Annotated in this window: 43 protein-coding genes and 2 pseudogenes; 7 read left to right on the top strand and 38 right to left on the bottom strand. The window is 33.1% G+C overall.

Going from position 1 to position 44,192, the window contains the following annotated elements; translation table 11 throughout:
• From J2S17_RS25665 to J2S17_RS25650, 4 genes are all read left to right on the top strand, one after another.
• A partial coding sequence (locus J2S17_RS25665) for a phytanoyl-CoA dioxygenase family protein (RefSeq protein ID WP_307479429.1) occupies positions 1 to 900 on the top strand: 900 nt, incomplete at its 5' end.
• A 10-nt stretch (positions 901 to 910) separates the two neighbouring features.
• The gene (locus tag J2S17_RS25660; RefSeq protein WP_307479427.1) at positions 911 to 1,867 is read left to right on the top strand and encodes a hypothetical protein; all 957 of its coding nucleotides are present in this window, start codon (positions 911 to 913) and stop codon (positions 1,865 to 1,867) included.
• A 16-nt stretch (positions 1,868 to 1,883) separates the two neighbouring features.
• The gene (locus J2S17_RS25655) at positions 1,884 to 2,519 is read left to right on the top strand and encodes a class I SAM-dependent methyltransferase (RefSeq protein WP_307479424.1); all 636 of its coding nucleotides are present in this window, start codon (positions 1,884 to 1,886) and stop codon (positions 2,517 to 2,519) included.
• Between the two features lie 19 nt (positions 2,520 to 2,538).
• The gene (locus tag J2S17_RS25650; RefSeq protein WP_307479421.1) at positions 2,539 to 3,735 is read left to right on the top strand and encodes an MFS transporter; all 1,197 of its coding nucleotides are present in this window, start codon (positions 2,539 to 2,541) and stop codon (positions 3,733 to 3,735) included.
• On the opposite strand, the gene J2S17_RS25645 is transcribed toward J2S17_RS25650, so the two are convergent.
• The 3 genes from J2S17_RS25645 to J2S17_RS25635 all read right to left on the bottom strand — a co-directional run bounded on the left by J2S17_RS25645 (position 3,703) and on the right by J2S17_RS25635 (position 7,687).
• A complete protein-coding gene (locus J2S17_RS25645) occupies positions 3,703 to 4,281 on the bottom strand; it encodes a histidine phosphatase family protein (RefSeq protein ID WP_307479418.1) in 579 nt (192 codons plus the stop codon). The genes J2S17_RS25650 and J2S17_RS25645 overlap by 33 nt on opposite strands.
• A gap of 1,919 nt (positions 4,282 to 6,200) precedes the next feature.
• Positions 6,201 to 6,911 (bottom strand): anthrax toxin lethal factor-related metalloendopeptidase, encoded by a 711-nt coding sequence (locus J2S17_RS25640; RefSeq protein ID WP_307479414.1) that lies wholly within the window; start codon positions 6,909 to 6,911, stop codon positions 6,201 to 6,203.
• A gap of 581 nt (positions 6,912 to 7,492) precedes the next feature.
• Positions 7,493 to 7,687 carry a hypothetical protein gene (locus J2S17_RS25635; protein WP_307479412.1) on the bottom strand — a complete coding sequence of 65 codons (195 nt, stop codon included), beginning with the start codon at positions 7,685 to 7,687 and terminating at the stop codon, positions 7,493 to 7,495.
• A gap of 414 nt (positions 7,688 to 8,101) precedes the next feature.
• Between J2S17_RS25635 and J2S17_RS25630 the strand changes: the two genes are divergently transcribed.
• Positions 8,102 to 9,355 (top strand): hypothetical protein, encoded by a 1,254-nt coding sequence (locus tag J2S17_RS25630; protein ID WP_307479409.1) that lies wholly within the window; start codon positions 8,102 to 8,104, stop codon positions 9,353 to 9,355.
• Positions 9,356 to 9,752: 397 nt separating this feature from the next.
• On the opposite strand, the gene J2S17_RS25625 is transcribed toward J2S17_RS25630, so the two are convergent.
• The 9 genes and pseudogenes from J2S17_RS25625 to J2S17_RS25585 all read right to left on the bottom strand — a co-directional run bounded on the left by J2S17_RS25625 (position 9,753) and on the right by J2S17_RS25585 (position 15,158).
• Positions 9,753 to 9,980 (bottom strand): hypothetical protein, encoded by a 228-nt coding sequence (locus tag J2S17_RS25625; RefSeq protein WP_307479406.1) that lies wholly within the window; start codon positions 9,978 to 9,980, stop codon positions 9,753 to 9,755.
• 35 nt (positions 9,981 to 10,015) lie between these two features.
• Entirely contained in the window at positions 10,016 to 10,522 is a 507-nt protein-coding gene (locus J2S17_RS25620; RefSeq protein WP_307479403.1) for a phosphoadenosine phosphosulfate reductase domain-containing protein, read from the bottom strand.
• Positions 10,523 to 10,578: 56 nt separating this feature from the next.
• Entirely contained in the window at positions 10,579 to 10,881 is a 303-nt protein-coding gene (locus tag J2S17_RS25615; protein ID WP_307479400.1) for a hypothetical protein, read from the bottom strand.
• A gap of 30 nt (positions 10,882 to 10,911) precedes the next feature.
• On the bottom strand, positions 10,912 to 11,070 hold the full coding sequence (locus J2S17_RS25610) for a hypothetical protein (protein ID WP_307479397.1): 159 nt from the start codon (positions 11,068 to 11,070) through the stop codon (positions 10,912 to 10,914).
• A gap of 133 nt (positions 11,071 to 11,203) precedes the next feature.
• Positions 11,204 to 11,455, bottom strand: coding sequence for a hypothetical protein (locus J2S17_RS25605; protein WP_307478501.1), 252 nt, complete (start codon positions 11,453 to 11,455; stop codon positions 11,204 to 11,206).
• Positions 11,456 to 11,563: 108 nt separating this feature from the next.
• Positions 11,564 to 11,932, bottom strand: a complete 369-nt coding sequence (locus tag J2S17_RS25600) for a DUF4257 domain-containing protein (RefSeq protein WP_307479394.1) — start codon at positions 11,930 to 11,932, stop codon at positions 11,564 to 11,566.
• Positions 11,933 to 12,234: 302 nt separating this feature from the next.
• Positions 12,235 to 12,576 (bottom strand): annotated as a pseudogene (locus tag J2S17_RS25595) (IS110 family transposase); the annotation flags it as partial.
• 265 nt (positions 12,577 to 12,841) lie between these two features.
• On the bottom strand, positions 12,842 to 13,987 hold the full coding sequence (locus J2S17_RS25590; protein ID WP_307479391.1) for a glycerate kinase: 1,146 nt from the start codon (positions 13,985 to 13,987) through the stop codon (positions 12,842 to 12,844).
• Positions 13,988 to 14,060: 73 nt separating this feature from the next.
• Entirely contained in the window at positions 14,061 to 15,158 is a 1,098-nt protein-coding gene (locus tag J2S17_RS25585) for a tartrate dehydrogenase (RefSeq protein ID WP_307479390.1), read from the bottom strand.
• A gap of 326 nt (positions 15,159 to 15,484) precedes the next feature.
• On the opposite strand from J2S17_RS25585, the gene J2S17_RS25580 reads away from it, so the two are divergent.
• On the top strand, positions 15,485 to 17,131 hold the full coding sequence (locus tag J2S17_RS25580) for an SLC13 family permease (protein WP_370875128.1): 1,647 nt from the start codon (positions 15,485 to 15,487) through the stop codon (positions 17,129 to 17,131).
• 60 nt (positions 17,132 to 17,191) lie between these two features.
• On the opposite strand, the gene J2S17_RS25575 is transcribed toward J2S17_RS25580, so the two are convergent.
• From J2S17_RS25575 to J2S17_RS25560, 4 genes and pseudogenes are all read right to left on the bottom strand, one after another.
• The gene (locus J2S17_RS25575; protein WP_307479387.1) at positions 17,192 to 17,860 is read right to left on the bottom strand and encodes a GntR family transcriptional regulator; all 669 of its coding nucleotides are present in this window, start codon (positions 17,858 to 17,860) and stop codon (positions 17,192 to 17,194) included.
• Positions 17,861 to 19,137: 1,277 nt separating this feature from the next.
• Positions 19,138 to 19,896 (bottom strand): SDR family NAD(P)-dependent oxidoreductase, encoded by a 759-nt coding sequence (locus tag J2S17_RS25570; RefSeq protein WP_307479385.1) that lies wholly within the window; start codon positions 19,894 to 19,896, stop codon positions 19,138 to 19,140.
• Between the two features lie 113 nt (positions 19,897 to 20,009).
• Positions 20,010 to 21,671 (bottom strand): annotated as a pseudogene (locus J2S17_RS25565) (ABC-F family ATP-binding cassette domain-containing protein).
• Between the two features lie 318 nt (positions 21,672 to 21,989).
• On the bottom strand, positions 21,990 to 22,142 hold the full coding sequence (locus tag J2S17_RS25560) for a hypothetical protein (protein ID WP_307479383.1): 153 nt from the start codon (positions 22,140 to 22,142) through the stop codon (positions 21,990 to 21,992).
• An 880-nt stretch (positions 22,143 to 23,022) separates the two neighbouring features.
• Between J2S17_RS25560 and J2S17_RS25555 the strand changes: the two genes are divergently transcribed.
• A complete protein-coding gene (locus tag J2S17_RS25555; protein WP_307479431.1) occupies positions 23,023 to 23,157 on the top strand; it encodes a hypothetical protein in 135 nt (44 codons plus the stop codon).
• On the opposite strand, the gene J2S17_RS25550 is transcribed toward J2S17_RS25555, so the two are convergent.
• From J2S17_RS25550 to J2S17_RS25445, 22 genes are all read right to left on the bottom strand, one after another.
• Complete coding sequence (locus tag J2S17_RS25550; protein WP_370875127.1) at positions 23,123 to 23,848, bottom strand: ATP-binding cassette domain-containing protein; 726 nt, start codon at positions 23,846 to 23,848, stop codon at positions 23,123 to 23,125. The two genes, J2S17_RS25555 and J2S17_RS25550, sit on opposite strands and share 35 nt — an antisense overlap.
• A gap of 54 nt (positions 23,849 to 23,902) precedes the next feature.
• Positions 23,903 to 24,439 carry a tubby C-terminal domain-like protein gene (locus J2S17_RS25545; protein ID WP_307479379.1) on the bottom strand — a complete coding sequence of 179 codons (537 nt, stop codon included), beginning with the start codon at positions 24,437 to 24,439 and terminating at the stop codon, positions 23,903 to 23,905.
• Positions 24,436 to 24,774, bottom strand: a complete 339-nt coding sequence (locus J2S17_RS25540) for a LytTR family DNA-binding domain-containing protein (protein WP_307479378.1) — start codon at positions 24,772 to 24,774, stop codon at positions 24,436 to 24,438. The genes J2S17_RS25545 and J2S17_RS25540 overlap by 4 nt, the downstream gene beginning before the upstream one ends.
• Positions 24,775 to 24,779: 5 nt before the next feature.
• Positions 24,780 to 25,238, bottom strand: coding sequence for a hypothetical protein (locus J2S17_RS25535; protein WP_307479376.1), 459 nt, complete (start codon positions 25,236 to 25,238; stop codon positions 24,780 to 24,782).
• A 171-nt stretch (positions 25,239 to 25,409) separates the two neighbouring features.
• Positions 25,410 to 25,826, bottom strand: a complete 417-nt coding sequence (gene arr, locus J2S17_RS25530) for an NAD(+)--rifampin ADP-ribosyltransferase (protein WP_307479373.1) — start codon at positions 25,824 to 25,826, stop codon at positions 25,410 to 25,412.
• A 69-nt stretch (positions 25,827 to 25,895) separates the two neighbouring features.
• Positions 25,896 to 26,390: a cysteine hydrolase family protein gene (locus J2S17_RS25525; RefSeq protein ID WP_307479372.1), complete on the bottom strand. Its 495-nt coding sequence runs from the start codon at positions 26,388 to 26,390 to the stop codon at positions 25,896 to 25,898.
• A gap of 582 nt (positions 26,391 to 26,972) precedes the next feature.
• Positions 26,973 to 27,923 carry a zinc-binding dehydrogenase gene (locus J2S17_RS25520; protein WP_307479369.1) on the bottom strand — a complete coding sequence of 317 codons (951 nt, stop codon included), beginning with the start codon at positions 27,921 to 27,923 and terminating at the stop codon, positions 26,973 to 26,975.
• Positions 27,924 to 28,673: 750 nt separating this feature from the next.
• Positions 28,674 to 28,817 carry a hypothetical protein gene (locus tag J2S17_RS25515; protein ID WP_307479366.1) on the bottom strand — a complete coding sequence of 48 codons (144 nt, stop codon included), beginning with the start codon at positions 28,815 to 28,817 and terminating at the stop codon, positions 28,674 to 28,676.
• A 523-nt stretch (positions 28,818 to 29,340) separates the two neighbouring features.
• The gene (locus tag J2S17_RS25510) at positions 29,341 to 29,559 is read right to left on the bottom strand and encodes a DUF2187 family protein (protein ID WP_307479363.1); all 219 of its coding nucleotides are present in this window, start codon (positions 29,557 to 29,559) and stop codon (positions 29,341 to 29,343) included.
• On the bottom strand, positions 29,510 to 29,710 hold the full coding sequence (locus tag J2S17_RS25505) for an aspartyl-phosphate phosphatase Spo0E family protein (protein ID WP_307479362.1): 201 nt from the start codon (positions 29,708 to 29,710) through the stop codon (positions 29,510 to 29,512). The genes J2S17_RS25510 and J2S17_RS25505 overlap by 50 nt, the downstream gene beginning before the upstream one ends.
• Positions 29,711 to 29,845: 135 nt before the next feature.
• Entirely contained in the window at positions 29,846 to 30,100 is a 255-nt protein-coding gene (locus J2S17_RS25500) for a hypothetical protein (protein WP_307479359.1), read from the bottom strand.
• A 180-nt stretch (positions 30,101 to 30,280) separates the two neighbouring features.
• Positions 30,281 to 32,323 (bottom strand): ATP-dependent helicase, encoded by a 2,043-nt coding sequence (locus tag J2S17_RS25495; protein ID WP_307479356.1) that lies wholly within the window; start codon positions 32,321 to 32,323, stop codon positions 30,281 to 30,283.
• Positions 32,324 to 32,571: 248 nt separating this feature from the next.
• Positions 32,572 to 33,441 (bottom strand): hypothetical protein, encoded by an 870-nt coding sequence (locus J2S17_RS25490; protein ID WP_307479354.1) that lies wholly within the window; start codon positions 33,439 to 33,441, stop codon positions 32,572 to 32,574.
• A 223-nt stretch (positions 33,442 to 33,664) separates the two neighbouring features.
• The gene (locus J2S17_RS25485) at positions 33,665 to 33,832 is read right to left on the bottom strand and encodes a hypothetical protein (protein WP_307479351.1); all 168 of its coding nucleotides are present in this window, start codon (positions 33,830 to 33,832) and stop codon (positions 33,665 to 33,667) included.
• Positions 33,833 to 34,181: 349 nt separating this feature from the next.
• Entirely contained in the window at positions 34,182 to 34,490 is a 309-nt protein-coding gene (locus J2S17_RS25480) for a hypothetical protein (protein WP_307479348.1), read from the bottom strand.
• Positions 34,491 to 34,573: 83 nt separating this feature from the next.
• Positions 34,574 to 34,852: a hypothetical protein gene (locus J2S17_RS25475; RefSeq protein ID WP_307479346.1), complete on the bottom strand. Its 279-nt coding sequence runs from the start codon at positions 34,850 to 34,852 to the stop codon at positions 34,574 to 34,576.
• 464 nt (positions 34,853 to 35,316) lie between these two features.
• Positions 35,317 to 37,437, bottom strand: a complete 2,121-nt coding sequence (locus J2S17_RS25470; RefSeq protein WP_307479342.1) for an RNA-binding domain-containing protein — start codon at positions 37,435 to 37,437, stop codon at positions 35,317 to 35,319.
• A gap of 92 nt (positions 37,438 to 37,529) precedes the next feature.
• Positions 37,530 to 40,307: a sacsin N-terminal ATP-binding-like domain-containing protein gene (locus J2S17_RS25465; RefSeq protein ID WP_307479339.1), complete on the bottom strand. Its 2,778-nt coding sequence runs from the start codon at positions 40,305 to 40,307 to the stop codon at positions 37,530 to 37,532.
• A gap of 466 nt (positions 40,308 to 40,773) precedes the next feature.
• Positions 40,774 to 41,958, bottom strand: coding sequence for a spr1629 family repressor/antitoxin (locus J2S17_RS25460; protein WP_307479336.1), 1,185 nt, complete (start codon positions 41,956 to 41,958; stop codon positions 40,774 to 40,776).
• 27 nt (positions 41,959 to 41,985) lie between these two features.
• Positions 41,986 to 42,756, bottom strand: coding sequence for a spr1630 family ClpXP-sensitive toxin (locus tag J2S17_RS25455; RefSeq protein ID WP_307479333.1), 771 nt, complete (start codon positions 42,754 to 42,756; stop codon positions 41,986 to 41,988).
• 100 nt (positions 42,757 to 42,856) lie between these two features.
• Positions 42,857 to 43,294: a Tn7-like element transposition protein TnsE gene (locus J2S17_RS25450; protein ID WP_307479331.1), complete on the bottom strand. Its 438-nt coding sequence runs from the start codon at positions 43,292 to 43,294 to the stop codon at positions 42,857 to 42,859.
• Entirely contained in the window at positions 43,278 to 44,081 is an 804-nt protein-coding gene (locus J2S17_RS25445) for a TnsA endonuclease N-terminal domain-containing protein (RefSeq protein WP_307479328.1), read from the bottom strand. Before J2S17_RS25445 ends, J2S17_RS25450 begins: the two co-directional genes overlap by 17 nt.
• Positions 44,082 to 44,192 lie beyond the last annotated feature (111 nt).

Below are 44,192 nucleotides of genomic sequence, written 5' to 3'. Positions count from 1 at the left end.
TCAGGCGTTGCTCAGATCTTACCGAAGTATGACCCCTCAGAAGATGATAATCTTGTAAAAGCTTCAGGCGTTGCTCAGATCTTACCGAAGTATGACCCCTCAGAAGATGATAATCTTGTAAAAGCTTCAGGCGTTGCTCAGATCTTACCGAAGTATGATCCCTCAGAAAATGATAATCTTGTAAAGGCTTCAGGTGTAGCCCAGATTCTACCGAAGTATGACCCCTCAGAAAATGATAATCTTGTAAAAGCCTCAGGCGTTCCTCAGATCAACCAGTTCGACTCTATCGAGGACCTTGATTATTATAAGAACAATTATGTAACGCAGGGAATGAATGAATTGTGGGAATATAATAATCGAATGCAGAAGTATATTCTTAATAAAAATATATTGAACTATATGAAAGAACTAATTGGAGACAATGTTAAATTATTGTCTGACACTATTATTCATAAACCTGCAAATTATGGTGCTGCCTCACCATTGCACAGAGATTCTCCATTTTGGAAAGGCATAACTCCATATACTCAGATTAGTTGCTGGATTCCACTACAAGATGTCAATGAGGATAATGGCTGCCTAGGATATATACCAGGAACACATCAAGATGAAGAGATAGAAAATCAACCTGAAAAATTAATGTCAGAAGAGTTATCTTTATCAAATGAATATAAAGATAAAATTAAGTATATTCCAATTGAGGCAGGAGACTGTTTAATACATCACGGGATGATTTTACATGGTACTGGTCCAAACTTAACTGGCAAAAATAGAACAGCTTACGTAATTCATTACATGGAAGGAAATTCTCAATCTTCAGGAGAAGATGCATTTAAGAATGTAAAGGATTGTCCATATGTTCTTAAAGATGGTGTAATCCTTGAAGGGTTAAATGTGTGAATGTTGCTGAATGAATAACCAAACAATCTTTGACTTATTACCCACTTTTGATTATGTCAAATATATTTTGAATAAGTACGTAAATAATCAATCTATATGGAGAATTAATTATAGTCCTAGACAGAGAAGCCATTCTCCGGAATCTTTTGCATTTAATGCCGAAAATAAAATAATGAGAGTTTGGCTAAAATTCACACTTCCCACTCAAATTAAGGAAGGTCAAGTCTTAAAGGATTTGACCTCCTCTGAACTGGGTACACCCCAAGTGCTTTATGAAGAATATACGGAAAAATATGACTTTATTATATTAACAAATATTCAGGGATACGAATTGGCTAATACAAAGAATAAACAAAAATTATTACCTGAAGTGACAGAAAAGTTGGCTGTTTTACAGGCCTTTTGGGCAAAAGGTAAGAAGGAGTATGGGGAAAGCTCTTTTAGTTACTTAAATACCCATGATAAATTAGTTGAAGGTTTGGATAAAAAAAATACATCCGTATTGTTGAGGACAATCGATGTCCTTAATAATACTAAAATTTGTTTAACTCATGGTGATTCAACACCTTATAACTGGATTATTACTTCTAATAAAATAATACCTTTAGATTTTAAAGAGACAACAATGGGGCACTGTTTACTTGACTTAGTTCAACTTCTAAATCCACATTTTTGGGAGAATAGTGATCCCGAAGGCCATTATCGCCGAAAAGCAATAAATGTTTACACTAATACATTAAAAAGTTATGGATTTTCAACCCCTTGGGAGAATAATGAAAATAAATATTTATATTCAGCTTGGATATTAGATAGAGTGCGGACATTAAACTTTTTTAAACAAAAAATAAATTTATGGCAAGGAAATGATTGCATTTATCTTCATCCCATGTTTGTTAATAAAAAGACAAACTTCAATCAGATAAAGAATAACGCAATACTAACAGCTTACTGGCCAAAATTATTTTAAGGAGTGGAATATCCTAGTGGATAATTTAACCAATCAAATATATAAAACTTTTACTCAGGATTTCTATCAGAAAGATTTAGAAGGTATAACCGATACTTATCAAGACGTTCAATGGGGTAGCAAAGCCAGCCAAAATATAAGGTTTGAATATCTTTATAAACTTTTTAATGAAAACACTAGCGATAGGGTATCAATTCTTGATGTAGGGTGTGGTCTAGGACACTTTTACAAGTTTTTGATAGAAAATAATAAACCTGATGTTCTCTACACAGGATTGGATATACACTCGACATTTATTGAGTTTTTAAGAACAAAATACCCTAATAATAATTTCATTAATAAATCGCTTTTTGAATTGGAAGTCGATAATAAATTTGATTACTTGGTGGCTTCTGGGATTTTTAATATTGGAAATATTGACATAAATATGGACCAGTATTTGAAAAGTTCAATAGAAAAAATGTTTAATTTATGTGATAAAGGAATAGCATTTAATTTACTATCTCATTTCACACCCAAACATTATATAGGTGCAATTGAGACATACTTTAATCCAACTGATGTTTTAGACTTTTGTTTTAATTTTACAAATAAAATTAATTTATATCATTCATATAGATTAAATGACTTTACAATAATAATGTATAAATAAAAATTGCAGGAGCCATTAAATGAACCTAAACATTATAAAATTAATCATCGTTCAAGCTCTTTCAAACTTTGCAAGTTCTTTGTTACTTTATTTCTTTATTTTTCAAACAATGAATAATACACAATCAGCAATTGCAACTGGTTCTATCGGGGCAATGGCAATAATTCCGTCATTAATACTTTTCCCGTTTGTGGGATATTTAATAGATCGTTTTTCAAAGAAAAAGTTATTAATATGCTGTATATCAATTCAAATAATTTTCCTAACAGTATTCTTATTCATGGAGCCGTTTTTTAGTGAGTCATTGTTTTTAATAAATGTTTTGATTTTCATTGTATTTCTATTTAGGACTTTTATTTCACCCATTATTGACACTGTAATTCCTCATTTTGTAAAAAAAGAGGAATTACATAAGGCCAATTCTAATGTTAATATTTTCAATACCATAGTTGATATAAGTTCACCAATTGTTGCAAGTTTGTTGTTCCTCGGACAATTCGGATTAACTTTATTATGTATTGTATTTTATGTTCTTTGTTTAATAGTTACATGTTTCCTTGATATGAGTTTAATTAAATCAAATCCAAGTAATATGAGCTTAATTAAAGATATTTTAGAAGGGTATAGATTTATTTTTAAATCTAAAATACTTCTAACACTAGTGATTTCATTTTCAGTATTAAACCTCTTGATAGTACCATTGAATAGTGTTATTTTCCCAGTATTATCATCTTCCTTTTATATGGAAGGAACTCTCGGAACTGGGTTTTTAATATCAGCGTATAGTGCTGGATTCTTAATAGGAGGAATAGTTTTCAGATTGTTAAAGATATCTTATTACAATGGAATAATTAGTTCTACTGCCTTTCTCGTAATAGCTTTTATAATCTATACAATTCATGACCATATTTTTATGGGGATACTTGGTGCATTTTCCTCAGGTTTCGCTATATTAGGAATTGTAGTTTACTCAACTTCATTATTCCAATATATAACTCCAGAAAATATTAGAGGCAGAGTTTTTACAGCAAGAAAAACATTATCAATGTCCTTAGGACCAGTAGGTATTTTTGTTTTTGGTTCACTTATAACTCTATATGAGATAACCACTATTATGTTAATTTTTTGTTTCATCACTATAGTTTTACTATTCGTTATTATATTCATAACAAAGAAGAAAAATTCAAATTTCTATGGTAATGAAACTAGCCTCTGATAAAAAATCACTTCGAGTTAAAAGTTTCCTGGTGGTACGTTCCCTTATCCAAGTTATAGTTCCATCATGAGATATTATTATTACTCTGTTAAATTTAAGGCTTTTTACCCAATTTATGAAATAAGAAAGTATGTCTATATAATAAGAAGAGGATAAAACATTAATTACACCAGATTGCCAATAGACACTATCAATACCTTTAGGAATTAATAGGTTATTATAAAATTTTTCTATAAATCTAATGGACAATAAGTAATCACAAGGCAATGTGTTTTTTTTTGAAGGTTCAGGGAAAATTCTTGGACCAATAAATGGATGAACAAAAAGATTTTTTGTAGCATTGTTATTAAGAATTAATGATGTTTCAATAGTACGCAATGTAGGGCTTGTTATAATTAAATCGGTTGGTTTTATATTAAGTATATTGGTTAGTTTTTTGGTTTGATTCTCCCCCGTAATTGTTAAGGGTGGATTTTCTAAATATAAGCTTAAAGGTATGTCTAGTGTATGATAGCCTTCTCCGTGTCTTACTAAAATTAATTCCATAATAAAGTCCTCCAATTAAAAAAGTTAGGTTTACTTATTCTTGTTTCTTATATATATTCATTCTTGTTGCTTCAGAGTATTAAAGTCCAAGGAAAGATGAAGAATTTGTTTTTAGGTGCCAAGTTCATTATTTCGGTAATGGAATGAAAAGGAATTCATGGTTCACCTTTACCTATAAGACTTTAATATGCAAACGGTAAGTGGTTATTTTAAAAATTCATACTTTAATTCTTCATATTCTTCATATCTTAAACAATCCCTTTTAATACTAATACTAATAATTGGTTTTTCCCTAAAACGAACGTTTATAAAATAGCTTCCTAATTTGCTTAACTTATGAGAACTACTGCTGGATTTCATAACCAAAACCCATATCAAAATCAAGATACCAAAAGCTATGACAGATATCCTTTTTGGTTATTTGCAATCAAAATCTTTTATATCAGGGTTTTAGCCTTAACGTATAAAATATGCGTTTTGACGGTGCTACCCCAATAGTAAAAAAGTGTCATAATATTGGAATTTATTAGAAGAAAGTGAGGGATAATAGGAATGGAAACTATAATCGGTATTTTAATTGTGTTAGTATTGCTATATCTTTCTCATTGGCAGCTTGGGGAATTAGGGAATTAGTTAAATTGATAAAAAATGTAAAATGATTAGGTTTGTGTAGAGATCTAAAACTCTAGAAAAAATAAGGAGTGTTACATTGACAAACAAATCAAAACTTACTTATATCGTATTATTCGTATTACTCCCTGTTTTATATCTAGTTAGCTCTTTTATTGTAAGGTATCTTATACAGGGTAGAGATTTCTCTTTATTCTTTAGCGATTCCTTCGGCATTCTAGGTATTTATTATGTATTTGTAAGTATCATCTTCATGATCGCTGCAAACATTAAAAATGTAAGTCTAAAAGACATATAATGCATGGAGAAAAGCCCTTTATAAGGCAGCGCAGAAAAATGGTTATTCTGCTACTGTCTTATTTTGTAACTAAAGTTCATTATTTAGCGTCACTTTTTTTAAAAAACAGATCAGCTATTAATAAAATGACACAACCCACAAAAATTACTATGGGTATTATTGAACTCATAGTTGTTAGATTATCACTATTCCAGTCTTTGTAGAGTGTGCAAATCTGAAAAATAGCTAATAAAACAACGGCTATTCTATATGGTATAATGATAATCACCTATTCCTTAAAGATTCAGATAACTGAAATTTAAGTATATTATAAAAATCCACATTGTCTAGCTACGTTTGTTATGTTAAAGAAATCAAGAAAAGCCATTCCAACATCCTTTTGAAGAGTACTTCCTGCATCACTAACAGCCCGTTTCCAAGCCGCACTTTTTGTATAGATGTAATTTCTAATAATTTAAGGTTGATAGTGTTAATATACAAAAATATACAATTTCGGGGGAGCACTTGATATCACTCCACAATAATGATTAATTTGACTAAAATAATAAAATGGAGAGATAAAATGTGGGATCTATACGTTAAATACGCATTACCAATTTTAATTTTAGTTATTATTGGTACATCTATTCTTAGAGTAATAAGAAAATATAAAAATACTGATAAACATAATGAAAAAAGTAAAATAGTAAAAAGTTTAGTCATATCTTTAATAATTACGTTTCTCTTTATTTCAATCACTACAATGATATTAATAAATAATGTATTGAAATAAACGGAAAGACTGCCTATTAGCAGTAACCCTGTCATTAAGCCATAAAAGAATGATTCAAATGAATATATTAAGAGCGTGTTTTGATCTATCTTTTTTTCAAAACACGATCTTTTTTTTGTTCGTTTATCAAGATTAATAGTATCAAGTTGATCAAACATTATTCCAAAGCTACAATATTGCTTCTGTGTCTATTTTTGAAATGATAAAGGACTTATCATTTTATTTTTTTGAATGCTTTTCAGGTGGAATCTTGCGTTGGAGCTCATTAATAAATTTATAGGTTAATGGAGCTTTTTCTTTCAACTCTGCATGAGTATCTGGTCCCGTATAGAAATAAGCAAATGCTTCAGCGAAATATTCTTCCTTGTAATCGTAGTAAGGATTTTCATTGAAATTATCATGCTCTAACGCATGTATCTTTGTAAATTCATAGGAGTAACTAATTCTATCAAATACATAAGAATCAATTGCATGCGCCGTTTCATGAAGCTCAAGGTTTACGGAACTATGCATCTTTTTATAGCTATATCCAATTCGGGCAATAACAGTCTGTCCCCCTACACCAGGCACGTCATCCCAAGTATATGGTGTATGTTCCCATCCCCTAGGAACTTCACCCTTCAAATACGCGTACTCTGGCAAATCAGTAATAGGAAAATTGATAAGTTTCACCTGAACCCCCTGTTTATACATGGTGTTCAATATATTCCTTGGAATGCCCCATAGACGGTTTACCATATTTAATGCCTCTTGGTGATCGTAATCGCCCTTCGTTTCAATTTTCACGACCCTTTCTAGAACCTGGTTTATTTCAGGTGATTGTGTATTTCCGGATGCACCAAAAGCAAAAGTAGAAAAAGAAAATGTACAAATAGTCGCCAACAACAAAGCCGAAGCTGCTTTTTTCCCTTTTAGCAAGATACTTTTCATAATAGCCCCCTAGTTTAATAATATTTAACTTAATATTCCGCGAAATCAAATTTCCCCCTTTTTGATTTATGAACTTCAAGAAAAAATACCTAGCATAGTTTTTTAAAAAGTAATAATCACTAAAAACATAAATTTTATTATGGGGTAGCACCAGCCATTTATCATATTTCCACGCTAAGGATATAACCCTTGATAAATAAGGAATTTCCCTAAAACGTTCGTTTTCGATAGGGTTGCCTATCCTTCTTTTGTAAGTTTTTTAACTTAAAAATACACATACTGGAAATAGCCCTGCGGACTAACACAAGAACCCTGTCACTTAATGGAAGAAGTGGGGCGCTAAGTATTTTTGTTGCTTTTTTCTTTTGGCCTACTTAGAAATCCACCGATGACTACAAATGCTGTCAATAAAATAAAACCAGTCAGCCCTTCCTTTAATATAAGTCCGAAATACACTAAAGATAAACAGCCTAATAAAAATGATATTTTCATAAGGATAGATCTTATGCTCAAGTGTTTCACCTATTTCTGTCTTTCTTTCTATCCTAACACGTCATGTAAAAGCATTCCATAAAAAAATGTTACTTTCCCTTACATGTCTTTTCCCAGCAATCGAGGAAAGCACTAACTCCGATAATCCCCGCAGTATTAACACACGCATAGCAAGCTGTTCCAGCTGTAGCAGGTACTCCGACAGTGCATGCAAAACCACATATAAAGAATAATGCACTCATTGCCATAATGCTCATACCTTTACCAGCTAAACATTTTTGCATACAGCTAGTCCAACCCATAGTAGAAAATTCAGGCTCCTCTATATTGAGCTCGCCACTTTTCTAATTTTGAAGATTTTCCATCACTCAAAATAATTCACTCCAATTCGCACCTTTTATTAACTAAGTAGCATGTTTTTCTTGCATTATAGATTATTCCCAGAATATTAATTCTAAAAGCTTTCACCTCATCCTTCTTCAACAATTCTGCCACGTTTGCTAAATAAGAAAAGCATTCTGATTGGCTCAAAAAAGCTGATGATAGTTTGTCATATCATTAACCGTTTCCTTCATCTGTTGTATTCGATTTTATAAAGATACTTATCATCAATATGATAATTCCAAATAATATAAGAATACTAATATATAAAATGCTATACTTAATGGTATGAATAGATGGTAAGGTGATATTTTAATATGAAAATTTCAGACGTTTTTACAGCTGGTGGAGTACCTAGCGTTACATACAATTCAAGAGAAAATTTGGAATTAGAAGATAATTTAATTATGGATTTAGATATACAGGGGAAAATCATCTCCATAACCGGGCCAACAAAGATCGGTAAAACTACACTATGTAAAAAGGTTATTCCAGAAGATGATTTTATTCTCATATCAGGTGGAGCTATAAAATCAGGAGATGTATTTTGGTCTACTATTATTGATAAAATGGCTGTTGCTAATAGTGTTAGTAAGGATAAAGGAAAAGAAAAAGAAGTTAAAGAGACTTCTGGTTTTAAAGCGTTTGGAGAGGGAGGCTTTTTTGGATGGCTAAAAGTAAGAGTAGAAGGATCTGATTCAAAGTCGGAGTCTGAAAAGGATACCGAAAAGGAATCTAAGACCTTTACTCCTACACCAATATATCTTGCAATAGAATCACTATTAAAAACAAATAAAATCTTAATGATAGATGATTTTCACTATTGTGATCCTGAAATTCAAACAGAAATTATACGGGCACTAAAAGAGCCTATTGGTTCAGGTTTAAGGGTTATATTGTGCTCTGTCCCACATAGGGGCGTTGATTCAATTAAAGTTGAAAAAGAAATGGAAGGAAGGGTAATTCAATTAAGTATCTATCCATGGGAGAGAGAGGAACTTTATGAAATCTCTAAAAAAGGATTTAATGCTTTAAATATTGAATGTCCTGATTCGGTAATTCAAAATTTTATTAGCGAGAGTTATAAAAGTCCTCATTTAATGCAAGATTTTTGTTATTGGTTTTGCAGAGTAAATAAAATTAGAGAAAAACAGCCCTTTAAACAACAACTACCTGGAGAAATTGATTTTGAAGACTTTTATCTAAGACTAGTAAAAGATCATGCTTCCAAAGACCTTTACGATAAGCTTGTTGCGGGACCTCCAAGGGATAGAAAACAGAGGGAATTTAAGAACGGAAGTGAGGGTGATATTTACTATGCAGTCATGATCACCTTATCTTACCTTACTCATGAAACAGAGATAACTGTTGATACAGTCAGAGAGAAGTTAAAAGAAATATTAGTTCCATCCTCTATGCCAAATAAAACTCAAGTCAATCAAGTACTACAAAAGATGTCAGACTTAGCAAAAGACCATACAAATAGGGAACCTGCTATAGACTTTCAAGGAGATCGCTTATATATTGTAGATCCGTTTTTTTCATTCTATTTAAAATGGAGTGAAAAATAGGGATCTCTACTAAATGTTGGAGTAAGAGTACAATTTTGGAGGCAAAAAAAAGCACGCAACTACCAAATATCTTATACTTAAGGTGTCGAGACAAAAGATAAGATAGGAGTTACGTGTATATGAATTCCTCTGAAAAAGTCCAAAGTTTAATGAAAAGGAGTCCGCAATCTACAATATAAAGATCAGGGACTCCTTTTATATCACTAAATAATAGTGGTTAATCTGTGTAGAGATAATAAAGTTGTTTAGTTTATCCCTAGAAATGCACTAATCTCCTATCGTCAACAAGATAGAAGTTATTAAAATTTGTTTGAAATCTATGTTTCCCTAATACAGGTTGAATTTTTAGAATAATAAAGTTATTTAATTTCGGAAAGTGAATGGTCAATAATAGCTTTTAAATTGTATCTTTATAATTCTCTAAAATGTGTAAAAGTTTGCCCCGACGATATAATTCTATACGAGGAATGCCCGTATTCTCTGTTGCTACCTCATCTTCAATCTGAATGTGGTTATTATTTATTTTTCTAATCACGTATTGATTTCCCTCATATTCACCAAAGCGAAAGTTATCTAATTCAATAAAATCATAAATTGCTTCACTTTCTCTTTTATGAAACTCCATAGCGATAAAAAGCTACATAAAGAATGTTTTCTAAACTAACAAGGTCCGCCGATAGAACCTAACATGGCTCCTGCAGGTTGTTCCCACTTATCCATAATTAAATCATCTTTGTGGAAGGATTTATTAAGAGCGAGATTCACCCACTTACTTAATCGATGATCATTTGGCAAACGTTTTATTGATCCCATATTTGCCTTCTCTTCCAATGTTAGACGTCTTATATCAATTGTATGGTTTAGCTCTTTCTCCTTGCGGACGAGCCTATTAAAGCGCTCTGGTGCGATTTCTCTCATCATTGCCCATAAGTCGGTAGTTGAAAAAATACAGCCGAAACAACTAGTACGATTCCATCCTAATAAGTATGCTGGATGTGCTAGGAACTTACGCTTCTCATACTCATCCCATACCTGTTGCTCAGACCAATCTATAATAGGACGCCAAGCATGTACTAACCTATTCTTATTATTACAAGCATGAAGTTCAGTTTCCGCGTATTTTGCTCTATTGGGTGATTCCTCTCGCCGCTCTCCAGTAACTACCAAGATTTTTTTATCTTTATATTTAGGATGATTATTTAATACTCTCCTGAAGACATCGATTAAACATACGGGCTACACCACCTAATCCTAAGATCAGCACTCATAGCGGGCCACTTTAATCTAGTATTATTCTTGCCACTCTTTGTTGGTAAATGAATAATTTGGTTACCATCAGTATAGTATACATCTCCTGTTAGACTGTCTTTTCTCATCAATTCATTATGAATGCCACCTGCACGCCATTGAAAACTAGTTTGAATGTTATAGAGTTTACCTACCTCTTCAATATAAGACTCAGTAACTGGCCAATCCATGAATTCCACATAGTCGGCTGCCCTTCCGTCGATACTCTGGTGGCACAATTCTATTTTAGAAGTTGGTACTCCTAAATCTTATAGATAGAATAAACAAGCCATACTATCTTTGCCTCCGCTCTCAGAAATGAGAATATGGTCATATTCGTCTAATGTGAGCAATTTTATATTTTTCTTTATCTCAACAGACTTTTCAATTGTAAATTCACAAGCATCAAAAAGTGATAATTGTTCCATCGATAAATTCTCCTCCAATAAAAAAACTCCTTATATGAACTGGACTTAAGTCCTTTTCAAATAAAGAGCTTTCTACATTAAGTTATTATTCACTTGATATTAATTCGAATTAATGATCCTCACAGAAATATTTTTAATGTACGGCTTCCTTTTTAGTTCTAAGACGTACATAAGGTGAAGGTCTTTTAATTAGTTCATACGTAGCCGCTTCACTTTCTTCATTTTGAAAAGCCTCATAGCGGTAACGTGCAGTACTAAGTAAGACATCAATCTCCGCTTGGATCTTAATCCTTTCTTTTGTATTATGAGCACTTAGGAGTTCAACTTGAAGTTCCTCAAATTCTCGAATCTCTTCTTCATTAAGAAAATCTTTAAGAGTCATCATTGAATTTGCTCCTTCCATTCCTTTTTTCTATATGACACCGACTGTGTAGTTATGTACATTATATCACAAAATACTCCCTAAATATGTAAAGAAGAACTGCACCCTAATTTATTCTTCTTTATCTTCAGACTTAGTTGATTTTTTAGGTGCAGGCAGCTTCTCATTGAGCTGTTCTTGATTATTCTTGAACTGTTCATTGTTATTTAGTAAATTGGTAGCTTCTAATTTTGCCATAGCTCCATCAGCAAAGAAGCCCGCTAATAAAGAAGTCAAAATCAGTCTTTCCATTGAGCTTGGATCGGCAACAATAACTGTAGCAACTGCAGCAACAGTACCATATCCCATATCCGTTAAATAGCCTGGATCGAATGTTCTTTTTGTGTTTCTTGGCTTCTTAATCGTTTTGTTTCGTTTCGCGTGTGCTAATAAACCCATTAGAGAACCGATGGTAGCACTTGTAATCAAATCTAAAAGCATTGACATCACCCTTTCTAATTTTAAAATTTGGCACAAAAAAACGACCAGTGGGTGATGATTATTATTTGCTCACAACAAAAGCAAATAAAACGATCAACCCAAAGGTCGTAATTGTTAGTTCACCGCTAATCCAAGTAGGATAGCAAAAAATAAAACAAAATAGATATGTATCAATTTTACTATATTGCTAGTTTTTATTCAATGGAAACTAAAATGAACATGGTCTTTTTAATGCTGTCAGCTGCACTGCTCCTCTGTTTCTTTATCAATATATCTATTATTCCTTGCCACGCTTTTAATTGGCTGCTATCTTCTTCCTTCGTCCGTTTGACGTGCATAGGGTTGATCATAGCCAGGGGAATGCCCCGTTCCTCAAGGAAATAGGCTAGATTAAGCCAATAATGGACGGTAGGTTCAATCCCGACAATGACTTCCGTTTTTTCGTTTTCTTTCATGGCAGTCAAAATACGTTGATAAAAACGATCGAAACCATCGCTGGACTGTAATACCGAGAAAGATTTTTGAAGCACACGCCCACGGTCATCGACAAAGCAAGCGAAGTGTTTTCGCTTCGCAATATCAATTCCGACTACGAGAGTTTTTTCAGTGACTTGATTTATTTTCTGATTTTGTTTAAAATCCACTTTGGAGTCCTCATTGGTTATCTAAGTTAGGGGTCATTTCGCCACACGATTTGACACCCCGCATCATACCAAGAGGGCTCTTTCTATTTCAAGTCCCCGAAAACCCTTCTAACAGGAATGCTCCATTTACCTATTTAAATTGATTATTCTTTCGATGAGGCATTTAACTTTACAAAGTACAACTGCATCAACGTTCTGGAAATATTCTTATCATTTTTCCATTTTTTCTTTAACTTTTATTTTAGATTTCGAATGATTAAGCTCACTACACTTTTTTCATTTTTTTGATCAACCGAAATAATTGTGCCGTTGTTACTTGCAGATTAATCATTGCCGTCTTTGGATTTATTGCTTCTACTAATGACATGGGTTTCGTCATGATAGAGAAATATGAAGTGATTCCCAGGTCGTTTAAATCGGCTGCTTCTTCTGTGACACTTCCAGCTAACGCAATGACAGGAACCCCTTGTTTTTCAGCCATTTGAGCCACACCCATTGCTGTTTTCCCCATGGAGGTTTGACCATCTAACTTTCCTTCTCCTGTTATGACGATATCCATGCCTTGGATTTGCTCTTTCATCCCAATGCTCTCAAGTATTAATTCGATGCCGCTGTTTAGTTCAGCCTGCAAAAATCCGAGAAACGCAGCTCCTAACCCGCCTGCAGCGCCAGCTCCTTCTATCGAATGGATATCTCGATCAAATTCTTCAGCCACTACTTTCGCCAAATTCCGAAGTCCCTGATCAAGTTCCAATACCATCTCTGGGGAGGCGCCTTTTTGAGGCCCAAAAATATACGCTGCCCCCTTTTCGCCGAACAGCGGATTGGTCACATCGCAAGCAACTTTAAATGTCGCCTTTTTCACTGCAGGATGGACACTTTTATCGCCTATCTGGCGAATATCTTTTAGCGCTTGTCCGCCTGAATCCACTTGCTTGCCATTTGAATCAAGGAAACGGAAACCCAGGGCCTGGAGCATTCCGACTCCCCCGTCATTTGTTGCGCTTCCGCCTAAACCGATGATGAAGTCCTGGCACCCTTTTTCAATAGCATCTATAATCAGTTCACCTACACCGTACGACGTGGTAATTAACGGATTTCGTTGTTCATCTGGAATGAGTGGAAGTCCGCATGCGGCAGCAATTTCGATGACCGCTGTCTTTTGGTCGCCTAAGATTCCATAAATTGCACTCACTTCTTCGTGGAGTGGACCTGTCACTGGAATAGTGAACAATTTTCCGCCTGTCGCTTTCACAATTGCCTCAACTGTCCCTTCCCCACCATCGGCCAATGGAAGCACTTTAATATCTGCATATTGATAAACCTCTTTAATTCCTGCTGTAATTGCTGCGCTTCCTTCTATAGATGATAAACTTCCTTTGAAAGAATCCATCGCTATCAAGACCTTCATATTTCACACCTGCCTTTTCCGACTTAGAAAAAAGTCGCAATCGAATTTTATCGATTACGACATTTTCTTTAAATTAAGCTTTTGCCTTCACTTTCGCTAAATTTTTTATAATTGCATTTGTAACTTCTACAGTATCGAATGAACCGCCTAGATCACGGGTCAGGATGCCTTGTCTTGTTGTTTCTTCGATTGCTTTATTTAAACGGGTTGCTTCATCTTTTAATCCAAGGTGGTCCAGCATCAATGCCGCGCTTCCAATGGTACCAATAGGATTAGCTATCCCTTTTCCAGCGATATCCGGGGCCGATCCATGGACGGATTCAAACATGCTTGGCGTTCGTCTTTTCGGATTCAGGTTTGCACTGGCAGCCAATCCAAGACTTCCGGCAAGGGCACTTCCTAGATCTGACAAAATGTCTGCAAATAAATTAGAGGCTACCACGACCTCTAACTCTTCAGGATGCAAAACAAACTGTGCCGCCATTGCATCAACGAGCCACTGATCTGTTTCGACATCTGGATAATCCTTACTGACTCGCGCAAAAACTTCATCCCATAACACCATACCGTATTGCTGCGCATTGCTCTTCGTTACGCTGGTTACTTTTTTCTTATCGCGGGTCCGTGCCAAGTCAAATGCGAAACGAATAATCCGTTCGCAACCTTTTTCTGTGAACAAAGATGATTGGACAGCGACTTCATTGCCAGTTCCGCGGCCAGCAAAATTTCGGCCCCCGATACCTGAATATTCTCCCTCAGAATTTTCACGTACCAACACCCAGTTTAGATTATCTACATCTGGATGATTCAATCTTCTTGGCACTCCTGGTAAAAATTCTACTGGACGGATATTCGCCCATTGATCGAACCCTTGGCAGATTGCTAGACGTAACCCCCATAAACTGATGTGATCTGGAACACCCGGGAATCCAACAGCTCCAAAATAAATCGCATCATGATTTCTGATTTTCTCTACACCGTCTTCATCCATCATTTTGCCATTTTCCAGATAATATTCGCAGCCCCACGGAAAGTAATCGCTTTCAAAAGAAAATTGACCATTCGATTCTTCAGCCAAATACTCAAGCACTCGCATTCCTTCTTTGACCACTTCTTTCCCTATTCCATCACCCGGAATAACTGCTAATCGAAATTTTTTTGTTTCGTTCATTTTTACTTCCTCCTATTAAGTGCCGTTGATGGCATATTTTTTGATGTTAGATTGATTATTATATAATGAATACGTTAATGTCAATATAAATTATTTTTTTAAAATTGTAAAAATTAAAAAACTCATTCAAAATGCTTTAAATAAGGTTTTTTGTTAAATAATTTGAATCTTTTGTTTTTGTACATTGACTTTAATGTATTCATTGATATAGAATCCTATCTAGTAAGGTTTTATAATTGTATCTGAAGTAAGATTCTTACCTTAATGTAAGCGGTCTCATTTAGTGAGGAATAAAAATTCATGCAGAAAAGAAAGGGGAAATGTTTATGACAACTGCAAAAAGATTTTGGTCTCAGATGTGGGCATGGAACGATCAAGCTAAAGCAATGATGAAAGCGATTTTAACACTCAATCTCTTGGCAATGAGAACCGCCGCACGTTCAAGTGTTGATCTCTCTGAGGAAGAAAAGGTGAAAAGTGCTAATTCTAAAAAGCCGCACGAGAAATCAGCTAATTACTCCAAGCCCCAGTTAATTGGGCTAGTACTAGGACCTGCCCTTTTTCTACTAATTAAGTTATTGGTGTCTCCTGAAGACATGTCAGCAACTGCTGTAACAGTTTTGGCGGTAGTTGCCTGGATTGCTACATGGTGGGTAACAGAGGCTATGCCAATTCCAATCACTTCGTTGCTTCCATTGTTATTATTCCCTCTACTAGGTGTAATGGAGACAGGAGCCGTTTCCGCTAACTATGGAGATCCTTTGATTTTTCTATTTGCCGGAAGTTTTATGATAGCGCTATCCATGGAAAAATGGAATTTGCATAAACGTATTGCATTATCCATCATTTCATTTGTCGGGACTAATCCAAGTACGCTCATTTTAGGTTTTATGGTGGCTACCGCATTTTTATCTATGTTCATTTCCAACACAGCTACCACCATGATGATGGTGCCAATCAGTTTGGCCGTTACTAAGCATGTAGCAGATTCGCTTAAAGACAGCAGCACAATCGATACGACACCAGGCAAATTTCCATTCGGAACTGCATTGATGCTCGGTACAGCTTATTCTGCAACAATCGGCGGTTTTGGATCACTAGTTGGCGCACCGGCGAATATCATTTTAGCTGCCACTGTCAATAGTTTGTATGGTATTGAAATCTCATTTGCACGCTGGATGCTTTTTGGTGTCCCTATGGTAGTAATTCTGATTCCCATCATCTGGCTTTACCTCACAAAAATTGCATTTCCTTTAAAATTAAAAAGTATTCCGGGAGGTCGGAATATTGTTAAGAAAGAACTAAATGACCTAGGAAAAATGAGTTACGAAGAAAAAGTCGTATTGACGGTCTTTACCCTCACAGGAATTGCATGGATCACACGCAGCTTTGTCCTGAATAGTTTTATACCAGGTTTGGATGATACCCTAATCGCTCTATTCGCAGGCATTCTCCTATTTACTATTCCAGCAAAAAATAAAGGTGGAAACATTTTAGATTGGGATACAGTCTTGAAGCTTCCTTGGGGAATTTTATGGCTCTTTGGAGGTGGTCTTGCATTGGCTGCCGGTATTATGAATTCCGGACTTGATCAATGGATCGGCGGACAACTAACCGACTTCGGTAATATCCCACTCTTTATTACCATTGCATTAATCGTTGGCACAATTACCATCATGACCGAATTCACTTCGAACACAGCTACGGCGACCATGGTCTATCCGATTGTCGCTGTAGCGGCTGCAACTCTGGGAACCGACCCGATTGTGTTGATGGTGGCGGCAAATATGGGGGCGACATTCGCTTATATGTTCCCTGTTGCTGCCCCGCCGAACGCTATAGTATTTGGGACTGGCTATGTAAAAATGAGCACCATGGCCCTAACTGGTGTATGGCTCAATTTGTTCTCACTCATTTTCACAGTCATTGTCGTTTATTTCTATGTACCGATTATCTTCGGCCATTTGATGTAACCAAATATACCAACGACAAGGTAAAAAGCGGTCTTCTCTGCAATAGAGAAGACCGCTTTTCTAGTTTTTTATGATTTCAGTATGGGTAATTTTATCAAGTACTTCGAGAATTTCCTTTTGGGCCCGTATTCGGTGGGATTGAATTAGAATACTCGCAGCTTTTTCATCTTTTGCCCGCATGCATGAAACGATAGCTTTATGTTCGATAATTGAACGGGTTGGGATGGGGCGTTCCTTAATAGTGAATAACCTCGCCCGGTATGATTGGTCAGCAAAACTGTCAATTACCGCACTCAAACGTTTATTGTTTGCATATTCAACGATGGTTGCATGGAATAAATCGTCCAGGAATGACCATTGCTTCAAGTTCTCGTTTTTTAGTGTTACTTGCTGTTCTTCGATAATGGCTTCCAAACGATCAAGTTCTTCGTCGGTCGCATTTGCCGTCGCCATTTCGATAGCAAGGCCGTCCAAAGTCTTAATAATTTCATAAACTTCTTTTAAATCTTCCTTCTCGATGGGCTCAACAATGAATCCACGGCGCGGAACCAACCGAACCACACCTTCCATTTCTAAACGTACCAAGGCTTCTCTGACAGGTGTGCGGCTCATTTGTAATGTTTCACTAATTTCTCGTTCAAGAAGCGCTTTTCCTGGCGGGAGAATTAAATCACGAATGGCAAGCCGAATCGTATGATAAGCTCGTTGAGGTAACCTATATTCCTCCATCCCTTCCAAATTGCGAATGAATAGTTGAAGTTCTTCTTCCAAAATCATATTTCAATTCGCTCCAAACTATTTCAATTTCACTTACCCAACCCACATTAAATATTAAGTGATAATTGTTAATTATAACTACAAAAAAAAATTGTGACAATTAGTTAGTTGAATGGTTCTAATGTAATCTTGGTGAAAACATGAAAAATGTTCATCTTCTATTTTAGAAAGATGTGAAGAAATCGCTCCAGGCGGACGCTTTCCGAGGAAGATAGATAACTCTAAACCAATGATAATGCTGTATATCTTTTATAAAAAAATTATACAAATTTCACCATTGAAAGTAACAAAGAATACAAAGAGTAAAATCAAGATAAAGGAATCTGTTTTCATTGAAAAATTATTATCTTTTTCTTTCAATGTGGCTGTATGCTCATAAAGCTGTGGCTTTGTAATAAAGATCGATTAAAAAGTTGTCGCTAAACCATATCTAGCTGCAAACGCAAAAACTCCATTTTGAATAAAGATTGATCAAAGTGGAGTTAATTTTATAAATTAAGCATGAGATTTTTATAATAAAGTTCGATCATTTCAATGATCCTTATCCCATAAAAGCCCCCTTATTGTTTAAGTGCATTATTTCACAATGTCACTTTAATTACGATAATTCAATTCAAACTTTCTTTCATATTCGAAAAAGGAAAAACTGCCGAGAGAATGCAAAATATGACTACAGTAACTGTAGCAAATTGGGGGAGAGTCAGGAAAATGCGGATTCACAACGATAAGGAGAATACTCCATTAAAAAAGGCGATTTCTTGAGTTTAGAAATCGTCCTTTTGATTTATCTTGTTCCTTTGGAATTTTTCAGTGCCTTCATTTAAAATGATCTCTTTTTTCATTTGTTAAACTAATCCACCTAAATAGTACCATAAGAAAATGAAATACCTCTAAACATGTTGCTTTGAAATAAATTTTGATCAAAAATACCTCACAAACCCGTATTTCACGGTAAATAAGAAGAATCCATTTTGAAATAAAGATTGATCAAAATGGATTCTTCTCTAGCAGATTTGTTTCGGTTTTATAAAAAAGATTGATCATTTTCTACCTTTAATCTTCAACAATCGCGCCCTTTTCTTGAATAACTAAGATCCTTATATTAACATAAGCCGAAGGAAGCAGCTTAAGTACCTACTCTGTGAAGCATAACTTATTAATAATGTAAGTTCTTCCTATTCTTTTCAGTATTCTATCTGCTTCTATTCATTGCTTAAAGGAAAGTTTCTTTACACGGTTAAACTACCATCTACCGTTACAACCGAACCGGCCATGAAGGTTGATTTATCGGAAGCTAGGAACAAAACTGCTTCTGCAACCTCTTCAGGTTCACCATGACGCCCCATTCTAACACGCGACATTTCTTCTGGTACGTATCCTGTTTTTTCAAGGGTTTCCCCAACACTTTTAAAGAGTGGTGTAACAATTCCTCCTGGACAAACGGCATTGATTCGAATACCTTTATTGGCGTATTCAATCGCAGCCCCTTTAGTCATACCTATTACGGCATGTTTACTCGCAGAATAAACAGCAATGCTATGCTCTGGACGAATGCCTGCTGATGAAGCTGTATTGATAATAGATCCTTTGCCTTGTTTCTCCATCACTTGGATTACGTATTTCATTCCGAGAAAAATGCCCTTTACATTTATGTCCATAATTCGTTCGTATTCTTTTGTTTCCACAGTTGTAAATGGAGCAAACTTTTGAATAATACCCGCATTATTGAAAAAGACATCAATACGACCATATTTTTCAATAGCTTTTTTCACATAGTTTTGAACATCTTCCTCTTTCGAAACATCTGCTTTTATAAAAATACCTTCTCCACCTTTATTTTGAACAAGCTTAAGCGTTTCTTCACCTGTAGCTTCATTAAAATCAACTAGAACCACTTTATATCCGTTTTCAGCGAATTTTATACTTGTAGATCTACCGATTCCACTACCTGCTCCTGTTACGACAGCAATTTGATTTTCATTAGACATATATATTTCCTCTTTTCCATGTTATTTTTCATAGTGAGACTTATTTATTATAATTTGATTTTTAAGTAGTTGGTGGCCCCCTACTTAGGCGTTGCTTCTTCTTCATCATTGTATTATTCCCTAGTCAAGAGACCAGCTACTTCTTTCTCTTTTTGCGATTTAGCTTCAACATAGTCATCATAGTTGCCGTTATATACAAGGGCTCCTGTTGGATAGAGTTCCAACATTTTGTCAGCTAACTTATTCAAAAAATAACGGTCATGAGAAATAAAAAACAAGGTACCCTCATAATTCATGAGTGCAGATTCCAGCACCCCTTTACTGAATAAATCCAAATGATTTGTCGGCTCGTCTATAATAAGAACATTAGCTTCTTGTAACATAAGCTTGGATAGCGCAACACGTGCTTTTTCACCACCACTAAGAGCAGATATTTTCTTAAACACATCTTCACCGGTAAACAAAAAATTCCCAAGTACAGTACGAATTCTAGCCTCTTCAATATGAGGAAACGTATTCCATAACTCATCTAATATCGTATTATTGGGATGCAAAGTCGATTGCTCTTGATCGTAGTAAGCAATAGTAACTCCATTTCCCCAAGTTATTACGCCACTTTCTGGTTTATAATCATCGATTAACGTCTTAAGTAGTGTTGACTTTCCAACACCATTTGGACCAATTAATGCTACTTTTTCACCTCGTCGTAGTTGGAAACTAATTTTCTTTAATAGAGGTTTTCGTTCAGTATTTACTCCGACATAGATATCAATATCTCGAACTTGTAACACCTCTTTATGAGACGTTTTTTCTATTGAAAACGACATCTGTGCACGTTTTAAGTCTTTGAGAGGTTTATCTATACGTTCAATTCTCTCAAGCTGCTTTCTTTTGTTTTTTGCACTTTTAGACGACGTTGCCATGGTGATGTTCCGTTGAATGTAATCTTCCATCTTTGTAATTTGTTCTTGTTGCATTGAATATTTCTTAGATAAAATTTCACGGTTTTTCTCTTTGTTCTCTATATATTTCGAATAGTTGCCTATATATCGTCGTGCTTCTGTTCGCTCAATTTCATAAATAATGGTCACAAGCGAGTCCAAAAAGTAACGATCATGTTAAACAACAAGGATAGTACCTGGGTATGAGCGTAAATAACCTTCTAACCAAGCTAAAGTTGCAAGATCCAAATGATTTGTAGGCTCATCCAGTATAAGCAAATCTGGCTGTTCCAGTAATATTTTAGCTAAATCAAGTCTCGTTTTTTGACCTCCACTTAACTTATGAATGAGTGTGTCTCTAGGAAAATCCTCAAAGCCCATCCCATGCAAAACACCACGAATTTTTGCATCTATTTCATAACCACCATGCTCCATAAACCAGTCACATTTTTCTGCATAACGATTCAAAACTCTTTCATATTCCTTAGTGTTATCAATCAAAGAAGGTTCGCTCATTGTTCTTTCTAACTCTCGAAGTTCTTTTTCAACCTCAAGAAGATTAGAGAAGACATTCAACATTTCATTCCAAATCGTATTATCCATTTGTAGTCCACTGTTTTGACGCAAATAACCAATTTTTGTTTCTTTTCCAATATAAATCTCTCCATTATCGTAAGGCATATCCCCAGCAATAATCTTTAACAAGGTTGATTTTCCAGCGCCGTTCACTCCAACAAGACCAATCCGGTCACCTGATTCAATTTTCATTGTTATATTTGAAAGTACAAGTTCACCTACATAGCTTTTACTAATATCATTTAATTGCAATAACATGTTTATCACTCTTTCTTAATAATTTTTTCATTCTCAATTTCTTAATATTTATTTATTTCTAACGTATTCCGTTAACCAGGAATCCACAAATATATGTTCATCTCAACTATCTCCTTTAAAACACAAAAAGACGCCGATTCCATCGGCGCCTAAAGGTTACATAATACTCTATAAATAAAATTTATAAATATCAGAGATTATACTGTACATTTTGTGTTAGAACACAAAAAGACGCCAAACAGAGCCGGCGCCTAGTAATATTGCTTACTTACTAATTAGTCAAAATGCACAAAACCATTTAAGGATATTCTACAAATTCTAAAATAAGAAGACAAAAAGCTTCCGGTAGCTGTTTTCCATATGAAGTTTGCCTAAAAAAGGACAGACTAGTCCCGTTACAAGCAATCCCCCAAGTAGTAAATATGCTTTCACTTCTTTTTTAAACACTACATTTGTGAATACAGTTTCCATTACTTTTTGCCTCCTTTCATACTTAATAAAAATAATAATAATTATTCTACTATATATTTATTAAAAAAGCAACTCAGATTATACAATTTGCCTTCATCTTTATTTCTATTGGATAACTCACTCTTGTCCCCATAGAAAAAACACCTCCACGTTGTAATTATGGGTTTAATACCCGTTTTTCAACGAAAGATGTTTTAATTTGTCTCATTTTTTAGGTCAGTGCATATCTAAGTTTACGAGAAGGGTTGTTACCTCCTGTCTTTCACGCTAAAAAGCGTTTATAACAGAACTTGTCGCGCTGGCCCGATTGTTGAACAAAATTAAAAAAGCCATTTTATTCATTAGTTCATGGATAAAATCACCATAAACGACCGTTTTTGGCTAATAACAGTGAACTTCTCTAAAACCTCATGTAACTTTTGGAGTTATTTTGCACGTATTTTAAGTGTTATTTTTGCACTATAAGTAAATATGAAAAAGCCCAATTTCTCATTAAAATTGAGAAATTGGACTTTTATCGTTACTCCGGAAAAGCGCCCTTTTGTTGAATAAAAATCTTTATAAAGATACTGAAGTATTAGGCTTATTGTTTGAACCTTCAATGTTAGATAAGGTAGTTGCTCTTATCCATAAATAGACTCCTTGTGCACTTAGAATAGCAATAATTAAATAACTTAAAATTGAAGAACCTTCACTGTAGCTGGGGTAGAACGTATGGCCCGTGGGACCATGATCCCGTCCGCAAAACAGTTCACCCCCTACTTGTAGAAACATGTTTGAGGCTGGTTGGGACTAAGATCTCGTATAACAAGCGAAGCTATGACACTACAGGGAGGAGATTTAGGGGTACCGGTAATTTTTTTTTGGAGGAGGAATTTGAATGAGTCCAGTCATTGGTCTGGATGTAGCGAAAGGTGAAAGTCAGGTTCAAGCATACTTGGATAAAAAGAAACCGTATAAAAAGAGTTTTAAAGTACAAACTATTCCTCCCATCCTTGTAGAGCAACACCTATAATTTCCACATTGTTCATGGAAAGAAATTTTATCAAGTCTTGAAGAATTTCTTCCTCAATACTATAAATGCTAGTGTCAATAATTTTGAAATTTCCATTATAACGATTTATAAGTTTTTTGAGATTAATATTATTTGTCTTTGTTCTAACATAGTAACGTGTAAGATTATTCTTTATCTCACGAACTGTACCTTCTTTCAAATATAGTAATGAATCACTTAACTCTTTTAAAGAATCAACTAAATGACTAGAGATAATTATTATCTTTCCTCTTTCTTTTAAGGAAATTAAGTACTTTTTAATAATTTCTACACTCGTATAATCTAAACCATTATATGGCTCGTCTAATATGTAGACATCTGCATCCCTAACCAAAGTACAAAGTAAAAATGCCTTTTGCTTGTTACCTAATGACAACCGATTAATTTTTTTATTTTGCTCAATGAAATTTAAATCCTGCTCTAATTTTCCGATATCTAATATTGGATTAAATAAAGCATAAAGTTGTTTATTGTAAATATAACTCTTATTCATAGTTAATCCCAAGGTATCTAGAGTACCCGATACTTGTAAATGAGAGCCAAACCACTCATGGAACATAAGCTTCTTCATTAGGGTAGTTTTTCCAGATCCATTCGCTCCAACTAATCCATAAATTTTCCCTTTTTCAAAGACATGATCAAATGATTTGATGATTTTTTCTTTTGTAATTCTATTCCATTTATAGAAACTTTTAATTTGTTTATATCAATCACCTACAAAATAAAGCATTTGTCCTAATACTGAGTAAAAGAGTGGATCTTGTATTGTAGCTATCTCTTCAATTTCAATATTCACTTTGAATTTATCCTTAATTGAAATCTTCCATCTAGCTACTTCATTACCATTTTCATAAAATTTCACCCAGTCTAGAATCCCTTTCTTGGATAAAATCTCTATATTATTACCCGCTATTATGTATTCAGGGTTAATAATATCTATACCCTTTTGTCTTGCAACAAATTTTTCTCCTTTCAAATCACCCTCTAGATACTCAATATTAAAATCCGATCTTTTTAATTTATAGTGATTTTTCTTTGCAGCAATTACTTGTGTACCTTTTTGATTAAATGCTCTAAAGTTTGAAAGTAATTTATTTTCCCCTATCCACATATCGAAGATTTTATGGAAAATTGACTTAAAATGCCGCTCAAGTGCTCCAAGTTCATTTCCATTCTCATCTTTAATTGTCGATCGAACAGTACTTGATTTTACGTAAGGTCCTTGGTAGCTATATGCATTCATTTAATATCCCCCAATGTTGTAACTAACTTTTTTACACACTTTCTTGAAATTGGTATTTCAAAGCTGTTTCCAATAGCATAATAACTAGCTTCAGAATACTTTTCAATTCTTCTGACGTATTTCATATTTAGAATAAATGAGCGATGTACCTTAAAAAAAGAATCATCTTTACAGAGGATTTCTTCAATTGTTTTTAATGTGTATTTTAAGTAGTCAACTTTTGTACCAGATGATAATGAAATATTGACTTTTCCTTCAATAGCTTCAACAAACATAATTTCACCAATAGGAAAAATATGAATCTTTGTGTTTTCTTTTAGTATCAAATTTTCCAATTCTCTTAGCCTCCCATAAACGTTTCAATTAAATATGGTGATATATATGTTTCAACTAACCCTGAAAGTAATAAAACTAATATAGTCAATAAGTAATTGATTTTATATTCTCTAAATAACCCTTTTTCATTATCAACTCCTCTATTAATTATCAATTTATAGTTAAGATATAGTACTTGGAAACATACAAAGATCTCTCCTACTACGTGCGGCATACTAATCAAGAACTCTAGTAGGTTACTATCATATATAGAAATAGAATTTCCAATTTTATAAAAGAAAAAGGAAATAGCTATAAATGCCACTCCAATGAAGCTTAACAAATAATAGATACTAATCATAAGAAGGTTGACGAAAAAGATAACACCTAGCAAAAATAAGCCAGTTTCTTCAATTAAGATAATACTTTTATCTTCTTTTAAAAAGTATTCATTATGTACAAATCCATATACACCTGAAATCAAAGGCACAACTAGTATCGTGAATATAAGAATAATTTTTAGAGTAAATTTACCAAATATCCCCTTTACGAACAACTATTTTTTTGAAAAGGAACCCCTCAAGAATTGAGGGGCTTGGGAGTTCTATTTTATTTATCTATATTTTGAAAATCATGACTTTATAGATTTTGAGGATTAATCGTATATTACATATTTTCCTTCTTCAGTTAACTTTTTTAAAGAAGCAAGCATATGATTTATTTCTTCATCGGAATGTCTTTCCCATGAACTTAATTCAGCTATTATTTTCAAAGGAGATTTTGACCTATAAGAACGTGTTGGGTTTCCAGGAAATTTTTTGTCAGTTAAGTTCGGATCATTTTCAAAATCACCTAATGGTTCTACAATATAAATTCTTTCTTTTGATTCAGATCTTGCTAATTCAGCACCCCATTTAGCAGCATTCAATGTTGCAGTAAAATATATATAGTTAGATTTTTTATCTTGGTAATTTGATAAGTACTGTGGTTCTAATAAATCCCCAATTTTTAGTTCTGCTTTAGTACCATGAAAAAAAGGACCATTATCTAAAACATCTTTTTTGTCATTCATACTGATACACCCCTTATATTTTTAGATTTGTATATAACAGCATAATATAGGAATTACAAAAAGAGTAGTCTATAAAAATGTTAAAAATCTATTATTCCAAAGATTCTCATGATGCTCAATGATTGTTTTAGCTCCTAGGAGTTCACTGTTAAGGGTGGTAGTTAACCCTTTTTTCATAAATAATTTATATCCTAATCCATGAGCCATTCTGATAGTTGTATCAACACAATATTCAGTTTGTGCGCCACAAATTTCAAGTTTATTTATATTTAATTTCCTTAGTTGTTCATTCAAATCAGTCTTGTAAAATGAGTTTGCATGTGTTTTGTTGATATAGATATCTGTAACTTTAGCATCTAGTTCAGGAAATAGTTTCCATTCTGGAGAATTAAGAACTAGATCACTATCATTATGTTGAACAAAAATTATAGGATTGTTTTCTTCTCTAAATAAACGTATTCTTTGATTAACCCCATTTAATACATTCTCTAAGTTATAAAGTGGAACATTTTCAGGCTGAACACCAATTTGCAAGTCAATAATTATTAATGCTTTATTTTCCATAATTATTCTCCTCATACCTTTTTTAATAATTTATCTACTTAATAAAATTTTTCTTATGTTCGACTTTTCTTTTCAAGTGAAAAAAGATGCACCGAAAATTCTTTAAGGGTGTGATGATTTGGATGGTACCACTCGTTTATTAACTGAAGATGATTTAGTAAAGTTTCGAGTAAGAGCTTATTTAATCACCATTATCCTGCAACTTCCTTCATTAAGCCTTACTTATTAAATGGCCCTTTAATGGAATAACTTTATTATTTACATAACAGGTCGTAATCCACAAAAAACCGAAATCCCTTCTTTATAGAAATAGGAGATTCCGGTTTTTCAAAACGGTGCGACTTTTTTATAAACAGTTCAACTTTATTTCAAAGCCACACAAATTTACTTTCTCCACTTTTTGTTTGCTATTATGATATTTTTAGATTTGTGTTAACTTAAATTTTACAGAAGGTGTCCTTATTTTATTTAAAAAATATAAAAGCCTGTGAAAATTTACGACAAGTAAAATTTCACAGGCTTTTTCATTTCAGAGGAGGGTTTTGTCCCAACCTCTACCTTTATTACAAAGAAAACTTACATTTATTCAACGACAGCTACTAAGCGGCCTTTTACTTCATGATTTTTCAGTTTTTCTAAGCCTTTGTCGATTTCTTCAAATGGGATTGTGATAAGATTTGGATTCATTTTTCCAGTAGCGAAGCAATCATATACACCTTTTAAGTCTTCCACTGTTCCACCGTTACTTCCTAAAAGCTTAATTTCTTTCGTAATCATTAAATACGTGTTAATATTGGATTCTAATTTACCCATACCAACAATAACAACTGTTCCTTGAAGTTTTACAGCTTCCAGTGCATCAGCAGTTGTTTGACCAAAACCAGCAAAGTCAACAATGACATCACATTCTGCTTCTTTCATATCAAGAATAGTGTCGTACACTTTTGCACCTAGTTCTTCTGCAAGTTTTCTAGCTTCTGGAGAGACATCTGTAGCGTATACTTCGCAACCTTTAATTAATGCCATTTGCACAGCAAATTGACCAAGTCCACCGATACCGATAATTCCTAATTTTGTACCTTCTTTTGCTTGTCCAATACTGAAAATAGCACGATAAGCTGTGATTCCTGCATCAGTTGAAGCTGCACCTTCTACAAAGGACACGCCATCAGGAATTTTGACGCATTGATGAGCAGGAACACGCACTTTTTCTGCATAACCGCCGTCATAGTTGTACCCAGCAGTTACTTTTGTTGCTCTATCCATTGGGTTAGCTCCAACGCGGTCTCCAACTTTGATATCTTCAACGCCTTCACCAACTTCAATAACAACCCCAGCAAACTCATGCCCCATAATAACAGGACCATTTGGGAAAAGTGGCATCCAACCTGGATCTTGTAATGCTGCAACGTCCGAATGGCATAGACCAGCAGCTTTCACATCAATAACAACGTGATTTGCAATCGCTTTTGGATCTTCTTTTTCAATCAACTCTAGTGGAATATTTGTTCCAGTAAATTGCCAGCCTTTCATACTATCGCCTCCAAATTGTTTTATTTCATTATTATACCATAGTATTATCTAAGTTATCTTTGATTCTAATATCTCTAATTCAAGATATATTATAACCAAACTTTACTCTTCTTCTTACTATTTGTCAACAAACTAAACTTTTTGTTGTTTCGTATCTCTGGAATCATCTTCTCGTGAAACAGCAATTTTGACCGATGTTAACATCCTCGTTCGTAAATCCCACCGAACCAGTAATTTCCTTATTTATATTCCAAAAGATAGTTGTGGTCTGAACAGCAATGTCGTATGGTTGTTGAACTTGTGAAAGTATCTTTTTATCCTGGGCAACTTCGATCCCATATGTTAAAAACAACTCGCCATACTGTTTACCATGTAACAACACCAAAGATGTACTATCTCTGCTACTGTTTAAGGTTTGTAACAATAATTCCTGAATTTAAGTCTCTCTTACCTGATGTACTATTTACAAAAATGTATGAAGTATACATCTTTTTTATCGTTTAAGACTTCAACACAGAACTAATATCTCCCAACTGTTCCTATAGGGAGTTGAGTTATTTCCATGTATTGCATCAGCTTACTTCTACTTCTTTCCTAACCATTTCTTTACTCCACAAAATGGCCCTTTAACGTAATAAACAGATGGAGAGATTTAAACAACTTTTTTATTTTTCAAACAAATTTATTATCACTCAACAAATATTTCAAGAAAGAAATTAACAAAATAATCGTCCCAGTACAAGGACGACCTTAAATATTTATTATTTCTCCCAGGAGTTCTATTTCTTCAATAATCATGTTTTTTAATTCACAATTTGTGCTTTCTTTATATTCGTCTAGAAGTCTTCCTATTTCGTTAATGAAAACTAAGTACTCTTCTTCATTTATATCCAAGCTCAACCCTCCCGGCACTACTTATTACCTATGAGTATTGTATCGTATAATTGTTTATTCATTACCATCTATGATATTCAGTATACCCTGAAGTATGAAAAATATAAAAATAGCCCCTGGTGGAAACCAGGAACTAAGCATATCATAGCACCCTATTAAAAATTGGCTGATTGTTTCCAACTTTCGTGATACATCTTAAATTCTTCATGCAGCCATGAGAGGATAACATCCACTACATCTTTAATAAATTTGTTGAGTGTGAAGCTGAGGAGATTTATGTAGTTAGGTATATGTAGTTTTATTTCTTTTTCTAATGTCAAAGGTAGTCCTTTTTCAATCATGGCCGGTTCTATTGAAATATCATACGGCTTAAGCATCTTATACCATTGAAGTTCGCAGTTAAAATTGAGAGGATAGAGTTGTATTTTGTCTGATAGATATTCTTTGAAATTTTGATGTTCAATTACTATCTCAAACGATCCTATATTATTCGGACACATATTAAATTCGATATACCACATAGTTAAATAACCTCATACTTTTTATGATTTACAATCGTGTAGTAATTCTTTAATTGAAGGAATTCAGCATCTGCTGGTGTTACTTCAACTAATACTGACTTATCTCTTACATTTATCACAATGCCAGTAAACTGTCTTTGATTGCGAAAAAAAGTAACCTTATCACCAGGATTATACATAAGATTGTTTATTTGTGAAGTTTTTTTTCGAGGTAGATTCATTTTTACGTATTCCCCCATCTGCTAATTGATTTAAGAGCAGATCAATCTCCTGTGAGATCCTTATTATATAGGGATGTGTTAGTGGTAAAATCTTGCTATTTGTATACATTTCTTGTCTTTTTTCCTCGATACATATAAGAAGATTGTTCATCCTAGTGCTCTCCCTTCACGAAAAAAACACCCTAATAACCTCACGAGAGGTTAGCAGGGTGTTTGTCCTGTTACTGTTTATTTTATTAATTACATCATAACATAAATGTAAGATAATACTAAATATAAAATTTGGCTAAAATAAAGATAATTGCTCTTCCAGCTCACCAATATTAGTGTTGTTTGTAACTGAATACTCTGTTTCTTTAATTTTCTGATTCATAGGTTCATTATTCTTACTTATCCATAATCTACAACACTCTTGTACTTCTGGATCAATATTTTCATAGTAGCAAGCTTTTGTCCCTTCTTCACAAAATGAAAAGTGGGAGCAACAACCAAAGGATTTACTGAAACCAATTTTAGTGTAGCCGCTTTTCGAATTGCTCATGCGGATACCCCCATCTGTTGTTTCCCTTTAATATATGTCACTATAATTTCAGATTTATTTTTAATATGATAGAGATCAACCCTACAATGCCGGTACTTGGAGAAGGTCCTTCCTACATATTGAGCATCTTCTAATAGTGCCTCTCTACAAGGTACAACTCTACTATTATTAACTTTTAGCTCATACAAAAGAATCCACTCCTTCTACATTCATACTTTCTAAAATAAATCTAGAGATTTTCACGGTATTATTTCTATTCATTCTAGGTGAGGAGATATACAATTCCTCTTTTGCTCTGGTAACAGCAACATAGGCCAAGCGTCTTTCTTCTTCAATTGCTGATTGGTCGTTCTGGTCTGTATCTTCTCTCTTAGAAGATTCCAAGGCAGCAGCATGTGGTAGAATCCCCTCAGTTGCACCTATAACAAAAACGGTCTTAAATTCAAGTCCCTTTGATGCATGGATAGTCATAAGTCTGACTGCTTCGATATCCGGCTGACTTCTGAGGGTTTCCATTTCATCGTTTTTCTCTTTTACTCTCTCAATAAATCCTAAAAATGATTTAGGACTATCGAAGCCTCTAGCAGCCTGTTCACACTCATCAAGCATTTCTAACGTATATTCTTTATGAACGGTGAGTGTCTTACGCTGGTCCAGTTCCAAATGCCTTTCATAATTTATGGCACCCAAACGTATCTCCCTAATGGCTCGTGGAGCGGTCATTTTAGCCAAGGAATTTATACAATCAATTTTTTTAAGAATAGATTTTTGGGCAAACCCACTTTTTTTATCTGCAATTCTTTTCAGGACCTTACCTAATAAATCTTTTGAATCAAATCCATCAATTGAGATTTCATCTATAGTAGCCTCTGCTTCAGTTTTGCTGATATATAGGATGGGTGCTGCACTTATTAGCGCGTCTGCATCCATAGGATTCACAGACAATCGCATTAAATCAATTAGTGGCCTTACAAATGAGTTCTCATAGAAAGATTCATTGGATCTTCCATAAGTGATAAAAGGTATATCAGCTAAAAGGAGATGCTCAAAGATTGCTCTGCCTGTAGTATGAGTCCTATAAAGAATTGAGATATCCTTTAATGAGGCACCAGCTGCTTGTTTTGTTTTTATCTCTTTTACAATATTTCTAGCTTCCTCTTCATTGTCATTTGGTTGTAAAAAATTCACTTGTTGCCCAAGAGGCTTAACTACTTTTAGTGTTTTTTTAATCCGCTTCTTATTCACATTAATTATTGAATTACCTAACCCAACAATGTCCGGATTGGATCTATAATTTATATCCATTATCACTTTTCTACAATTAGGGTATGCTTTATCGAAATCAATCATATAGGACGCAGAAGCTGAGCGAAATCCATAAATAGTTTGGTCATCATCGCCTACAATGCATAGATTTTTCTTTGCAGACGTAAGCATTTGTATAATCTCATATTGTACTTTAGAGCTATCTTGGAATTCGTCACATAACACATATTCAAATTGAGACTGATACTTATTTAGTATCGATGGCTCAAACATAAATAAATAATAGACTTCTAATAACATATCATCAAAGTCATACAAATTTTCATCTGCCTTTATTTTTTCATATTGCTCGTAGACATATCTTAATTCAGTTTTAATATCTGAGTTAACATCAACATCAATTGGTCTGATCATATTGTTTTTCCAAGATGAGATGACAGAAAGAATCGTCTCTGGAGCATAGTCATCCTGTCTATTCATCTTCCTAAGAATAGTTTTGATTATATAATGCCGCTTTCTTTCTGAAGACAATACTCTAAAGTTATAACCCTCTTGTCTAAGAATATTTAAAAAGATGGAGTGATAAGTACCGGCAGTCACTGCTCTAGAAGCAGATCGATTCAAACCAGGTATCCTTGCCAGCCTTTCAATCATTTCCACACTAGCTTTTTTAGTAAAAGTAACCAACAGTATTTTAGAAGGATCAATGTTTTTAGTATGAATCATATAGCCAATTTTGGCTGTTAGTACAGTAGTTTTACCACTCCCAGCTCCTGCAATAATAAGGACAGGGCCATCTACTGCTCTCACGGCTTCCTGCTGTGGCTCATTCAATGTAATTCCATAATCCGCGAGCAATTGAAAGTAAAACTCCTTTTCCTGTTTCATAGATGATGTAGGTACTACCTCAGCGATCGGTGCGGTTGTTTTAAAGAAACTTGATATAATTGTATTCATGACATTATCCTCCTGGCCCTTTAAAGGGATGTATTAGATAGCTTCTCTATATTGTGTATTGATGTATCTCTCCCACTCTTGAAGCCATGCAGAAAGCCCATCTTCATAGATAGGCTTTAATCTTTCGTAGTCCTCAGCATAGTACTCTTTCAATAGGACTCTCTTATAATGAAAATAAGGTATTGATTTCATAGCTTTTTTTCCGGTACTTTGAATATGTCGCAGCTGTTCGTCTAAAAAGCATGCTTTTAGAAACGATAGAGGCTCATCATGGATGATTTCTCCCCAGTCCATACCAATGCCAGGCTTGTCACAATTAAAGGGACAGAAATAACATCGGGATCGTTTACTCGGGAACCATTGTCTTGAAGGAACTTAATACTCTCATTTGTAGTCAATCCCTGTTCAATCAGAGGATAGGCCAAGTACATGTAATTGAATTGGGGTGATTGATATAGATTTACTCGATTAATCTCATCGAATGAAAAACCTATATCGATGATAAACCCAATGGCTTTTGGTATACGCTGTGACACTTTTAAACCTAGCTTCTGCATGACTAACTTACGCACTGCTTGCTTTACAGGAACGATTTTAAAGTCCACAGTACATTGTCGAGGCATAATACCTGCAGGGACTTCTTCACCACTCGTTTCGTCTAAGCTGTTACAATAAACAGGCATCTGAAAACGTTGATAGTCAGTATAGATGTATCTAAACAACATTTCTTCTAACCCACCAGGCATACTGCTATGATGTGTAACAATGAAAGGCGTATTATTATTAAACTCTTTTTGCCTTTTTTGCCACCACTTAACTTGTTCATGGATAAATTGAGGTTCGGCTCCTGTATCAGAAAAGACGATATAATCATAGTGAATTTCCCCTCTAAAATACTCCTCAAGCAAATGAGCAGATTGAGTACCTCCACCAAATGAAAGAACATGATAAATATTTGTTTTACCCATCTCTTTCATTTCAGCGATAATCTCATCTTTTGATTTGAACTTCCCCGCTAGATATTTTTTATGTTCCTTAAAATCAAAAGTGTTTGCAAAAAGGCTCATTTGTTCAAATTCATTTTCAGTGTCGTGAAACTCCATTACTCTATTAGTCATAATCAACATCCTATCCCAATTGAGCTTTATCTTTTGAAAATAAAAAAAGCCTCTGGGAAATCGTAATCACAATCAAAAAAGATTGTTACTTACAATTGCCCAAAGGCATTATTATTAATAGCAGCTGCAGACAGTAATGTCGCAAAAAAATTAAAAGAAAAAGCTATATACTAAGTATACAAAAGATTCATTAATTGGACAATTTGATTTATACATCTTTAAATTAAGTTCTTTTAATAGAATGATTTTTATTGATTAATTGATATACATATTCAAGATTATCCATCATATCAGTAACACTATAATCATGGTTTGATGTAATGTTATCAAATAAATCATGATACTTTTGATTTATTTCTCCCTCATCCATTTCGTTCCGAGCAACGTACATCATGGACATGTATATGTTATGGAGTGTTATTTGATTCATTTTTTTGCACCGTCCTATTAGTTTATTTTATATCTTATAAAGCATAATCTCAGCCAGTATCCAGTCTTTTTCTTCATGAAAATCTTGAATTCTAACTCAATTAATATCAATTAATATCCAGTTTATTAGTATCCTATTACGTATGGGTCAAAGCTCCTTTTATATTAGAAATCCAAGGTTCTTTGACTTGCTGGGAAGTTGAGGCTTATTAGTTCACTTTTAGCGCTGTACTCGTTTGCTCAAAGACATGAATATTGATAGCCTTTTCTCTGTGTCAGTAATCCCACAAAACCTGCATTTAATCGGATAATTACTCACTTGGCTGCAACAGGCTAATTAGAATATCTAATTGCTGTTTATGATACCGATCTAAATTACACTGATTGCTATAGATGTTCATTAACTCATCAAGTGTTACAAACTCTACTGTGACACCTTGATATAAACATTCTTCACCTTCAAACATATACGGTCCAAACTGGCTTCCTTCACCGTTCTGCAGATTACTATAAGTGATAGACTTTCCGGAATTTACTATTAACTGGTCGTGAATATTAGTACCTACTATATGGGTCTTATTATTGTCTAAATCTTTTACTTTAATTATTGGAAATAACATTCTTCTCATCCTCTCTAAAATAAAATAGACAGCTATCATAAGATAATCTGTCTTAGCTCAATAAATATTTGATTGCTACAACTTCAAGCACATACTATATCTTCTTTGAACAAATTGATATTAAAATCCTCGACATTATATATTTCAAGTTCATCTTCATCTTTAGCTGGATTACCAGTAGGAAGGCAAACATAAAAGAATGTCTCTCCATCCCATATAGTGTACGTCTCAAGCTTAATGGTTACAGTATTTAATAATGTTAAGCTCCCTGCTTCATCTCCTAGCATTAATACGTCGACATTAACAACCTCATAGATATGATTGTCTGATAAATAAATTTTCTCCTCTAATAAATTTGTCAATTTTCTTAGTCCCCTTTCTCAAAATAAAAAAGCCTTTTGAGCAAGTTTGTTTCCATAGCAATGCTATGTTTACACAAACGCCCAAAAGGCTTAATTGTTGTGATATACCGCGAACAATAGGTTGCAAAAAATAGAATAAGTGTTAATAAATACATTATATAAAAATTCAGTGAACATTATCAAGACCTGTTGGTTTGAAATAAAGATTGATTAAAAGCGGGGTACAAACGTTGATTTTATAATAGAGGAAACCCACAAATTTTGAATAAAGATTGATCAAAATTTGTGGGTTTGGTTTTTGATTGAATCTAACTTTTATAAAAAAGATTGATAATTTGTGAACCAGAATAATTAATTAGGATGCCTAATTGCCTTATACTATTATTAAAGCGAAGCACTCTTTAACACTTTTAATAATTTTCTACTTACAATAAGATATTATCTTTCCAGCCCATTCGAACACATTATCCTCTAACTTCATTTATTACATTTTCATAACTTGAATCGAGAATTGTCTTAGGATTTTGAATCCAACCATATTGAGATTTTGCGTATTGAGATACATTTAAAGATAAATAATCTCCCAATTTTCTATCTGTAATGTATTTATAGTTAAGAGTTACCTCATCCACCGACTCATTTATTGCTTTAGTTAAATAATGAGTCCATATACCATTTTTTAATTTATCACAAGAATAAGAACTTTCCCCATCTTGACATGACAAAAATAATGCATAGTGAGGAAACTCATTTGAGAAAATCATCAATTCTTCGGTATTGATATTAGATATAGTACTTCTAGAGTATTGATCTATAAAACTTTGAGCACATGCATCAATAAAAATGAGTGCATTATTGCATTTAGAGTGTTTTAATGGATCAAGTAATAACTTTCGTAATGAAATTGCAGTGTTCGATATATCTGTTTTACTCATATCGTATGTTGAGATATAGTTAGTGGTACCATCATGAAACCCATGTCCCACATAATAAAATATAAGTCTGTCTTCTTCAGTCATAGAGAACATTTGGTATTTAACAACATCTTCTATCTCATTTTTTATAGTTTGTTCATTTTTTAAAAATATGATATCACTTTCATCTATCTTAAATTTATTTACTAGTATTTCTTTAAATTTTTCAGCGTCATTGTTAGCATATCTTACTGGCGATATTGGATTTATTTGCTTTGGAAAATAATTCTCTATTGAAATAATAATAGCTACTGTTCTTTTAAACTTTGGATTATTTACCATCAAATCAGTTTTCCCTGTTTTATCGTCTAGTACCACAGTAGAAGATACTTTTCGGATATACTTTTGATTATTCAAAAGTATATCCTCATCAGCTTTTTCTGTTTCAATAACAAATACTAATTCTTCACCTTTTTTTATCCAATCAAAACTTACATTAGGCGTTGGATTAAGCATTGCAATTGCCTTATTTGTTATATCAATAACATTAAAGTCCGTACTAAGTCCAACAATTTCATTTTTTATAGGTGATAGCTCTTTTATACCAAATACTATAGTACCACCATTAGTATTAGCAAACGAGGCAATTACTTTAGCTGTTTTTTCAGGTGAAAAAGGCACCGCATCAAATTCTAATATTTCAGATTTAGGATTATCAAATTCAGCATCTTTAATATTGATTTTTTTGATCGGTATTTTATTAATTTTTGTCATTTTCAAGAGTTGTCCAAGTGTAAATTGTTTAGGAGGTGTAATGCCATCCTCATACCAAATCTCTGCATCTACATATTCAAGAACATCAAATTCAGAATCATAATAGAGTCTAATTTTATCATTATCTGATGGTCTAGCCACTACTTTTATATCGTTACCATTTTTAATTATACCTCCAATAACACTTTCTGAAATTACATCAGCAGCGGTACAATCATATTCTGGTAATGTACTAAGATATTTAAGTACATTATCTACGGCTCTTGGAATAAGTGATTTTATATATGTCTTTCTACTAAGGTGCTGCAATGAATCTTCAAAAAAGTCTTCTGATATATCTTTTTTATAGGTATCATTGTCGCCCTCTGATATTGCCAAACTAGTTATATCTCTCATATTTTTTAATGGTACTTCAATGCCTTCTTGAAAAAAGTATTTACTTATTTCATCACTTTCAGCTCTTAATAAAAAATCAAGCTTACTGCTATATCCCTCTAATCCAAAATAAGTGCATAGGTTTTCTGCCAATTTTAATAGTACACTATTTGAATTCCACGGTTTTGTTACATAAATCTTATTTTTATCAACATGCAAGTTCACATATTTCATAAAGTTCATTTCTTCATATGTTATTTTTAAATCTTCTGCTTCATAAATTTCCAAATCATCAATATTATTTTGTAACTTTAATATATTTTGTTTAGTATTGTCATCGATTTCTTCATGTTCTATCCATGATTTAAAATAAGGAACAATAATATTTAGCTTAATTTTTAGACTATCGCACTTTTCTTCATTAGCATATACTAATTTGAAATGATTTTGGGTCAATAACTTCACTTGAAAACACGTCAATAATATTTTAAGATTTGGATGATTTTTATTTTTAGCATTCAATTTTATAAAAGCATATTGTTCTTGAAAAATAGTCTCATTACCATCTATAAAATAATATAAATTGTTACACTCTGTAAAAGTATTTTTACTATTCAACAATCTATTATTTTTAGACCAAATACCAACTTTTCAATATCACTTTCACTCCAATTAATACACTCATCAAGCAAAATTGTATAAATTGCTTGTAATCTTTCGTTATTTTCATTTTTCAACATACCATCTTCTTGAATATCTAAAGAAATTTGTAGAAGTATATTTAGATAATCATTTAAATCTATCATCGTTTTAAATTTAAAAAAAGCTTTCCAGTCCTGCGATAGGTCCGGACCTTTAAATACCGGCAAATATTTTCCAGCAATATCTTTTATTTCTTTTTCATTTAAAAAAACTTCTGAAGATACATATGTTTTACCTTGAAGCGTGGGAATACATTTTATATTTTTAATAAACCATGGTAAATAATTAGCTATGGGATCCCCAATTATGCGACCAGCCTTACCATAATTCCCCCAATATGCTATTGCACTTTTATTAAGTTCTGATAAAGTATTATTTTCTATACAATCTTCCCAAAAAAGAAAACTTACCTTATAATTATTTTCGATATTATTTATTAAATTTAAACTAACAATGTTAGAAAATTCATCAGCATAAAATGTTGTAATATATGGAGTATGACTCATATCTTCTGTATTAAAAAAATCCGCTTTAACACCATAGGTTAACAACATAGATTTAGACTCTTTTTCATTAAAGAGAATAGGGTTAATTCCATCCTTAACCCCCAGAAGTTCAAAAAATCTTCTCCAATCCTTTTTCTCTTGAATGTTATAGCAATATTCTTCACTAATGAATATGTCTTCATTAAGTATCTTTTCAATTTTCAATCTCGGATTATAGAAATCAGACAGGTAACACTCAGATGCTCGCAATAATGTGTTTTTACTAGTCATTAGTTTAATCTCTGATAATTGCATTATAAGATTTTCTTTGAGATCGCCTTTTTTATATAATGAAAATAATTTTTGAATTTCAGATATTGCATTATTTCCATCAATATAGGTACTTGCATATGGTAGGATATTTTGTTTTATGTAAGTTATATCAGTCTTTTCTTCTACTCCAAGATTTTCTAACCAGATTTTTATTTCTAATTCATGTAACAACCAGACTAGTATATCTTTATGGACAAAAGATAATTCATTCTCTATATTATCCCAGTTATCATCACCAGCTGCTGGAAAACAAACTTGTTTAGGATAATTAATTTGATTTTTATGATCCCAAATAAAAGGAAGGTTGTATAGGTATTCTTCGGTAACATCTTTAACCTTTTCTGAATCACAACACCACTTTAAATATTTAATTAACTCCATGTTTTTTTGAATCGAATGTGTTTCTTTGAAAAATACTGACTTTAAAAATAATTTGAAGTCTTTCCATTCAAAACTTCTAACCCCAAGATTTTTTAATTTGCTCAAAAATGAACATTGTTTAACAAAAAACTTAGATGTGACCGTAGAATCATATTTTATAATGAAATTCTTGATAGCTTCTTCATTTATAAAGTTCTTTTCAGATGAATAAGTAAAGTCTATTAACGCTTCTCTAACTTTTATTAATTTATTTTCACGAGATAAAAGAAAAGCTATTTTTTCTTTTGCCTTCTTCACACCTATATTATATGAATTTGCTAAATCGTCACTATATGATATTGGTTCAGGTATTAATTTATATGATTCAAAAGAAATTTCAGTGATAACCAACTCTGAAACCCATTTAAAAACTTCATACGAAATGGATTCAAACAACCATTGATTCCATTTTGAATCTTTATGAATACTTTCCCTATTAGCCGACATAATAAAATTCGTGTTTACCAATACAGGAAACTCGTACTTTGTTTCCCCTGTAGGTAAATATGAATATAAAATTCTATCTTTTTTTTCTAAAGGAACAATGCTGTTGTTAACAATTTGTGCCGCAAAAATCATTTCAATAAAATCGGCATCTAATAATTTCGGGGGAATATGCCGTTCTTCTAAAAGGGTTTTTTTTAAATCCTCTGAAACATTTAAATTAATATTTTTTAATAGCCACTCTTTTTGAGATTCCTTACCTTTATTTAGTATTATTCTATCGATGTTAGATCGATCAATTGTAATAACTTTATCTTCAAAATTAATTTCTGTTATATTCTTTAAAAACAAAAACATATTAATATTCTCTGATAATTTACAGATTGCGTCTATCGTTTCTTCAATATGATTTATTTTAAGTATTGTTGCAACATTTGCATCTATATCTGAAATGAATTTACTGACTTCTTCTCTAATTTCATTACTTTCGGTATATATAGGTATTATCTGCCACGGATATTGAAATATTCTATTATTTTCATTTTCCCAGTCTTTTTGCGATATATCTTCCCATTTCCACCCAAAATTGTACGAACTATCAAATCTAAAAAATTCGCCATCAGTATATATTACAACTTTATTTGACTGACCAAATACTGATTTAAATCCAATTCCTTTATATCCAGTCTTTTTTAAATCGTTTTTTTTGGTTCCATTGTTAATATTACAGATACCAATAATATCTTTTTTATCAAATACTTTACCTGAGTGCGCCACTACTAACTCATCATTAAAGACTTTTATCCAAACTTTTACTCCATCAGCTCTGCAAATTGAATCATCAGCATTTTGTAGAAGCTCATATATAAATCTATCAGAGTCTGTGTAAAGATCTACTGATAAAGCAGTTATAGAATCAGCTTGGTTCACTGCTTGTATTGGATTTTGATAACATGTATTATCATTAAAAATCTGTTGCACCGATGTCGACAATTCAGTACTGTTCATAATATCACCTGCACTAATATATTTTAGATTAACTAAGGATAATCATTTACTTATTTTCTGATAATTAATGGAATAAGTAGAGGTTCCCATTTCAAATTGTAACTATTCATCTACATAAATATAGGGTAAATATTTCGATCATTGATGTATATCTCCATGCGGTATTTGTAATTTAATAAATTTTGTACGACGTAATTTTTAAAATTACCATATTATAACATGAAATCAAACAAAAAAAGGAATGTTAAATAACACCCCCTTATTATCTAAATATTAGCTTAAACAACTTTTTATATCAGTAGCTAATAATTTCGATCCTGCCACACCCTTAATAAATTTCAATTCTCCACTAGCAGACCAATCAATCTCTCCTAAATCCAATAATTTATTGGAAATTTTAACCAAACAATAGAAAATAAAAAGAAGACTTCATTCAATTCTGAAGAACAGTCTTCTAAATTCTACATTAATTAATGATTTTTAAATCATTAATCGAGAAGCTTTGCTGGTTATTATCAAGGTACTTTGCAAAAAACTCCTCTTCAATCCCAGTAATACTTGCTAGAAATTTTATATCTACTTTTAATTCTTCTGTTAATTGTTCTAAATCAATTATCTTCTTCTCCAAGATTAGCTGAAGTATACTTCTTACTTTCATTGGCTTCTCAATAGGAAGAACAGCATCTAACGGTTCTTCTTTTCTATATCCATTTTTATTTATGGACATAAAAAAATAACGAAATTGTTGATGCGTAATTAATTCCAAGTTTCTAGCTCTCATAGCCATAGATTGTAACGAGACTAACCACTTTTCTTTTAATTCTCTATAAGCATCAGGATTAGATACCTTATTGATTTTTGAAACATCTTCAGTAAATGCTTTCATAGGCATAAGAAACTCTGAAGCGAATAAGTGAGCCTCATCTTCTTTTATTTTATAAGATGAATTATCAAGCATATTAAACTCTGTTTTGTAATGTAACAATAAATGTCCTAATTCATGGGCTAAATCAAAATTCCGTCGTGCTGCTGATTTTTTCATATTACCTAATACAATATATGGAATATCATCTTCTGACCATAAACTATATGCATCAATTGTTTCGCCAATTGATTTTTCAAAAATAAATACACCTGATTTTTCTAAATGAAATAAGAAGTTTTTATTATTATCATCCGATAAATTAATATGCTTTCTAGCCAATTGTGCTATATAGCGAATTTGCAATTCACGTTCAATATCTTGATTAGAATTCAAATACTCTAATACCTGTTGGCGTAATGATAATATTTCATTTTTAGGATATTTTATTTTTTTGCCTATTTTCTTTATAAATGCATCTAAAAATTTCACATGCACTAGTTCGCTCTGAGTCTTCATTGCTGAATTTATTGACTCTGAGCGATAGGCTATTCTTTCTATGCGGATATTCTCTGGTTGACTGTTCTCTAGTAAATCTTCGCGAAAAAAATAAGCTGATTTAACTTTAAATAAAGTTTTCATCTTATTTACTACTTCTAATTTAGGAGACACATAACCATTTTCATATTGCCAAACAGCTTGTTCTGTAATACCCAGTTCTTCAGCTAGCTGTGAACGACTTAGCTCATTTAAAATCCGGATATTAGTTAAGCTTTTACCAATAAACAAATTAGTAGCTCCTTTCTTAATTTGATATTAACTCTCTCCAGTTGCTTCATCGCTATCATCTTCGACAATTTCAATATCATATAAACTAGCATCAGGCATTTCAGTTGAATTTTGTAAGATTGCCTTAGTTTGATCTTCCATTTCAATTATATGAGATGTTTTAGTATTGATAAGATCCGTTAAATCTTCAACTAAGTAAGCTTTATTATTTACGGGATTAGGCATCCATAGCTTAATAGCACTAATTAAAAATTCTTCATCAATTTCATAAGTAACAATATAAAACCTGTCATATTGTTTAGCTATTTCTGACACTTCTTCATTCGTTAAAGAATCGAAGGGTGTCTCGTCAAACAATACTAATTGGCGTGATTGACCACCTAGAGTTTTATTAGTCTTACTAGGAAACTCTACATCCTCATTAATACTTATAAATTCCTCCATATAAGCTGATTTCTTACTTTTAGAACGTCCATAAGTATCCTTACCTCTATCAACAGCTTCTGGATCAAAATAACGTGCATTTTTTATCAAAAATAGTGTTTTGATATCTTCAACACTAAATTGTAAATATTGCCACGTAACTCCAGCTTTTGAAAGCTTACTTTCCACCCCTAATTTTTCACATTGAACTGCCACGTGGTGATCAATATGATTTCCTTTTACCCATGCGTAAGCACCATGAACTTTTAAATTACGTGCTGCTTCTTTTCTAACACGTAAATAATCCTTGTACCCTTCGATAATTCCATCAACAATGCTTTCATTTAGCTCTTCTGACAAACGAAACTTTTTCATCAACAAACCAATCCCCTTTGCATTTTGTGGATAAAATCACAACAAAAAATGATTTTCTTTAATTATAATTAAAGTTTAAATGTATTAAAAGGATTATCTATTAAATATCCGAAATTTTATTGATTACCGTCTTTTTAAAGTTACTTGTGTGCTTTACTTTATAAATTGCTAGTCTCTTTTCCCATTTCACTAAACCTTCTTTTAACCAACTACCTGAACTGAATATAATATATTTTAATAAAGGCTCAATATATAATTTAATATTTGACCCATTCAAGGATGTAATAATTAAAGTAGATACACTACGCCCAGCTCTTTCAACTTCTAATAATGCAACTTCTTTTCCGTTCCTTAGTTTTACATATACCACTATATACTTCCTAGGGGTAACGCCATCATCTAAAAACGCAAATGAACGCTCTCCTATGTCCGTTAATTCTCCAACATATGCATCCACACTTTCTACAAAATAAGTCCTTGATAACTCATTTAATACTTCTTTAAAATCCGCTAATTCACCATTAACATATAATGACAAGCGGTTGCTCTACGTTTAATGGCTCTAACATATCAATACGAAGCGTTTTAGTAGCGAGTAAATGATAAAATAGTGTCATACCACTGCCTAACGGCATATGCGTGTCCTTATCAAATTCATTTGTAATCGCTCTTATGCTTTCATTGTTAGTTAAAAAGCGTTGTAATAGGCCCATAGCTAAATTTTCGATGTGCTGAGAAATTAAATTTTGAAAAGCATCGTAATGCTCCAAGCTGTAATAATCATGAATATAGCTAATGTTTCTAGCCATTTCTTTCGGGATTTCTAGCTCCGTTACAATACCCCAATCAATCTGTCTTCTTTCCCAATACACACGTTCAATTTCAAATTTCTCAATGACACGCTCTTTTAACAGCTCGTCTTTCATTTTGATAGTTCTAGCAAGCTCAACTAATCCGTCACCTTTATCTACGGTTAATAAAAAATCCGTTGTCATAACAACTGGCTCATTTGTTTTAGGATCGGTAGGATGCTTAATACCTAGTTCATCTGCAATGACAATTGTTTCTTCCAACGGTAATAAAGGATATTGCTCTCGAATATCTACAATAAAATCCGAATATTCAGTTATATAAAAGTAGTTTCGTTCTAAATCTGATAAAAACTCGTGTTGCCTATTGGTTTTAATGCCTCTTAAACGTGTGGACCTTCCTAATGAGGAAACATCTTGAATGTTTAACCAAGGTTTATAATCCACACCTATACCAGACCCACGACCTCCTTTAATCCACTTTTCAATTTTAGAAGTTCTTATTCGTTTGGACATAAAAAACACCCCTTTAGGGGTACAGCCAACATTTTAACGAAAATATACGCTAAGACAATTTTTGGAATATAAAAGCCGGTTTTCCTTACGCTAAAGGGGAAACCGGCTTTA

It is taken from the genome of Cytobacillus purgationiresistens, from assembly GCF_030813235.1.
Classification (GTDB): domain Bacteria; phylum Bacillota; class Bacilli; order Bacillales; family Cytobacillaceae; genus Cytobacillus; species Cytobacillus purgationiresistens.
This window is presented reverse-complemented; position numbering and strand designations above follow the sequence as displayed.

Coding starts and splice junctions, on each gene's coding strand:
- J2S17_RS25495 (WP_307479356.1), bottom strand. CDS start 32,323: ATGAATACAATTATATCAAGTTTCTTTAAAACAACCGCACCGATCGCT.
- J2S17_RS25590 (WP_307479391.1), bottom strand. CDS start 13,987: ATGAAGGTCTTGATAGCGATGGATTCTTTCAAAGGAAGTTTATCATCT.
- J2S17_RS25625 (WP_307479406.1), bottom strand. CDS start 9,980: ATGGAGTTTCATAAAAGAGAAAGTGAAGCAATTTATGATTTTATTGAA.
- J2S17_RS25605 (WP_307478501.1), bottom strand. CDS start 11,455: ATGATGACTCTTAAAGATTTTCTTAATGAAGAAGAGATTCGAGAATTT.
- J2S17_RS25560 (WP_307479383.1), bottom strand. CDS start 22,142: ATGGAAACTGTATTCACAAATGTAGTGTTTAAAAAAGAAGTGAAAGCA.
- J2S17_RS25660 (WP_307479427.1), top strand. CDS start 911: ATGAATAACCAAACAATCTTTGACTTATTACCCACTTTTGATTATGTC.
- J2S17_RS25510 (WP_307479363.1), bottom strand. CDS start 29,559: ATGAATCTACCTCGAAAAAAAACTTCACAAATAAACAATCTTATGTAT.
- J2S17_RS25545 (WP_307479379.1), bottom strand. CDS start 24,439: ATGAATGCATATAGCTACCAAGGACCTTACGTAAAATCAAGTACTGTT.
- J2S17_RS25585 (WP_307479390.1), bottom strand. CDS start 15,158: ATGAACGAAACAAAAAAATTTCGATTAGCAGTTATTCCGGGTGATGGA.
- J2S17_RS25650 (WP_307479421.1), top strand. CDS start 2,539: ATGAACCTAAACATTATAAAATTAATCATCGTTCAAGCTCTTTCAAAC.
- J2S17_RS25505 (WP_307479362.1), bottom strand. CDS start 29,710: ATGAACAATCTTCTTATATGTATCGAGGAAAAAAGACAAGAAATGTAT.
- J2S17_RS25455 (WP_307479333.1), bottom strand. CDS start 42,756: ATGAAAAAGTTTCGTTTGTCAGAAGAGCTAAATGAAAGCATTGTTGAT.
- J2S17_RS25610 (WP_307479397.1), bottom strand. CDS start 11,070: ATGGAACAATTATCACTTTTTGATGCTTGTGAATTTACAATTGAAAAG.
- J2S17_RS25490 (WP_307479354.1), bottom strand. CDS start 33,441: ATGACTAATAGAGTAATGGAGTTTCACGACACTGAAAATGAATTTGAA.
- J2S17_RS25575 (WP_307479387.1), bottom strand. CDS start 17,860: ATGGAGGAATATAGGTTACCTCAACGAGCTTATCATACGATTCGGCTT.
- J2S17_RS25570 (WP_307479385.1), bottom strand. CDS start 19,896: ATGTCTAATGAAAATCAAATTGCTGTCGTAACAGGAGCAGGTAGTGGA.
- J2S17_RS25630 (WP_307479409.1), top strand. CDS start 8,102: ATGAAAATTTCAGACGTTTTTACAGCTGGTGGAGTACCTAGCGTTACA.
- J2S17_RS25485 (WP_307479351.1), bottom strand. CDS start 33,832: ATGTACGTTGCTCGGAACGAAATGGATGAGGGAGAAATAAATCAAAAG.
- J2S17_RS25525 (WP_307479372.1), bottom strand. CDS start 26,390: ATGGAAAATAAAGCATTAATAATTATTGACTTGCAAATTGGTGTTCAG.
- J2S17_RS25480 (WP_307479348.1), bottom strand. CDS start 34,490: ATGTTATTTCCAATAATTAAAGTAAAAGATTTAGACAATAATAAGACC.
- J2S17_RS25635 (WP_307479412.1), bottom strand. CDS start 7,687: ATGCAAAAATGTTTAGCTGGTAAAGGTATGAGCATTATGGCAATGAGT.
- J2S17_RS25555 (WP_307479431.1), top strand. CDS start 23,023: ATGAGTCCAGTCATTGGTCTGGATGTAGCGAAAGGTGAAAGTCAGGTT.
- J2S17_RS25640 (WP_307479414.1), bottom strand. CDS start 6,911: ATGAAAAGTATCTTGCTAAAAGGGAAAAAAGCAGCTTCGGCTTTGTTG.
- arr (WP_307479373.1), bottom strand. CDS start 25,826: ATGAATGACAAAAAAGATGTTTTAGATAATGGTCCTTTTTTTCATGGT.
- J2S17_RS25465 (WP_307479339.1), bottom strand. CDS start 40,307: ATGAACAGTACTGAATTGTCGACATCGGTGCAACAGATTTTTAATGAT.
- J2S17_RS25500 (WP_307479359.1), bottom strand. CDS start 30,100: ATGAGCAATTCGAAAAGCGGCTACACTAAAATTGGTTTCAGTAAATCC.
- J2S17_RS25645 (WP_307479418.1), bottom strand. CDS start 4,281: ATGGAATTAATTTTAGTAAGACACGGAGAAGGCTATCATACACTAGAC.
- J2S17_RS25580 (WP_370875128.1), top strand. CDS start 15,485: ATGACAACTGCAAAAAGATTTTGGTCTCAGATGTGGGCATGGAACGAT.
- J2S17_RS25520 (WP_307479369.1), bottom strand. CDS start 27,923: ATGAAAGGCTGGCAATTTACTGGAACAAATATTCCACTAGAGTTGATT.
- J2S17_RS25445 (WP_307479328.1), bottom strand. CDS start 44,081: ATGTCCAAACGAATAAGAACTTCTAAAATTGAAAAGTGGATTAAAGGA.
- J2S17_RS25600 (WP_307479394.1), bottom strand. CDS start 11,932: ATGCTTTTAGATTTGATTACAAGTGCTACCATCGGTTCTCTAATGGGT.